Annotated in this window: 41 protein-coding genes and 4 tRNA genes (1 of these 45 cut by a window edge); 21 read left to right on the top strand and 24 right to left on the bottom strand. The window is 46.3% G+C overall.

Annotated elements, in window-relative coordinates:
• From acnD to HGO26_RS14365, 4 genes are all read right to left on the bottom strand, one after another.
• On the bottom strand, positions 1-2,146 hold the 5' portion of the coding sequence (gene acnD, locus HGO26_RS14380) for a Fe/S-dependent 2-methylisocitrate dehydratase AcnD (RefSeq protein WP_168825992.1). Its footprint begins 458 nt before the window's first position; only the first 2,146 of its 2,604 coding nucleotides appear in the window; the start codon lies at positions 2,144-2,146; its stop codon lies off the left edge, out of view.
• Between the two features lie 80 nt (positions 2,147-2,226).
• Positions 2,227-3,354 (bottom strand): bifunctional 2-methylcitrate synthase/citrate synthase, encoded by a 1,128-nt coding sequence (gene prpC / locus HGO26_RS14375; protein ID WP_168825990.1) that lies wholly within the window; start codon positions 3,352-3,354, stop codon positions 2,227-2,229.
• A 167-nt stretch (positions 3,355-3,521) separates the two neighbouring features.
• Positions 3,522-4,400 (bottom strand): methylisocitrate lyase, encoded by an 879-nt coding sequence (gene prpB, locus HGO26_RS14370; RefSeq protein WP_006084450.1) that lies wholly within the window; start codon positions 4,398-4,400, stop codon positions 3,522-3,524.
• A 52-nt stretch (positions 4,401-4,452) separates the two neighbouring features.
• A complete protein-coding gene (locus HGO26_RS14365; RefSeq protein ID WP_168825988.1) occupies positions 4,453-5,220 on the bottom strand; it encodes a GntR family transcriptional regulator in 768 nt (255 codons plus the stop codon).
• Positions 5,221-5,550: 330 nt separating this feature from the next.
• Between HGO26_RS14365 and HGO26_RS14360 the strand changes: the two genes are divergently transcribed.
• Positions 5,551-6,015, top strand: a complete 465-nt coding sequence (locus tag HGO26_RS14360; RefSeq protein ID WP_425596661.1) for a 2-thiouracil desulfurase family protein — start codon at positions 5,551-5,553, stop codon at positions 6,013-6,015.
• 17 nt (positions 6,016-6,032) lie between these two features.
• Here the strand turns inward: HGO26_RS14360 and HGO26_RS14355 are convergent, their stop codons facing one another.
• From HGO26_RS14355 to HGO26_RS14345, 3 genes are all read right to left on the bottom strand, one after another.
• Positions 6,033-6,977: a 1-acylglycerol-3-phosphate O-acyltransferase, YihG family gene (locus HGO26_RS14355; protein WP_168825984.1), complete on the bottom strand. Its 945-nt coding sequence runs from the start codon at positions 6,975-6,977 to the stop codon at positions 6,033-6,035.
• Positions 6,978-6,990: 13 nt separating this feature from the next.
• On the bottom strand, positions 6,991-7,887 hold the full coding sequence (locus HGO26_RS14350) for a 1-acylglycerol-3-phosphate O-acyltransferase, YihG family (RefSeq protein ID WP_105250476.1): 897 nt from the start codon (positions 7,885-7,887) through the stop codon (positions 6,991-6,993).
• A gap of 112 nt (positions 7,888-7,999) precedes the next feature.
• On the bottom strand, positions 8,000-9,526 hold the full coding sequence (locus HGO26_RS14345) for a YifB family Mg chelatase-like AAA ATPase (RefSeq protein WP_168825982.1): 1,527 nt from the start codon (positions 9,524-9,526) through the stop codon (positions 8,000-8,002).
• Positions 9,527-9,744: 218 nt separating this feature from the next.
• Here HGO26_RS14345 and HGO26_RS14340 point away from each other — a divergent pair, with 218 nt between their 5' ends.
• The 4 genes from HGO26_RS14340 (at position 9,745) to paeA (ending at position 16,513) form a co-directional block, all read left to right on the top strand.
• Positions 9,745-10,890 (top strand): DUF1963 domain-containing protein, encoded by a 1,146-nt coding sequence (locus tag HGO26_RS14340; RefSeq protein WP_168825980.1) that lies wholly within the window; start codon positions 9,745-9,747, stop codon positions 10,888-10,890.
• Positions 10,891-11,582: 692 nt separating this feature from the next.
• Positions 11,583-12,611, top strand: coding sequence for an ABC transporter substrate-binding protein (locus tag HGO26_RS14335; protein ID WP_168825978.1), 1,029 nt, complete (start codon positions 11,583-11,585; stop codon positions 12,609-12,611).
• 45 nt (positions 12,612-12,656) lie between these two features.
• Positions 12,657-14,441 carry a GGDEF domain-containing protein gene (locus tag HGO26_RS14330; RefSeq protein WP_105253010.1) on the top strand — a complete coding sequence of 595 codons (1,785 nt, stop codon included), beginning with the start codon at positions 12,657-12,659 and terminating at the stop codon, positions 14,439-14,441.
• A gap of 755 nt (positions 14,442-15,196) precedes the next feature.
• Positions 15,197-16,513: a polyamine export protein PaeA gene (gene paeA, locus HGO26_RS14325; protein WP_105250472.1), complete on the top strand. Its 1,317-nt coding sequence runs from the start codon at positions 15,197-15,199 to the stop codon at positions 16,511-16,513.
• A gap of 196 nt (positions 16,514-16,709) precedes the next feature.
• On the opposite strand, the gene ilvY is transcribed toward paeA, so the two are convergent.
• Entirely contained in the window at positions 16,710-17,582 is an 873-nt protein-coding gene (gene ilvY / locus HGO26_RS14320; protein WP_105250471.1) for an HTH-type transcriptional activator IlvY, read from the bottom strand.
• Between the two features lie 237 nt (positions 17,583-17,819).
• On the opposite strand from ilvY, the gene ilvC reads away from it, so the two are divergent.
• The 9 genes from ilvC to HGO26_RS14270 all read left to right on the top strand — a co-directional run bounded on the left by ilvC (position 17,820) and on the right by HGO26_RS14270 (position 29,215).
• Positions 17,820-19,298 carry a ketol-acid reductoisomerase gene (ilvC, locus tag HGO26_RS14315; RefSeq protein ID WP_105250470.1) on the top strand — a complete coding sequence of 493 codons (1,479 nt, stop codon included), beginning with the start codon at positions 17,820-17,822 and terminating at the stop codon, positions 19,296-19,298.
• Between the two features lie 674 nt (positions 19,299-19,972).
• Entirely contained in the window at positions 19,973-21,646 is a 1,674-nt protein-coding gene (gene ilvG, locus HGO26_RS14310) for an acetolactate synthase 2 catalytic subunit (RefSeq protein WP_168825976.1), read from the top strand.
• A complete protein-coding gene (ilvM, locus tag HGO26_RS14305) occupies positions 21,643-21,900 on the top strand; it encodes an acetolactate synthase 2 small subunit (RefSeq protein ID WP_006083459.1) in 258 nt (85 codons plus the stop codon). Before ilvG ends, ilvM begins: the two co-directional genes overlap by 4 nt.
• 57 nt (positions 21,901-21,957) lie before the next feature.
• Complete coding sequence (gene ilvD / locus HGO26_RS14300; protein ID WP_168825974.1) at positions 21,958-23,817, top strand: dihydroxy-acid dehydratase; 1,860 nt, start codon at positions 21,958-21,960, stop codon at positions 23,815-23,817.
• 17 nt (positions 23,818-23,834) lie between these two features.
• Positions 23,835-25,436 carry a threonine ammonia-lyase, biosynthetic gene (ilvA, locus tag HGO26_RS14295; protein ID WP_168826081.1) on the top strand — a complete coding sequence of 534 codons (1,602 nt, stop codon included), beginning with the start codon at positions 23,835-23,837 and terminating at the stop codon, positions 25,434-25,436.
• A gap of 207 nt (positions 25,437-25,643) precedes the next feature.
• On the top strand, positions 25,644-26,777 hold the full coding sequence (locus HGO26_RS14290; protein ID WP_168825972.1) for a pyridoxal-phosphate-dependent aminotransferase family protein: 1,134 nt from the start codon (positions 25,644-25,646) through the stop codon (positions 26,775-26,777).
• Between the two features lies 1 nt (position 26,778).
• Positions 26,779-27,039, top strand: coding sequence for a hypothetical protein (locus HGO26_RS14285; protein ID WP_168825969.1), 261 nt, complete (start codon positions 26,779-26,781; stop codon positions 27,037-27,039).
• Between the two features lie 372 nt (positions 27,040-27,411).
• Positions 27,412-28,053: a hypothetical protein gene (locus HGO26_RS14275; protein ID WP_168825967.1), complete on the top strand. Its 642-nt coding sequence runs from the start codon at positions 27,412-27,414 to the stop codon at positions 28,051-28,053.
• Positions 28,054-28,351: 298 nt separating this feature from the next.
• Entirely contained in the window at positions 28,352-29,215 is an 864-nt protein-coding gene (locus tag HGO26_RS14270; protein ID WP_168825965.1) for a Tim44 domain-containing protein, read from the top strand.
• A gap of 242 nt (positions 29,216-29,457) precedes the next feature.
• Here the strand turns inward: HGO26_RS14270 and HGO26_RS14265 are convergent, their stop codons facing one another.
• Entirely contained in the window at positions 29,458-30,822 is a 1,365-nt protein-coding gene (locus HGO26_RS14265) for a sodium-dependent transporter (protein ID WP_168825963.1), read from the bottom strand.
• 333 nt (positions 30,823-31,155) lie between these two features.
• Positions 31,156-31,656 carry an Lrp/AsnC family transcriptional regulator gene (locus tag HGO26_RS14260; RefSeq protein ID WP_105253008.1) on the bottom strand — a complete coding sequence of 167 codons (501 nt, stop codon included), beginning with the start codon at positions 31,654-31,656 and terminating at the stop codon, positions 31,156-31,158.
• 189 nt (positions 31,657-31,845) lie between these two features.
• Between HGO26_RS14260 and HGO26_RS14255 the strand changes: the two genes are divergently transcribed.
• Positions 31,846-32,571: a substrate-binding periplasmic protein gene (locus HGO26_RS14255; protein ID WP_168825960.1), complete on the top strand. Its 726-nt coding sequence runs from the start codon at positions 31,846-31,848 to the stop codon at positions 32,569-32,571.
• 83 nt (positions 32,572-32,654) lie between these two features.
• Here HGO26_RS14255 and HGO26_RS14250 read toward each other — a convergent pair whose 3' ends face one another.
• The 3 genes from HGO26_RS14250 to HGO26_RS14240 all read right to left on the bottom strand — a co-directional run bounded on the left by HGO26_RS14250 (position 32,655) and on the right by HGO26_RS14240 (position 35,743).
• The gene (locus tag HGO26_RS14250; RefSeq protein WP_168825958.1) at positions 32,655-33,464 is read right to left on the bottom strand and encodes a phosphatase PAP2 family protein; all 810 of its coding nucleotides are present in this window, start codon (positions 33,462-33,464) and stop codon (positions 32,655-32,657) included.
• A gap of 93 nt (positions 33,465-33,557) precedes the next feature.
• Positions 33,558-35,036, bottom strand: a complete 1,479-nt coding sequence (creD, locus tag HGO26_RS14245; protein WP_168825956.1) for a cell envelope integrity protein CreD — start codon at positions 35,034-35,036, stop codon at positions 33,558-33,560.
• Between the two features lie 176 nt (positions 35,037-35,212).
• Positions 35,213-35,743: a hypothetical protein gene (locus HGO26_RS14240; RefSeq protein WP_168825954.1), complete on the bottom strand. Its 531-nt coding sequence runs from the start codon at positions 35,741-35,743 to the stop codon at positions 35,213-35,215.
• A gap of 247 nt (positions 35,744-35,990) precedes the next feature.
• Here HGO26_RS14240 and HGO26_RS14235 point away from each other — a divergent pair, with 247 nt between their 5' ends.
• On the top strand, positions 35,991-37,163 hold the full coding sequence (locus HGO26_RS14235; protein WP_168825952.1) for a winged helix-turn-helix domain-containing protein: 1,173 nt from the start codon (positions 35,991-35,993) through the stop codon (positions 37,161-37,163).
• On the opposite strand, the gene HGO26_RS14230 is transcribed toward HGO26_RS14235, so the two are convergent.
• The 3 genes from HGO26_RS14230 to ubiK all read right to left on the bottom strand — a co-directional run bounded on the left by HGO26_RS14230 (position 37,160) and on the right by ubiK (position 38,258).
• Entirely contained in the window at positions 37,160-37,507 is a 348-nt protein-coding gene (locus tag HGO26_RS14230; protein WP_168825950.1) for a hypothetical protein, read from the bottom strand. The genes HGO26_RS14235 and HGO26_RS14230 overlap by 4 nt on opposite strands.
• Before the next feature lie 36 nt (positions 37,508-37,543).
• Complete coding sequence (locus HGO26_RS14225; RefSeq protein ID WP_168825948.1) at positions 37,544-37,909, bottom strand: hypothetical protein; 366 nt, start codon at positions 37,907-37,909, stop codon at positions 37,544-37,546.
• Positions 37,910-38,003: 94 nt separating this feature from the next.
• A complete protein-coding gene (gene ubiK / locus HGO26_RS14220; protein WP_168825945.1) occupies positions 38,004-38,258 on the bottom strand; it encodes a ubiquinone biosynthesis accessory factor UbiK in 255 nt (84 codons plus the stop codon).
• A gap of 234 nt (positions 38,259-38,492) precedes the next feature.
• Here ubiK and rep point away from each other — a divergent pair, with 234 nt between their 5' ends.
• Positions 38,493-40,505, top strand: coding sequence for a DNA helicase Rep (gene rep / locus HGO26_RS14215; protein ID WP_131523358.1), 2,013 nt, complete (start codon positions 38,493-38,495; stop codon positions 40,503-40,505).
• Between the two features lie 47 nt (positions 40,506-40,552).
• Here rep and HGO26_RS14210 read toward each other — a convergent pair whose 3' ends face one another.
• Positions 40,553-43,201 (bottom strand): sensor domain-containing phosphodiesterase, encoded by a 2,649-nt coding sequence (locus tag HGO26_RS14210; RefSeq protein WP_168825943.1) that lies wholly within the window; start codon positions 43,199-43,201, stop codon positions 40,553-40,555.
• Between the two features lie 206 nt (positions 43,202-43,407).
• On the opposite strand from HGO26_RS14210, the gene HGO26_RS14205 reads away from it, so the two are divergent.
• The 4 genes from HGO26_RS14205 (at position 43,408) to HGO26_RS14190 (ending at position 43,955) form a co-directional block, all read left to right on the top strand.
• Positions 43,408-43,484: transfer RNA gene (locus tag HGO26_RS14205), tRNA-Arg, on the top strand.
• Between the two features lie 53 nt (positions 43,485-43,537).
• Positions 43,538-43,613 (top strand) — tRNA-His (locus HGO26_RS14200).
• A gap of 32 nt (positions 43,614-43,645) precedes the next feature.
• Positions 43,646-43,722, top strand: a tRNA-Pro gene (locus HGO26_RS14195).
• Positions 43,723-43,878: 156 nt separating this feature from the next.
• Positions 43,879-43,955, top strand: a tRNA-Pro gene (locus HGO26_RS14190).
• A gap of 260 nt (positions 43,956-44,215) precedes the next feature.
• Here the strand turns inward: HGO26_RS14190 and HGO26_RS14185 are convergent.
• The 7 genes from HGO26_RS14185 to HGO26_RS14155 all read right to left on the bottom strand — a co-directional run.
• Positions 44,216-46,135: a bifunctional diguanylate cyclase/phosphodiesterase gene (locus HGO26_RS14185; RefSeq protein ID WP_105250451.1), complete on the bottom strand. Its 1,920-nt coding sequence runs from the start codon at positions 46,133-46,135 to the stop codon at positions 44,216-44,218.
• Positions 46,136-46,143: 8 nt separating this feature from the next.
• The gene (locus HGO26_RS14180; RefSeq protein ID WP_168825934.1) at positions 46,144-46,851 is read right to left on the bottom strand and encodes a transglutaminase-like cysteine peptidase; all 708 of its coding nucleotides are present in this window, start codon (positions 46,849-46,851) and stop codon (positions 46,144-46,146) included.
• Positions 46,852-46,870: 19 nt separating this feature from the next.
• Positions 46,871-47,479, bottom strand: coding sequence for an OmpA family protein (locus HGO26_RS14175; RefSeq protein ID WP_105250449.1), 609 nt, complete (start codon positions 47,477-47,479; stop codon positions 46,871-46,873).
• Positions 47,476-48,897 (bottom strand): TolC family outer membrane protein, encoded by a 1,422-nt coding sequence (locus HGO26_RS14170; protein WP_105250448.1) that lies wholly within the window; start codon positions 48,895-48,897, stop codon positions 47,476-47,478. Before HGO26_RS14170 ends, HGO26_RS14175 begins: the two co-directional genes overlap by 4 nt.
• A 29-nt stretch (positions 48,898-48,926) precedes the next feature.
• Positions 48,927-50,309, bottom strand: coding sequence for an HlyD family type I secretion periplasmic adaptor subunit (locus tag HGO26_RS14165; RefSeq protein ID WP_168825932.1), 1,383 nt, complete (start codon positions 50,307-50,309; stop codon positions 48,927-48,929).
• The gene (locus HGO26_RS14160; RefSeq protein ID WP_105250446.1) at positions 50,306-52,483 is read right to left on the bottom strand and encodes a type I secretion system permease/ATPase; all 2,178 of its coding nucleotides are present in this window, start codon (positions 52,481-52,483) and stop codon (positions 50,306-50,308) included. The genes HGO26_RS14165 and HGO26_RS14160 overlap by 4 nt, the downstream gene beginning before the upstream one ends.
• A 90-nt stretch (positions 52,484-52,573) precedes the next feature.
• The coding region (locus HGO26_RS14155; protein WP_168825929.1) for a VCBS domain-containing protein at positions 52,574-57,671 on the bottom strand (5,098 nt) is incomplete at its 5' end.

Genomic DNA, 57,671 nt, shown 5'->3' with positions numbered 1-57,671 from the left:
CGATACGCGTCAGTGAGCCTTGTTGTACTTTGCCATCAACCAGCACCATTTCGTTTTTAAGCTTGGGATTGGCAAAGGTGGCGCGCTGGGCGGTTAAGTGATCCCCCCTGTGGGTGGCGTAGGAGTTAAAGTCTTCCTCCGGCAAGCCCATCTTGTGCAGGTATTCGCCCGCGGCGCTGTCCATCATAATGGCGTTCGACGGCGATAAATGGTCGGTGGTGATGTTGTCACCCAGCACCGCCAGTGGTCGCATGCCTTTTAACGTGCGCTCTCCGGCCAATGCGCCTTCCCAGTAAGGAGGGCGACGAATATAAGTAGATTGCGGGCGCCAATCGTACAGCGGGCTGATTTGTTCGCCATAATCGACGGCTAAATCAAACATGGGTTCGTACACTTTACGGAACTGCTCAGGTTTAACACTTTTGGCAATCACGGCATCGATTTCTTCATCCGATGGCCAAATGTCGATAAGTTTGACTGGGTTGCCGTCTTTATCTAATCCCAACACATCTTTTTCGATATCGAAACGTATGGTGCCGGCAATTGCGTAGGCGACGACCAATGGCGGCGATGCTAAGAAAGCTTGTTTGGCATAGGGGTGAATACGGCCATCGAAGTTACGGTTACCCGATAACACAGCGGTGGCGTACAAGTCGCGGTCGATCACTTCTTTTTGAATCACAGGATCCAGCGCGCCGCTCATGCCGTTACACGTCGTGCAGGCAAATCCAACAATCCCAAAACCGAGTTGTTCAAGTTCAGGCAATAGCTTGGCTTCTTCCAAATACAACTGCACAGCTTTTGAGCCGGGGGCGAGTGAGGTTTTGACCCAAGGTTTGCGGCTTAAGCCTTTAGCGTTGGCGTTGCGGGCAATGAGACCTGCGGCAATCACGTTGCGTGGGTTACTAGTATTAGTACAGCTGGTAATCGCCGCGATAATCACAGCGCCATCGGGCATTAAGCCGGGCTCGTTTTCGACTACGCCGCTAATTCCGCGCTCAGCCAATTCTGATGTTGGCACCCGTGCATGTGGGTTTGATGGCCCTGCAATGGTGCGCACCACCGAAGATAAATCAAAATGCAGTACGCGTGGATAGTGCACTTCGGTCAAGCTGTCGGCCCACAAACCTGCGGTTTTGGCATAGGTTTCAACCAGTTTAACTTGCTCGGCTTCGCGGCCCGTTAAGGTCAAATAATCTAAGGTTTGCTGGTCGATGTAGAACATGGCCGCAGTGGCGCCAAATTCAGGTGTCATATTCGAAATCGTGGCGCGATCGCCTAATGTCAGCGCCGCTGCGCCTTCACCGAAGAACTCTAAGTAAGAAGAGACGACTTTTTGTGCGCGTAGAAACTCGGTCAAGGCTAATACGATATCGGTAGCCGTAATGCCAGGCTGCGGCCTGCCCGTGAGCTTCACACCGATAATGTCCGGTAGACGCATATAGGATGCGCGGCCCAGCATCACGCTTTCGGCTTCTAAGCCGCCGACACCTATGGCGATAACGCCGAGCGCATCAACGTGCGGCGTGTGGCTATCGGTGCCGACTAAGGTATCGGGGAAGGCCACGCCATTGCGTGAATGCACCACAGGCGACATACGTTCTAAGTTAATTTGGTGCATGATGCCGTTACCCTGAGGGATAACATCAATGTTTTTAAAGGCTTTTTGCGTCCAATCAATAAAGTGGAATCTGTCTTCGTTGCGTCTATCTTCGATGGCGCGGTTTTTGGCAAAGGCGTCTTTATCAAAACCACCAAATTCGACAGCGAGTGAGTGATCCACAATTAATTGTGTTGGTACAACAGGGTTCACTTTGGCGGGATCGCCACCCTTAGCGGCAATAGCGTCACGCAGACCTGCAAGGTCAACTAAAGCGGTTTGCCCCAAAATATCATGGCACACCACGCGGGCAGGAAACCAAGGGAAATCCAGTTCTTGCTTAGATTCGATAATCTGTTTTAGCGAGTCGGTCAAAACGGCCGGATCGCAGCGACGGACTAAGTTTTCAGCTAAAACGCGCGAGGTGTAAGGCAGCTTGGCATACGAGCCAGCTTGAATGGTTTCTACGGCTTCGCGGGTATCGAAGTAATCGAGTTGAGTGCCGGGTAAGGGCTTGCGATATTGGGTATTCATAGCAGTGCTCATAACATCATCCATTTCGGAAAATGAAGTTGGCGCGAGACTTACATTGAGTGAAATCTCACGCCAAGTGTGGTCAATTTTGCTTAACGGTTGGCAATCGGTACCACTTTGCGCGGTGCAACGCCCACATAATCGGCACTCGGGCGGATGATGCGGTTGTTAGAGCGTTGCTCCATCACGTGCGCCGCCCAGCCTGTGATGCGTGAACACACGAAGATTGGCGTAAACAACTTAGTCGGAATATCCATGTAGTGGTAAGCGCTGGCATGGAAGAAGTCAGCATTACAGAAGAGTTTTTTCTGTTCCCACATCAGGGCTTCGCAGGCAACTGATACGCGGTATAGGCGGTCGTCACCGTTGGCAGCCGCCAGTTTTTCTGACCATTCTTTGATGATGGCGTTACGTGGATCGCTGTCGCGGTAAATTGCGTGGCCGAAGCCCATGATCTTATCTTTACGCTCGAGTTTGCCCATTAAGATGTCGCGCGCATCGGCTTCATCTTTCATATCTTGAATGAGTTCCATCGCCGCTTCGTTCGCGCCGCCATGCAGCGGGCCGCGCAGTGAACCAATCGCCCCAGTGACGCATGAATGCATATCTGACAAGGTTGAAGCGCATACGCGGGCGGTAAAGGTTGATGCGTTAAATTCATGTTCTGCATAAAGAATTAACGATACGTCCATCACTTTAGCATGCAGTGCCGACGGCGCTTTGCCATGTAATAAGTGGAGGAAGTGTGCGCCAATTTGATCGTCATCGGTTTCAGTATCGATACGCACGCCATCGTGGCTAAAACGATACCAGTAACAGATGATCGATGGGAATGCGGCGAGTAAACGGTCGGTAATTTCACTCTGTTCGCTAAAGCTGTGCTCGGCTTCTAAGTTGCCTAGCATAGAGCAGCCAGTACGCATCACATCCATAGAATGAGTGTCGGCGGGAATGCGCTCCAATACTTCTTTTAATGCTTGCGGCAGACCGCGAAGGCCTTTGAGTTTGGTTTTGTAGGCATCAAGCTGGGCTTGAGTGGGCAGCTCGCCGTAAAGAATAAGGTAGGCGACTTCTTCGAAGGTGGCATTTTCACCGAGATCTTTCACATCATAACCGCGGTACGTTAGGCCCGAGCCTGACACGCCCACTGTGCTCAATGCGGTTTCGCCTGCGCTCTGGCCACGTAATCCTGCACCGCTTAGTTTTTTAGCTTCTGACATAATCCTTCCCTTCCGTTAACTCTGTTTGGTTATTGCTGGCGGATTTCAGTGCTCATTTCAGAGCACTTATTCGCCGGCATTTATTGGTTAAGGCTGCACTTTTTATTTAATTTGTTTAACGCTAAATCTGTTTTAACGCCAAACCCTGTAGGGTTGCAGCTTTTCGGTTATTTATCTTGGCTGAACAGTTGATCTAACTTGTCTTCAAAGGCGTGGTAGCCCAAGTATTTATACAAGTCTTTACGGGTCTGCATAGTGTCTAGCACGTTGCGTTGATGACCATCATTCATCAGCGCTTGCATGACGTTCAGTGCGGCTTGGTTGGCTGCACGGAAAGTACCGAGTGGATAAAGCACCATGTCGGCGCCCGCCTCGGCGAGTTCTTCTTTATTGAACAATTGGGTTTGACCAAATTCAGTCATGTTCGCCAAAATCGGTGCTTTTACCTGTGCTTTAAAATGGCGATATTGGTCTAGCTCAGTTAAGGCTTCGGCGAAGATCATGTCGGCGCCGGCGGCGATATACGCTTGAGCACGTTCAATACCCGCTTCTAAACCTTCCACGGCGACCGCATCGGTACGCGCCATGATCACAAAGTTAGGATCGGTACGGGCATCGACGGCCGCTTTAATGCGATCGACCATTTCTTCAATGCTCACGACTGCTTTGTTGGGTCTGTGACCGCAACGCTTTTGCGACACTTGGTCTTCCATGTGCACAGCAGCGACGCCGATTTTTTCGAATTCTTTGATGGTACGAGCAATGTTGAATGCGCCGCCCCAGCCAGTATCGATATCTACCAATAAAGGCACCTGCGTGGCGGAGGTGATGCGGCCGGCATCAATCAGCACGTCATTCATTGAGGTCATGCCCAAGTCAGGCAAACCGTAGGAAGCATTGGCAACGCCAGCGCCCGAAAGATACAAGGCTTGGAAGCCAGTTTGCTCTGCCATTAAGGCAAAATAGGCATTGGTGGTACCAACGATTTGTAACGGTTTGGCCTTAGCAAGAGCTTGGCGAAAACGTAATCCTGCGCTTTGAGTCATGGTTTTATCCTTTTCCATTTTATGGGAAGTGGGCATATTGAGCCGTAAGAACTTAGCTAATGTTGGCTAAGGTTTCTTTTGCGGCTGCATTGGCTTGCAATTCAATTAAGCGTAATTCGGTATTTTTACGCCCTTGTTCTATATGGCGGCGCATCAGCAAACTGGCCAACTCACCATCGCGCTGGGCAATGGCTTCGACTATGCGTCTGTGCTCGGCAATCGCTTTCACGGGACGATTTTTATTAGTGCACTGGTAGCGGTACATACGTAGCAAGTGATACAGACCACCGACTAAGGTTTCCTGCAGATGCTTGTTACCGCTGGCTTGAATAATTTGGTAGTGGAAATCGACATCGCCTTCCTCTTGGAAGTAAGTATCACCCTTGGCGAGCGCCGCTTCTTGCGTTGCGAGCAGATCTTCTAGTTTGGCTAATTGTTCTGGGGTAATACGGCTGGCGGCGAGTTCGCAGGCCATGCCTTCAAGTACGCTACGTAGTTGATATAAATCGTTAAGTTCACTCACTGTTAGCTGGGCGACGCGGGCACCAACATGGGGCGCACGCACCACTAAACGTTGTCTTTCTAAGGTTTGCAGTGCTTCGCGGGTCGGGCCGCGGCTGATGCCGTATTTTTCGGCCAGTGCTTGCTCGTTAATCTTGCTGCCCGCAGGCAGTTCGCCCTTGATGATGCTGGTTTGGATCTGCACCAAAATTTGATCGGCTAATGTGGTCGACGTTTTATCTGCCGAGGTCGATTTGACCTTATGCAGGTGGGAAACTTGAGTGTCATCAGAAACGAACGTCGTGTCTTGCTTCAACATAGAGCGCATCACTATTAATAGGATTGTCGACAATGGGTAAAAAATAGCCCTCCCTTGGTGGATTGTCAACAATGTGTTTACTTAGACGTAAGTCTATATTTCAATGACTTTCTGTTTTTGCCATTGATTTTTATCATTTTATTTTTATTATCTCGTTATTAATATTTTATGTTATGAATGTTTAAATATTAAATTGTCAACAATGGCATGGTTTTAACCTTCCAACCTCGTTGCGGATGTTGATGGTTTTGGGGGAAATCGTCCAAATGCATTTGGCATGTTTATCCTTCGCGTTATGCTATGGGCGGAATGAGACATTTGGGGATGACAGTGGAAAAAGTGTTAGTGAGCAGTTGTTTACTCGGACAAGCGGTGCGCTACGACGGTGGCCATAACTTGATGGAGAGCGAGCTGGTGCAAACGTGGCTCGAGCAAGGGCGGATTGTGGCGATTTGTCCCGAATGTGCAGGCGGTTTGCCAACACCTAGACCGCCAGCGGAGCGGGTTGGGCAGCGTATCTTAACCGCTCAGGGTGAGGATGTGACCCACGCTTTTAGTCTGGGAGCCGATCTCGCCCTTAAGCTGGCGCAGCAAGAAGGCATTAAAGTGGCGATCCTAAAAGCCCGCAGTCCATCCTGTGGTAATAAGCAGATTTACGATGGTCAATTTGCGAAGCAATTAATCGCGGGACAGGGATTAACGGCTGAAAAACTCAGCGCCGCAGGGATAACCGTATTCAATGAATTTGAGTTATCCGCTGCAGCGGCATTGGTTGCCGAACTAGAGCAAAGTTAGAAAAGAACTGAGCAGATCTAGCTCGCTTGAGTGTGATTGGGGCTGGTGGCCTTATTGTTCACACTTTGATGTGTTTGGAGTAAAGCATGAATTTGTTGATCTTTTTCCGCCCACACTTGGTTTAACCAGCGTTGGAATTCGACGCGGTACTCAGACTCAGAGAAATAACGTGCCGCATCGACCTGGGGCACGGGCAGGGCGTTAATTCGCACAATAATCTTACTGACCTTACCATTCATTACCCCAAACAGAATATCTTCAGGCGCATCTGGGTAGACGATTGTCATATCCAGCAGGTTAGTAAATTGTTCGCCCATGGCTGATAAGGTAAAGGCGATACCACCCGCTTTAGGACGTAACAAATGTTGATAAGGCGAGTTTTGGCGCTGATGTTTATCTTGGGTAAAACGGCTGCCTTCAACATAGTTAATGATTGAGGTGGGCATATTGCTAAACTTGGCACAGGCGCGGCGTGTGGTCGCTAAATCTTTGCCCTTAAGCTTTGGATTCTTTTTAAGTTTTGCTGGGCTGGTTCTATTCATAAATGGCATATCCAGCGCCCAACATCCTAGGCCCATGATGGGCACATAGGCGAGTTCTTTTTTGAGGAAGAACTTCAGCATAGGGATGTGGTTACGTAGCACGTAAGTTTGCGCGGCGATATCGAATCCACTGAGGTGGTTGCTGATCAGTAAATACCAGCTGTTTTTATCGAGTCCTTCGAGCCCTTTGACATCCCACTCAATTTTAGCAATCAAATACAAAATGCCACCGTTGCAGCAGGCCCAAGCCCACATAAAACGGTTCATGACCGTAGTCACCGCATTGCGCGCACCTTGTGCTGGCATCACAAGTTTCACTAATCCGCCAATGCTGATAAGCGAGCCCCAAACGGCGGTATTAATGATCAGCAAGCTTAAGCTCAGAATAAACAATACTGAACCAGGCAGGAAATTCAACATAGTGGCGTTACCTTTATTCTTTATTCGCTTGGCTAGCGAGTTGGCTTAACACTTGATCCTTAGTGAGCCAGAGTTGATTCAGTTGTTCTTGGAAGCCAATTTTAAAATCGCGGTCATTCATATAATCGCCGCGCATTGCAGGATCAATATCGGAGACCTTGATGTGTACTTTAACGCTTGGCAACTTACCTGTCAGGTAGTCCCAATAGCTCGGTACTGCGTCTGGGTAGTAAATGGAGACATCGACTAGCTTGTGGATCTGTTCACCCATGGCTGATAGCGCGAAGGCCATTCCGCCCGCTTTAGGTTTTAGCAAATGTTGGAACTGTGAGTTTTGTTTTTGATGCTTAGCCTTGCTGAAGCGCGTGCCTTCGACAAAGTTCATCACACTCACAGGCTTAGCCTTAAACTTAGCACAGGCTTTACGTGTAATTTCAATGTCTTTGCCCTTTAACTTAGGGTTCTTACGCAACTGTGCTGTGCTATAACGACGCATAAAAGGAAAATCGAGTGCCCACCAAGCTAGGCCTAATACGGGCACAAAAATCAGCTCTTGCTTGAGGAAAAACTTTAAGAAAGGGATTTTTCGGTTAAAAATCCGCTGCAGGATCAGGATATCGACCCAAGACTGGTGGTTGGCAATCACCATATACCACTCTTTAGTGGAAAAGTCGGTGTCACCACTCAGTTCTATTTTAACGGGATGCAAGCAACGCTCAATCACGCCATTGACGCTGATCCAAGCGCTGGCACAAAAGTCGAGCACATGACTAGTCGCAGTCCTTAATGGACTGATAGGTATCAGTTTTATAAAACTGATTAACACGATTGGGATAGTCCAAAAGACGGTATTTATAACGTAACCTAAAAATGCAATACAGCCTTTTATCTGTGAAAACAGCATTCCCATCCGAGCCCCCTGACAAAAATTGGAGGCCTATGTTACTCGGTGTAGGCGTTTGGCTCAATCTTAGGCACTGCTGGTCGGTGCATTTGTTCATCTTCACTGTAAAGCTGCTGACTCAATATTGCTGGGATAGTCGTGCTAGCAACCTATCCATAGCACGATAACCCAGTGCTTGGGCAAGATGACGGCGTTCGGTGTTAGGTGCTTGTTCAAGATCGGCGATAGTGCGGGCGACTCTTTGTATACGATGAAAACTGCGAACCGAAAGGCCAAGCTTCACCACGCTTTGCTCCAAAAATATTAAATCAGCATCACTGAGTCCGCTGAAGCGTTTCAATTGTTTCCCTGTAAGTTCGCTATTGAGCACACCAGCACGGGCGAGTTGTAGCTCACGTGCTAGCTTAACTCGTTTGGCTATATCTTGGCTGGTTTCTGTCTGCGGCGCGGCTTGAGTCAAGGTGCTCGCGGGAAGTTTGGGCACTTCTATGGTCAAGTCGAAACGATCGAGAAACGGACCTGAAAGCCGCGCAAGGTAACGTTGGATTTGTTCAGGGCTGGATCTATGATGGCTATCCAAGTCGCCACTAGGGCTAGGATTCATCGCTGCGATTAATTGGAATCGACTCAAAAATTTCAGTTTAGCGGCGGCGCGGGAAATCACCACTTCGCCGGTTTCCATCGGTTCGCGCAGGCAATCTAAGACTTTACGCGGAAATTCAGCCACTTCATCCAAGAATAATACACCGCGATGGGCGAGGGAGATCTCCCCAGGTTTTGGGATACTGCCACCGCCCACGAGGGAAATTGAAGAACTCGTGTGGTGCGGTGCCCTAAATGGTCGCTGTAAAAAATGCTGCGGTTTAATGTCGAGTCCTGCAACGGAATGAATTGCCGCCACTTCTAACGCTTCCTCATAATTGAGCGCGGGCAATAGCGCCATCATGCGGCTGGCAAGCATGGTCTTGCCAGTACCCGGCGGGCCTAGCATCAAGAGGTTGTGGTTACCCGCAGCGGCAATTTCGAGTGCTTGCTTGGCCTGATATTGGCCAATCACATCGCTCAGGCAAGTATGGGACTCGGGTGTCTCTTGGCTTACCCATTCTAACTGTGGCGCCAGTGTTGGTAGTTGGTTTTGCCCTTGTAAATACGCGGCTAGACTTTGCAGATGCGAGCCAAACAACACATTGGGATAGCCGACTAGCTCTGCATCATGGCGGTTATCTAGCGGTAAGACCAAGGTATGGTCTTGGCGCTTCGCAGCGATAATCGCGGGCAATAACCCTTGGCAGTAACGTATGTGCCCTGACAGTGCCAGCTCGCCGACAAACTCGATATTTTTTAAACTGTTAATGGGAATCTGTTCCGAAGCGGCCAATATGCCCACGGCGATGGGTAAGTCGTAGCGGCCACCTTGTTTAGGTAAATCAGCTGGCGCGAGATTGACTGTTATCCGCCGCATTGGAAACTCGAATCCCGCATTGATCAAGGCACTGCGTACTCGCTCACGGGCTTCTTTTACCGAAGCTTCGGGTAAGCCTACAAGATTAAATGCTGGTAAGCCGTTGCTGAGATGCACTTCAACTGTGACTTGAGGAGCTTCGACTCCACAACTGGCTCGGGTATTGACACAGGCTATCGCCATAAACAAATCCTTTTGTTAATTTTTTTGCGCTGAATTTGAGTGTAGCAGTAATTAATGGGAGGGGTTTCCTATCGCCTAGGTCGTTGCCCTTCTCATTAGCAAGCCGTTGACTCCGGCTTTGCTAATCGTGTGATAGGTTTAGCAATTTGCCTTATTTGAAGGTGGCAAATAGTTGATAGAAATGATAAAAAAACAAATATTGGAGTCGTGAGGTAAATATGGATATGTTGTTAGCAGAAAATTCCCCCATTCGTCAGCAGCTGCTAGAGCAAAAGTTGGCGCAGTTTAAAGACCCGCATCTTGCCCATACGCTTTCGGCATTTATTCGAAGTAGTGTCGATCTCTATCCCTGTGCAATCGAAGACTATGCCCAGTTAGGTAATAGCCGACTGGGTGGATTGCCGGATTTGCCTGTTGGCATGGATTATCCGGTGACGTTGGTCGGAAGGGAGGAGATGTTGGATGGCTATGTTGAGAGCTTTGGCCATACCCGCGAGTTTATTAATGAGCATTGGCGGGAGGACTGGCAGGACGATTGGGAGACTGATGAGGAGCATAATTGGGATTGGGACGAGGCGGCGCAAGCCTTCCGTGTGCCCATGCAATTTATCGCACAGCTCAACTGCAGCGACCTGAAGGCGTTTCAATCTTATTTGCCTCGAGAAGGGCGATTGTTGTTCTTTTTGGAGCGCTGGCGATTCTCGGAAATGCTTCGCGGCCATGTCTATTATGTCGCAGAGGATCAGCAACTGAACTCTGGAAAAGCGATTGCCGAACCTAAGTTCGACGATGCGGTATGTGCAAACTATGAGTATGAAGAGGCTTATCAACTTCAGGGAATTGCCAGCATTAAGATGATAGCCCCTGACATGATTAATAGTGACAACCCGCATTTAGTAAAGTTAGCCAAGGCACGTTTACAAGCGCTACCAGAACCGCAACAAGCTATGGTGCTGGAGGCCCTAGCGGTTGTGGATGATGAATTGGCACCAGAGTGGCAAGATCAGCTCAAGGGCTATGAGCTGATACAATTGAATGAGCAGGGGTTTATCCCTGGTCAGATTCTCACTCAATCGCAATGGGCTAATACCGACTGGCAGTCATCCAACTTGCAGGTATTGCTGGTCCCCGAGCAGCCGCTGCCCTATTACGATGGGATAGCCTGCATTAATGGCCATGGTGATAGCCGCTATAAAGCACCCGAACTCCGCGCCGCAGCTGAATTAGGCGGCAATGCCGAAGATTATCTAGTACTGTTCAAAGTCGTCTACAGTGAGCATTCTATGCAATTGAATTTTATTATTCACCGGGACGATTTAGCGTTAGGAGAATTCGATCGCATTTACTGCATATATGATTATTAGTTCATTGAAAGGTTGGCTACTGCCAACCTTTTTGTTTGGCGATGCGGGCTACACAGCAATTGGAGTACACCGAGACGATTGAAGGTGTATGTTGCGACGGATTAGAAGAAGAGTCGCAAGCACAATTTAGTGCCTTTGAATGAATATGAGTTATAAAGGATTGATTCTGGGAGAAATGATTACGACTGAATAGATTAAGTGATTGATAGTTATATTTAATTATTTAAATCAGTTAATAGAGTTTAGTCAACCTATGCGATTATATGAGGGCATCGATGAGCAGTCTCATTTGGTTTACCCTCCACTGAAAATCATGGTCCCCTCCCCACGACCTTGATTCAATTTGACCGCTAGGCTGCATTAACGTCTGAGTTCTAACTTGTATTCCTTTTAAGTCCCCGTCATTTTCTCCGTGGTTAGGTCGCAAGACTGACCATAAGGCCGCTACTTACATCCCCATAAACATTCTGCTACTGAGCCACTCGAACCCCATATACCGACAGGGTGTTGGAATAAATAGTCAGCATATAAAGTATACTTTGTATCATTTTGTGGTTTAATCGAAACATCTGCTGCCGATTTTAGCAACATTTTGGGCGGCGATGCGGTAACAAGGTTGTGAATCGATAATAATAAAGTGACCTCTTGTGAAGGATGACATTTGAGGGAACATGGTCGAGGAGAACTCGCCTATGCGTTCGTGGATGTTAGCGTGTGTGTTTATCTGTACTGCGGGTTTTGGTGGGGCAGCATGGGCAAAACTCGATGTGGTTTTTTTTAATCCTGGGGCTGTCGATGACAGTTTTTGGGGAGATGTCGACCAATTGATGTTGGCGGCATCGACGACACTCGATATTAAACTCGATATCATTCATTCCGATCGCAATCACTTCAAGATGATCACTCAACTCGATGAGTTGTTAGCTTCTGCAAAGGCGTTACCTAATTACGTTATTCTGGTTAATGAAAAACAATCCGCGATAAAAATGCTACAGGCGCTTTATCCTCACCCTGTCTATGTGCAATTGATTTTAAATGATATTTCCCCTGGCGAGCGTGATGCCTTGCTGCAAGATCCCCATTGGCAAGAATATCTGTTACCCGCCATTATTCCCGATAATTACGCTATTGGTTCGGCGACCGCTAAGGCCTTAATGGACGATTTAGAAGGAAAGGCGGCTAAAGTTCTGTTGATTTCGGGCGATAAATCGACGCCTGCTTCAGTGCTACGAACCCAAGGCGCCAGTGACTATTTCTTTATGCAGTCCAATGCCACTCTGACTCAAACGGTTTATGGCCAATGGAGTGAGGCTGTGGCTTATGGGCAAGCGTTAACCCTGCTGAATCGTTATCCTGATCTGAATGTGATTTGGACCGCCAGTGATCGTATGGCGATTGGGGTGCTTAAGGCATTGAAGGAAAAAGGTTTGGTGTCTGGTAAAGATGTATTTGTTGGTACGATCAATACTTCACCTGAGATTTTACAGCTTTGTCGCCAGCACTCTGTGAGTGTTATTGGTGGCGGGCATTTTTTGGTTGGCGCTTTAGGTTTGGTCGAATTGCAATATTATCAGCAGCATAAAAAATATCTCCCCTATGACAATGTTGCTTTGTTCGGTGTTTTGCAACCAGATTCGGCATTTTATCAAATGTTAGTTGCTCGAGATTGGCCACAGATTTTCCAGTCTCAGATTTTGAATAAGTTGCCCCTCAAGGTGTAATAACAGGTGTACATGAAGCATCATAATCATTCTATTAGCCACAAGATGACGCTGATTATTATTGGGGTGAGCTCGTTTTTTGCTGTGTTAACTATGCTGGTACAGTTGATTTGGAACTATCAGGATAGTATCGATAATGCGACTTCGGATATCCGCGAGTATTCAGAATCTATTTTGCCAAGCGTGGCGAAGTCACTGTGGGACGTCGACCGTAGCTTGTTATCGGATTTGCTCTCTGGACTGGGGATGATGCCATTAGTGTCGAGTGTACATTTAGACAGTATCGATGGCGTCACTATGCATCTGGGTAAACCTTTGTTAACCGATGACGAGTCGCAAACTCTATTTCACTATCCTGTGACCTATCAAGAGCAGTCGATAGCGACTTTGACCGTAGGGTTAGATACCAATCGGCTTTACTACGAGCTGTGGCGGCAGTTGATTTTTATCGTGCTCGGTAATGGGTTAAAGACCCTATTGATGATTTATTTGATTTTGACCTTAGTGCGACTCATGGTGACAGATAGATTGTCGGCACTGGAAGATTTCACTAATAAAATCAATCTTAACTCGTTAAAAAAGTTATCTGTGCCCGAGACTGTAACCGCAAGACCCGATGAAATAGCCCATGTGGCATTGTCACTTAAGGGTATGTATCAAAGGATACGTAATGATTTAGCCATCAATAAACGTCAGCAACGTGCACTGCAACAACAGCAGCATTTATTGTCTGACTTAGTCAAAGAACGAACTAAAGAATTAGATTGGCAGTCGCAGTCGAATCAATTGTTGGCTGAGATTTCGTTGCAATTTTTGAGCATAGATACCTGCAATGTGGATAAAACCTTAACTGAGGTATGCCACAAAATAGGTCAGTTATTTGATGTTGAAAGGGTGAGTCTTCTCGAATTCAATCAGCAGCATGCCTATTACCGCAGCTTTTGGACCAGTGACTTACACGCAAATAAGGTCCAAGTGATTTCGGTAGATAATATTGCTCAACTGGCTAAAAAATTCGAGACGGAATCGACCTTAGTGATTGAGGATCTTGAGGCGTTAAAGGCTTTTTCACCACAGGAATATGAGGTAATGAAATCCGTGGGGATATGTTCGATTGCCGCCTTTGCGATTAAAAATGCTGGGGAGTTATTGGGATTGCTCTCGCTGTCGACTGTGTCGCGGCCATTAAATTGGAACGCCCAGAAAAAGAATATGCTGACCCAATTCGCCTCCGCATTGAACGAGTTACTGCTACGCGAACAGAAAGAGCGTCAGATGATAGTGCTACAACAAGCGCTGGTTGCCGCGAATAGCCAATTAAAGGTGATGGCTGAAACCGATGAGTTAACTGGCTTAGCTAATAGACGACCCTTTACCGAAAGATTAGCTACTGTGCTACAAGCTAACACTCCAGCGGGATTGTTAATGTTAGATATCGATTATTTCAAATCCTACAACGACACTTATGGTCATCTTGAAGGCGATACTGTGCTTAAACGGGTGGCTGATGCCTTAGCACAGTGCGATATCCTGCCGCACAATGCTCTATTGGCTCGCATTGGTGGTGAAGAGTTTGCTTTGGTCGTCGAGCAGGTCACGCCAGCACAGTTAACGGCTATTGCTACGCAACTGTGTTATCTCGTTGAGCAACTCAATATTCCCCATCAAGTATCTCCCTTGGCTGTGGTGACGATCAGTATTGGCAGCGTGTTTTTGCCATTAGATAAGATCTCTGGGTTTAAGATGGCCGACGTATTACGCCGCGCCGATGTTTGCCTCTATCGCGCTAAGGATAAAGGTCGCAATAGAGTCGAGGTTGAAGTGATTTAATGGGAGCCGGTTGAAGGTGATGTTACTCTTTCGCCAAGATATCCCAACACGTTGCTGGATTGGCTACTGAGCTTCAAGAGTCTAGGCGCTATGCTGCAAAATTGGAGACATATTCGGTTAGCATCACCACGCCACAGACGTCCTCAATCATGCTAACTAATTGATAACATTTATGTGAAACACAGCTGTAGATAAGTCGCTAAGATAAAAATTACTCAAGGTGAGGTAATATTAGGCGGCAGATGAGATATAATCTGTCGCCTATTGTCGATTTAGCGATGCACTCTGAGTGACATCCATGCTGCCATTCTGGACGTATTTTACGTAACGCAACTAAGCAAAGCCACGACTGCATAGTCAATTCTATTGGTTTAAATGTACGTTCTAGCAGCTCAATATCAAAGCCACCGCGCTCGGATGTCTAATGCCATCGAGTCGAGCAAAATAATTAAATGCTGTATATTCAGTCGCTTCGACATAAAACATTACTTAAATGATGCAAGTGCATTAGCGCTATGCGTGGGCTGCGAGAGCGGAGTCACGCATAACTCGTGAATTTGCAGATATACTGAGTGCACCCTAAGGATTGTCATCTAAGCGCTCATTCATCTTTGGGGTGAAAGTGGTCAATACAATCTTGTTGTGCAGCGACCAGACAAAGCAAACTTTGCTCAAATACAATGAATTCAACTGACTCGCGAGCAATAAAGCGCGAGTTGGTCCTAGTTAGTCCAGTGTTAAATGAAAGGTGTTACATGAGTCTCTTTGATAACGTGATGATTATATTGTGTCTAATCGGCGCGAGTTGTTTTTTCTCTATGTCAGAAATTGCACTTGCCGCTTCACGTAAAATTCGTTTACGTCAGTTAGCCGATGAGGGCGATGCACGAGCAGAAAAAGTGCTGCAGTTACAAGCTGTTCCCGGTAGCTTTTTTACGGTAGTACAAATTGGTCTTAATGCCGTTGCCATCATGGGCGGTATTGTGGGTGAGTCGGCATTTCGGCCTTACTTCTATCAGTTGCTTTCCCCTTTAGTTGCCGAGCCTTGGCTGAGCCAATTGAGCTTTGTTTTATCCTTCATAACGGTAACCAGCGCCTTTATTTTAGTCGCCGATTTAATGCCAAAACGCATTGCCATGGCGATGCCTGAGCCTGTCGCTTTAGCTGTTGTCGGGCCTATGTCTTTCTGTATTGTACTATTACGCCCATTAGTATGGTTTTTCAATGGCATGGCGAGTGGTATCTTTAAACTGCTGCAGATCCCAACTGTGCGTAACGATGCTATCACCTCCGACGACATTTATGCCGTCATGAATGCCGGTGCCGAAGCTGGGGTGCTAGATCGCGGTGAGCAACAGATGATGGAAAATGTGTTTGAAATGCAAACCGTTTCTGTGACTTCGGCCATGACGGCCCGTGAAAGCTTAGTGTACTTTTTACTGCAAGACAGTGAAGAAGATATCAAGCGTAAAATTTCTGAAGATCCCCATACTAAGTTCCTCGTCTGCGATGGTCAGTTGGATATGATCAAAGGCTTCGTGGATGCGAAAGAATTGCTGATCCGTGTGATCAACGGTGAGAATATCATCTTAAAAGGCAGTAACTTAATCCATACTTCGCTGATCATTCCCGATACGCTGAGCCTGTCAGAAGCGATGGAATACTTTAAAAATAGTCGCGCCGATTTTGCCGTGGTAATGAACGAATACGCCTTAGTGGTGGGGATTGTGACAACTAACGATCTACAGCGCGCCGTAATGGGGGCTTGGTCATTGCACGAGAGCGAAGAGCAGATCATCGCCCGTGATAGCAACTCTTGGTTAGTCGACGGTGTGACGCCTATTACCGACGTAATGCGCGCCTTTGGTATTGAGGAGTTTCCGCATAATCAGAACTACGAAACCATTGCTGGTTTTATGATGTATATGCTGCGTAAAATCCCTAAGCGTACGGATTTCGTGAACTATGCGGGCTATAAATTTGAGGTGGTCGATATCGATTCGTACAAGGTCGATCAGCTATTGGTGACCCGTATCGATCCTATTGATAAGCTCAACTCGCCGGATGTGTAATCCTGTCATCTTGTGTTGATTGCCTTGCGATAGAAATCTTGTGGCAATAGTTCGTTAGCACCAATTTGATAACAACTGTTCGATAGTGAAGCGGTTCTCTTTCAGCTAAGTTTTTAGCTTTTTGAGAGCCGTTTCGGTTTTCTATCTCGTTGAAACTATTCACTCGCACTTTTATTTTTTGTATTACTTTCCCCGTTTAAATCACATCCAAAAACGCATTAACGATGGGATCATCAAGCCGTTTCACTTTGCAGCAGCAACCTAACTCGAACGGTGGAATCGCCACCGGCGACGAGAGCAGCTGAATACGGTCCCGCACAGGGCTGTTATTGATCACCACTTCGGGGCTCATGCTCACGCCACAACCTAACGCTACCATAGAGGCGATCGCTTCCTGTCCCGAGACTTGGGCGTAAATATTAGGGCTGATGCCCATTTGTTTGAACCAGTTATCGGCGCGGCGCCGTCCTGGGCCGTGATCTGGGATGATAAAGGGTACGCTCGACCAATCGATGGGCGTTTGACTCACTTGTTGCTGTACTGCACAGCGGATCGTCGGTGCGATAATCGACAGTGGCACATCGTCGATTTTGGCAAAATGTAAGCTGCTGGGGAAAGGATCGGGCAGGGCGGCGATGGCGATATCGGCGCGATTCTGCTGCACTTCTGCTAGCGCGTTGGCTGCATCTCCCGTGGTTAAGGCGATTTCGACGAAGGGATGCTCTTGGCGGAATAGATCCAATAAACCCGGTAAATGACTGTAGGCAGCAGTGACCGAGCAATATAGATTTAACCGACCGCGCAGTACGTCCTGCTTGAGATCGATACTGTGCTTGAGTGTGCTCCAATGGTTCAAGGTCTGCTCGGCGAATCGCTTAAACTCGTGTCCCGCGTGGGTTAAGGTCACGCTGCGATTATCCCGCTCTAACAACTTAGCGTTTACTTCCTCTTCTAATCTTTGCAGGGCTCGGCTTAAGGTTGATGGGCTCACATGCATCTGCTCCGCCGTCTTGGCGAAGTGCAAACTGTCACATAAGTGCAGGTACAATTTGAGGGTACGAATATCCATAACTTATCCTGTTTAGCCTGAGCCTGAGCCTGAGTGCTGCATATTGCCGCCGATGTTGCTGCCAGTGTTACTGAGCGTTATTGCGGCTGACGTTGCGCATAATGCAATATGAAGTTCCGAATATATCATTTTAAGCAATGATAAGCATGGGTTATAGTGATTTCAATCACAACCAAGTCGTAACATTATGTTAGTTTGGTTGCGTCCAAAATTTCTGACTTATAGGTGGTATATCAGATGGCTAACTATTTTAACTCTCTGAATTTACGTCAACAATTAGCACAGCTTGGCCAATGTCGTTTCATGGATCGTTCTGAGTTTAGCGACGGCTGTAACTACATCAAAGATTGGAATATTGTTATTTTAGGTTGTGGTGCTCAAGGTCTTAACCAAGGCTTGAACATGCGTGACTCGGGTCTGAATATCTCTTTTGCCCTGCGTCCTGAAGCGATTGAACAGAAACGTGCCTCATGGCAAAAAGCAACCGATAACGGTTTCCGTGTCGGTACCTTTGAAGAATTAATCCCTGCGGCGGATCTGGTGCTTAACCTGACGCCGGACAAACAGCATTCAAACGTGGTTAACGCGGTTATGCCACTGATGAAGCAAGGCTCTACCTTGTCTTACTCGCACGGCTTCAACATCGTTGAAGAGGGTATGCAAGTTCGTTCTGATATCACTGTGGTGATGGTTGCGCCTAAGTGCCCAGGTACTGAAGTGCGTGAAGAATACAAACGTGGTTTTGGTGTGCCTACCCTTATCGCGGTTCACCCAGAAAACGATCCAAACGGTGATGGCTTAGAGATTGCTAAAGCCTACGCTAGCGCAACGGGTGGAGACAGAGCCGGTGTTTTACTGTCGTCTTTCATTGCAGAAGTGAAATCGGATCTGATGGGCGAACAGACCATTCTGTGCGGTATGTTGCAGACGGGGGCCATCTTAGGTTACGAGAAAATGATCGCCGATGGCGTTGAGCCAGGCTATGCGGCCAAGCTTATCCAGCAAGGTTGGGAAACGGTCACTGAAGCGCTGAAACACGGCGGCATCACTAACATGATGGACCGTTTGTCTAATCCAGCCAAGATTAAAGCATTTGAAATTGCAGAAGATTTAAAAGAAATTCTGCAACCATTATTTGAAAAGCACATGGATGACATCATCAGCGGCGAATTCTCACGCACTATGATGGAAGACTGGGCAAACGATGATGCGAACTTACTGCGTTGGAGAGCCGAAACTGGCGAAACAGGTTTCGAAAATGCGCCCGTATCGAGCGAGCATATCGACGAACAAACCTATTTCGACAAAGGTATTTTCCTTGTCGCTATGATCAAAGCGGGTGTGGAACTGGCGTTCGACACTATGGTATCTGCAGGTATTGTGGAAGAGTCGGCTTATTACGAGTCACTGCACGAAACCCCACTTATCGCTAACACGATTGCTCGTAAGCGTTTGTACGAAATGAACGTAGTGATTTCAGACACAGCCGAATACGGTTGCTACCTGTTCAATCACGCCGCCGTACCTATGCTGCGCGACTACGTTAATGCCATGTCATCTGAGTATTTAGGTGCTGGCCTGAAAGACTGCGCAACCGGTGTCGACAACCTAACGCTCATCGCTGTTAACGAAGCGATTCGTGAAACGGCAGTGGAATATGTTGGCGCTGAGCTTCGCGGTTACATGACAGATATGAAGAGCATTGTTGAGGCTTAAGTGATAGTTAGTTAAGCCTAGCATTGGGGGAGAGGGTTGAGACTCAAAGGACTTGGGTCTCAGCTCAGTTCCCAAGCAAGCTCAAGATAGTGAAACGCGCATCTTGAGCTTGCTTAGTGATAAATCAGTTAGTGAGAAACAAATTTTTTCCTGTTCAGTGGGTTGTCGAGCGGGCAAAAACGACACAGTTAGTGAGTCTATCGTTCAGTAGGTGAATCGCGCCGACTGAGGCTCAACAGTTAACGTTTTACTTTGTTGTTTTGCATTGTCTCGGCAGGGAAGCTGAATTTTTTTGACAAAAGATATTTTTTATTGTGTTTGGCCGTTGCTTTATGGTAAAGCTAATAGCTCGCGCTAGGGCAAAGCCCAAAGCGATACTAACTTTCATGCAATATCCCAATTTTAGAAACACCGATTAGGAATCCATATTGATGTTTAACCAAGCTGCCAAGCTCATTCTCGTGATTATTACCGTCGTGATTATTAAATCACAGCGGGGGCGGCGCATGGCGAACTGATATACCTAAAAGGTTAAAAGTTTCGAAAGAACCCCCCGCTCCGAAAGGACCGGGGGGTTCTTCGTTTCAGGGCCTAGAGTAAGGTTCTAAGCTTCGAAAGAGTAAAAAATTAGCGTCGATTTTCGGCAATTCAGGACTAACGTAGCGAGAGAGAATATGGAACCAGGGCAGATGATCAGAGGTGCAGACGCGGTAATCAAAGTGTTAGCAGCACATGGAGTCACCACAGTGTTTGGTTACCCAGGTGGTGCCATTATGCCAATATACGATGCCCTCTATGGAAGCCCTGTTGAACATCTCTTAAGCCGTCACGAACAAGGCGCCGCCTTTGCCGCCGTAGGATACGCAAGAGCCAGCGGTAAAACCGGCGTGTGCTTCGCGACCTCAGGCCCAGGCGCGACTAACCTGATCACTTCCTTAGCCGACGCGCTGTTAGATTCAGTGCCTATCGTGGCCATCACAGGCCAAGTCTCCACCGCCGTTATCGGCACCGACGCCTTTCAAGAAATCGACGTGCTGGGCATGTCACTGAGCTGCACTAAGCACAGTTTTATGGTGACAAACATCAACGATCTTATCCCAACCTTGTATCAAGCTTTTGAGATCGCCGCATCCGGCCGCCCTGGTCCTGTGTTGGTCGATATCCCGAAGGATATCCAACTCGCTCACCTCGAATACCGTACACCTTTGCTGGCCGTCATGAACGAACCCCAAGCCGAGATGAGTGATATCGAGGCTGCCCGTGCGCTGTTGGCAGAAGCGAAACAACCTATGTTGTATGTCGGTGGCGGTGTGGGCATGGCGGGCGCGGTCGATCAACTGCGTGAGTTTATCAAAGTAACGGGTATACCTTCGGTCGCGACCTTGAAAGGGCTTGGCAGTATCGCCCACGGCACGCCAGGTTACTTAGGCATGTTAGGCATGCATGGTGGCAAAGCGGCTAACTTAGCGGTACAGGATTGTGATTTGCTGATCGTGGTTGGCGCCCGTTTCGACGACAGAGTCACCGGCCGTTTAGCGAGCTTTGCCGACAAGGCCAAAGTGATCCATTTAGACATAGACGCCGCTGAGCTGGGCAAGTTACGTATGCCAGAGGTGGCAATCGCCGGTGACTTACGCCAAATCCTCCCCGCCTTAGCCATGTCGATGAACATTACGCCTTGGCAGGCTGAGGTGGAGCATTTATCCCGTAAGCATCAATGGGATTATCAACACCCCGGCAGTTTGATCTATGCGCCTGCGCTGCTGCGCCGTTTAGCCAATAAATTACCCGAAGACAATGTTGTTTGTTGCGATGTGGGCCAGCACCAAATGTGGGTGGCCCAGCATATGTGGTTCCGCCGTCCAGAAGATCACCTGTCCAGCGCTGGCTTAGGCACTATGGGCTTTGGCTTACCCGCCGCCATTGGTGCGCAAGTGGCGCGTCCCGATGCGACTGTGGTGACTGTCTCTGGTGATGGTTCTTTTATGATGAATGTGCAGGAGCTGACCACCATCAAACGCCGTAAGTTGCCGGTGAAGATAGTGCTGATCGACAATCAAAAACTCGGCATGGTGAAGCAGTGGCAACAGCTATTCTTTGAAGAGCGTTACAGCGAAACGGATTTATCTGATAACCCAGATTTTGTGTTATTGGCCTCCGCCTTTGATATCCCCGGCCGGACGATTTTTTCTTCCGACGAAGTGGAAGAAGCCTTAACCGAAATGTTAGCGGCTAAGGGCCCGTATTTGTTACACGTTGCAATCGACGATGCTTTTAACGTTTGGCCACTGGTGCCCCCCGGCGCATCAAACAGCGATATGATGGACGAAATGGAGAAACAAACATGATCCACTCTCTGGAATTAACGGTTCAACAACGCCCCGAAGTGCTTGAGCGTGTTTTGCGCGTGACTCGCCATCGAGGCTTTACGATTACCCAAATGCAGATGCGTATGAATGACGATGCGAGCCTGTCGCTGGATATGGAGGTCGATAGCGAACGTGCCATCGAACTGTTAAGTAATCAGTTGAATAAACTGATTGATGTGACCCAGTGTAAGGTATTGTTACCGCTGAGCTTGCAACAAACGGCGAATGCTTAAGCATTCGCCATGTGAATTAAGAATACGATTTTCGATTTGAGATAAAGGATACAGTCAATGCCAAAGTTACGATCAGCTACCAGTACCGAAGGCCGCAATATGGCGGGTGCCCGTGCGCTATGGCGCGCCACAGGGGTGAAAGACAATGATTTTGGTAAGCCAATTATCGCCATTGCTAACTCCTTTACTCAGTTTGTACCGGGTCATGTGCACTTAAAAGACATGGGGTCACTGGTGGCGAGCGCCATCGAAGAAGCGGGCGGTATCGCCAAAGAATTCAATACGATCGCCGTCGATGACGGTATCGCCATGGGCCACGGCGGTATGCTCTATAGTCTGCCATCACGTGAGCTTATCGCCGACAGTGTGGAATACATGGTTAACGCCCACTGCGCCGATGCTTTAGTCTGTATCTCCAACTGCGACAAGATCACCCCCGGCATGTTGATGGCGGCGCTGCGCCTCAATATTCCTGTGGTATTCGTGTCTGGCGGACCGATGGAAGCAGGCAAGACTAAGTTGTCGGATAAACTCATCAAGCTCGACTTAGTCGATGCCATGATAGCCGGCGCCGATTCGAACGTGAGCGATGAAGACAGTGCCAAAATTGAGCGTAGCGCGTGCCCAACCTGCGGCTCTTGCTCTGGCATGTTTACCGCTAACTCAATGAACTGTTTAACCGAAGCCCTAGGGTTATCGCTGCCGGGTAACGGTTCTATGCTGGCAACCCACGCCGATCGTCGCGAGCTGTTTTTGGAAGCGGGTCGCCGGGTGATGGCGCTGGCAAAACGTTATTATCATCAAGATGATGAATCGGCATTGCCACGCAATATCGCCAACTTTAAAGCCTTCGAAAATGCCATGACCTTAGATATCGCCATGGGCGGTTCATCTAACACTGTATTGCATTTATTGGCCGCCGCGCAGGAAGCTGATGTTGATTTTACCATGGCGGATATCGACCGCATGTCGCGCTTGGTGCCGCACCTTTGTAAGGTTGCGCCATCGACGCCTAAATATCATATGGAAGACGTGCACCGTGCGGGCGGCGTGATGGGGATTTTAGGTGAGCTAGACAGAGCCGGATTACTGCATACCGATGTGTTCCATGTGGCGGCCGATGAAGGTGGCAATTTGAAGTCTGTATTGGCGAAATACGATGTGATGCAGACGCAAGATGAAAAAGTAAAACATTTCTTTATGGCGGGACCTGCGGGCATTCCGACCACTAAAGCCTTTAGCCAAGATTGTCGCTGGCCGTCACTGGATAACGACAGGCAAGAAGGTTGTATCCGTAGCCGTGAATTTGCCTTCAGCCAAGAAGGTGGCCTTGCCGTATTGTCGGGTAATGTGGCCGAGAACGGCTGTATCGTTAAAACGGCGGGCGTGGATGAATCTAATCTGACCTTCATCGGCTCTGCTCGCGTCTATGAAAGCCAAGATGATGCCGTGGCGGGCATTTTAGGCGGCGAAGTGGTGGCGGGTGACGTGGTGGTTATCCGTTACGAAGGCCCTAAAGGTGGCCCAGGTATGCAAGAAATGTTGTACCCAACCAGTTACTTAAAATCACGCGGGCTAGGTAAGGTCTGTGCGCTGATCACCGACGGTCGTTTCTCCGGTGGCACTTCAGGTTTATCGATTGGCCACGTCTCACCCGAAGCGGCAGCTGGCGGCACTATCGCCTTGATTGAAAATGGCGATCGCATCGAAATTGATATACCCAAGCGCAGCATCAAGCTGGCAGTAAGCGATGTTGAACTCAATGCTCGCCGCGAAAAAATGCACAGTCTTGGCCCAATGGCGTGGAAACCTATTGGTCGCCAGCGTTATGTGTCACTCGCACTTAAGGCCTACGCCATGCTCGCCACCAGTGCCGACAAGGGCGCGGTGCGCGATCGCAGTAAACTGGAGGACTAATTATGTTTACTGCATCTATGTTGCCACTCTCATCGCAAACTCAGGCGGATTTAGCCCATTTTCAGTTGGCACAAAGCTATCTGCAAAAAATCCTGTTGTCATCCGTGTATGACATAGCGAAAGTGACGCCGCTTTCCAGCATGAACAAGTTATCGGCGCGTTTAGGTTGTCAGGTATTTTTGAAGCGCGAAGATATGCAGCCAGTGCATTCCTTCAAGTTACGCGGTGCCTATAACCGTATCGCCCAGCTGACGAAAGAAGAATGTCAGCGCGGTGTGGTGTGTGCTTCGGCAGGCAATCATGCTCAGGGTGTGGCTATGTCGGCGGCGAGTCGCGGTGTGGATGCTGTGATTGTGATGCCTGAGACGACGCCCGATATTAAAGTCGATGCGGTGCGCCGTTTAGGTGGCAACGTGGTATTGCACGGCCAAGCCTTCGATCAAGCCAATGGCTTTGCGATGGCGATGGCTAAAGAAGAGGGCCGAGTCTATATCGCGCCCTTCGATGATGAAGCTGTGATCGCAGGCCAAGGCACTATCGCCCAAGAGATGTTGCAGCAGCAGCGTGATCTCGAAGTGGTATTTGTACCCGTGGGCGGCGGCGGTTTAATAGCGGGTATCGCAGCCTATTACAAGGCGGTAATGCCGCAGGTGAAAATTGTCGGCGTCGAGCCAGAAGACGCCGCCTGTTTAAAGGCAGCGATGGAAGCGGGCGAACCTGTGACACTGGCGCAAGTCGGTTTATTTGCCGACGGCGTGGCGGTTAAACGTATCGGCACTGAGCCGTTTCGAGTCGCGAAACTTTATGTCGATGAAGTAGTGACTGTCACTTCGGATGAAATCTGCGCTGCGGTGAAAGATATCTTCGAGGACACCCGTGCGATCGCCGAACCCGCAGGAGCTTTGTCCTTGGCTGGGCTTAAAAAATATGTCAGCACCAATGCCAGTGGTGATTGCGGCAATGGTGAAAAGGTCGCGGCGATTTTAAGTGGTGCCAATGTGAATTTCCACAGTCTGCGTTATGTGTCGGAACGCTGTGAGCTTGGTGAGCAAAAAGAAGCGGTACTGGCGGTGAAAGTCCCTGAACGTCCGGGAAGTTTCTTAACATTCTGTGAGTTACTCGATAAGCGGGTGATGACAGAGTTTAACTATCGTTTCAGCAGTCGTGATCTTGCCGTCGTGTTTGCCGGCATTCGCTTAAGCCGAGGCCAAGGTGAGCTAGAACAAATCATCGCCACCTTAGAGGCTAATGGCTTCGAAGTGCAGGATTTATCCGGGGATGAAACCGCGAAATTGCATGTGCGTTATATGGTCGGTGGTCATCCACCTGAGCCTTTAGAGGAGCGTTTATTTAGCTTTGAGTTCCCCGAGCATCCCGGTGCGCTGCTGAAGTTTTTAACTACCTTGCAGAGTAAATGGAACATCAGTCTGTTCCATTATCGTAACCACGGCGCGGCCTTTGGCCGAGTGCTGGCGGGATTTGAAGTGCCCGCGAGTGATGCCTTGCCGTTCCAACAGTTTTTAACTGAGTTGGGTTTTGTCTATCAAGAGGAAACCCAAAGCCCTGCCTATCAGCTGTTTTTAAATGCGGGTAACGGCAACAAGGCGTTACAACCTTAGCGCACCATGCGCGTGATAGTTATGTTAGTCATAACTAAGGCTAAAGGAGGAGCGCACAGGCGCTCCTTTTTGTGGTAGTTTTGTAGACTTAATACTCTAGCCGCCGATTAGCGCGCCACAGTTAAGTCGCTGACTTAATCCGCTGACGATTGGCTAACGAATAATAACTAGACTTCGACCTACACCTACACGCATTAAGGAGACATGATGTTACCAGCACCGCGTTTTACCGCTTTTAATCCTCCTCGCCGTATTTTAATGGGCCCAGGCCCATCGGATGTTTATCCCGAAGTGCTTGCGGCGCAGTCCAGACCAACGGTCGGTCATTTAGATCCGCTGTTTGTGGGCATGATGGATGAGCTTAAGAGCCTGATCCAATACGCCTTCCAAACTAAAAACGAAATGACCATGGCGGTATCAGCGCCGGGCAGTGCGGGCATGGAAACCTGTTTCGTGAATTTAGTCGAGCCGGGTGAGAAGGTGATTGTCTGTCGTAACGGGGTGTTTGGTGAGCGTATGCGCCAAAACGTCGAGCGTATGGGCGCGATTGCCGTGCTGGTGGACAATGAGTGGGGCACACCTGTTGACCCTGCTGCGGTTGAAGCGGCACTGAAAGCCAATCCAGATGCCAAATTTTTAGCCTTTGTGCACGCCGAAACCTCAACTGGCGCCTTGTCCGATGCCAAAACCCTGTGTGCATTAGCCAAAACCTATGGTTGCTTGAGCATAGTTGATGCGGTGACTTCCCTTGGCGGTGTCGAGTTAAGGGTCGATGAATGGGGCATAGATGCTATTTATTCCGGCAGTCAAAAGTGCCTTTCCTGTGTACCGGGTTTATCACCTGTGTCTTTCTCACCTGCTGCCGTCGAAAAACTCAAGAATCGCAAGACCCCAGTGCAAAGTTGGTTCCTCGATCAAAGCTTAGTGATGGCCTATTGGACCAGCGCGGGTGGCAAACGTAGTTACCATCACACTGCGCCAGTGAATGCGCTTTATGCACTGCATGAATCCCTGCGTATTTTAGCGGCCGAAGGCTTAGAGAATGCATGGCAACGCCACCACGAAATGCATTTAGTGCTGCGTGCTGGGCTTGAAAAGTTAGGGCTTAACTTTGTGGTGGACGAAGATTCGCGCTTGCCACAACTTAACGCAGTTTACATCCCCGCTGGTGTCGATGATGCTGCGGTGCGGACTCGTTTGCTGAAGGATTACAACCTCGAAATCGGCGCCGGCCTTGGCGCCCTTGCGGGCAAAGCATGGCGCATCGGCCTTATGGGCTTCGGTGCCCGCCGCGAGAATGTCGCCTTATGCCTCAAGGCATTAGAAGAGGTGTTGAACTAATATGCCAAGATTACGTCTTGCACTTTGCGGGCTAATGATCGCTTTGCTCAGTGCCTGCTCGGTGAATAATACGAGCAATGTCTCCTGCGATTTTGTGCGCGGAACCAACAATAATCAAAGCATGCGCGACGCGAGCGGCCACGATACGGGCAGCGCCGATGAGAGGCAAAAAGATGTCGGTATCGGCTTCTTGAATGTCATCTTCGGCGGCATCAGCCGAGCACTTTCTTCCGATGATTCATCGGATGGAAAGTGCGTGTAATAATTGAGTTTTAATGTTGGCTGTCTATATGTTTGCGGCCTTACGGCCGAGGTGAATCAAGGTCGTGGGGCTTCACCCCACACCCGACCAAGGAGGACTGCTCGTCCTATCCTCCTTGGATTCTCCAAGACGCCCCCAACGGAGTTGAAAGCCCCTTGGGCATTAAGCGTTCTTATGCTATCGCGTCAGACGCTCGTCCTTGATTCGACTGACGCTATCTCGGCATCCATGCCTCGCTCACGCAACGAACGCAAATGCCCTGCGGCAACTCCGAGGGGATGGTGAACTCCTGTAATTTCAATTACTAAAACGCCATATTTACAAATTAAATTTAAATTTTTTACAACTGTAATTCAAAAGGAATCATCATAGATGAAAAATTCTATTCTGCTCATCATTGTAGGGAGTATGTCCTCATCATTTTCTTGGGCAGAAGCCTATGAGGACCACTCGAACCCAAATTTGCAACTTTGTAAAGACTTTAAGGCTTATCTCGAGCGTAATGTAGATAAGCCATTGCAATGTGGCCTTGTAGCAGATGAGCAATTTAAAGACTTTCGCACGCCGAATTTACAGCCTGCACCAGAGGGGCTAGGTTTGCGTATTAATGTGCAAGCAAGAATGGTCATGAGTGATAGTTATCAAAAGCATTTAGATGAAGCAATTAGGCTAGATAAAGGAAAGCGCTACCGAATAACTCGTTTAGATTTTAATAATGATGGTAATACAGAATCTGTGTTAGTTGAAGATTATCCGGATGAATGCTTACAAGCTCCACGTTACTACGCAGCTTATTCTTCATATGTTTATGATGAAAAGCATTTAAATATTGATTCTAGCTTTATTTCAACTCACAATTCCTATGCTAACCAATCTGGTGAGCCGTTTTTTTATGATGGTAGAGTCTATGGCGCAGTGATCAGTAAATCTCTTGTAGAAATTTACGAGCCAACAGGTTTTCGCGAGAATAAATTAATTAGTACAGACCCAATCTGCTCTTACAGGAAAAAGTGAATTAATGAGCCATCCATTGTTAAATTTACAGAGTGTATATTTATAAGAGGGGGCAGATTATCGTAGGGAATGACAGTGCTTAATCATTTCTCACATTACATAGTCAGAACTGACGTGTCTTTTGTCGCATTCTTAGTCGAGTCATGTTGAACAATTAGGGATGAAGCCCCACGACTTTGATTTCGATATAGAAGAACAAACGAAGTTTGTAAGCCTAGGCCCCTCTTTTGCTAATTGACATATAATGTCATCCCGCTATTATGGCTGCACCTCAGATTACACGAACAAGATCCTATAAATGAAAAAGTTATTTATTATGCTGGCGATGATTTTTGCGGTTAGCTTAGTTACTAGCCCAGTCGTTGAAGCGAAAAAATTTGGCGGTAGTAAATCTATCGGCAAAAGCCATCAAACGGCTCCGGCTCAACCAGCGGCGACTAACACACCGACTACGGCGCCAGCGGGAGCGCCGGGCAAAAAAGGTATGATGGGCGGCATGTTAGGCGGTTTATTAGCAGGTGGCTTATTGGCTGCGCTGTTTATGGGCGGTGGTTTTGAAAATATTCAAATCATGGATATTTTGATTATCGGTTTGCTGGCATTCGTGCTATTCAAAATCGTCCGTACTGTGATGGCCTCAAAAGCGGGTGCGCAGCCAAGACCAGCCTATGCGGGTGCTGGCCAACCCAATCCGAATATGCAGCGTCAACAGACTGAACAAACAGGTTTTGCCACCAATGCAAACAGCGGCAGCAATGGTTTTGGCCAATCGACAAGTGATGTGCCCTTTAATTTACCCGCGGGTTTTGATTTACCAAGCTTTTTGGAAGGCGCTCGTAGTCACTACAAAACCCTGCAATTGGCGTGGAATGAAAATGATCTAAGCAAAATCCAAGAGTATGTTTCTATTGATCTTTACAATGAACTCAGCAACCAACGTCGCGAGTTAGTTGGCGATCAGCACACAGAAGTGATGTTTTTGGATGCAGAACTTGTCCGCGCCACGCACAATGCCAATCTTGCGGAAGTGAGTGTTAAATTTAGCGGGCGCTACCGCGATACCGTTGAAGGCGTAGAAGAGGACATTAAGGAAATCTGGCATTTAGAGCGTAACGTAACACAAGCCAATTCACCTTGGTTAATTGTGGGTATCGAACAGTAATCAGCTCAGTGTTTAAAGCAGCCTTAATCTCTTAAGGCTGCTGTTTACATCCCCTTTCGTTTCAATCCAGCCTTCCCTAACAGTTCAACGTCATCGATAGATTGAAAAAATCCGGCTGTCATCGCATTCACTATTGGCGGCAGCAAGACTTTGCTGATTATTTTAAAGTAGTTAATTAGTGCATCAATTGCTAAATAAAAAATCCCCGCACTTAGCGGGGATTTTGTTATTCGCTCAAAGGGTTACACAAATTGTCTGATGGCTATGGCGATAATCAGCACTGGGCAAACATACTTTACATATCTTGGCCAAATGCGCCAGAAAAGCCCTGTGCTATCGACACCTTCTTGCCCACGAATTGCCTTGAGCAGTTGGGTTTGGCGCCAAATCCAACCTAAGTAAACCGCAATACCGAGGGCGACCAGCGGCTGGGCGATTTGGGTGGTCAGCATTATAGTGAAACTAAATAGCGTCTCAAAAAATACCGCCAGCAATAGGGATAATGAGGTCAACAATAGGCCGATGATCAAGGTGGCGCGTTGACGGCTGAGTCCGAACTTTTGTATCACATAACTCGTCGGCACTTCGGCGATAGAAATGGCCGAGGTTAAACCCGCGATGATCAGCAGAACAAAGAAAATCACGCTGATGATAAGGTTAGCCGTATCGCCTAAGGTGGAAAATAACGCGGGTAAGACAGTAAACACCAATGCATCCGAATCGAGTAATTTGCCCTCAGCGTTAAAAATCTGCACGCCATTGTGCTGGGCGACATACATGGCTGGGATGATTAAAAAGGCGGCGAGAAAGGCTATGCCGCTGTCGGTAAAGGCAACCCAGACGGTCAGTTTGGCGATATTCTCTTTTTGGCTCAGATAACTGCCGTACACCATCATGGCACCTGTGCCTATGGTGAGGGAGAAGAAGGTTTGTCCGAGCGCGCTGATCAAGGTATCTGGCGCCAGCGCCTTGGTAAAGTTAGGCGTTAGTAGCGCGCTTATCCCTTCGCTCGCACCATTTAGGGTGAAGATATACGCCACGCCCGCGATCAGCATGATCAGTAATAACGGCATTAAGCGTTTCGACCATTTTTCTATGCCTTCTTGCACGCCTTGCAGTAATACCAGAAACACCAGCGTGCTGAAGACCAGTGTAAACACCAGATTACGTGACAGCGAAAAATCCACTAGCCAAGCGGCGGTATCATTCGAGCCAAAGGCAGTGGCGATAGGCGCGATGGCAAAGCTGACAAACCAGCCGGAGAGAATGCTGTAGAAGGTATAAATCAATCCCGCTGTCACTATGGAAAGCAAACCTATGCTCTTGCCTAAACCGCGGGTGAGTGAGTTGAAGCCGAGTTTACCCATGGCATCGGCGGGGTTGGTTTGTCCGTGGCGACCTATCATAAGCTCGGCCATCAGCATGGGAATGCCTAGGATGAAAATCAGCACTAGGTACACAAGTAGAAAGGCGCCGCCACCATGGGTGGCCGCTTGGGTGGGGAATCCCCAAATATTGCCGACGCCAACGGCGCTACCAGCGGCCGCCATGATAAAACCTAAGCGTGAGCTGAAGTGGTTAGTTGAACTTGTATTGGCCGATTGCATTGTGCCTCCCGTAAAAAGAAGGCGTATCTTAGGCGGATAAATTAGGATTTCAACGCAATTTTAGTGCGTTAATTTGGTGTTAACCGGCAATAATTTATCGATTTTTGGCTATAAGTTAATGTTGTGTGCCGCCTATCTGTTTTTTGCGAGATTTTATTGCTATCAGGTGCGACTGATGGTTGAGATTTGGCGAATCATTGCGATGATAAAAATTCATTGAATTGTGATCTTATGGTCAAAAAATACCGTATGGCAGATGTCTAACCGCTATTTTGTGCTATGACTGTTACTTGTGCATCTGTCTTGCTTGCGGTGTTTGCTGTGACTGTTGGCTTATGCTTGAATGTTGACGTGCCCTAAGGGAATGGCCGTGTGGTCCTTAACCTTTTTGAGGACAAAGCTGGAATGCACCCCTGCGATATGCACGTTGGTCGTGAGTTTATCTAACAGGAAAGTGCGAAAGTGCGCCATATCTTGTACTAGCACTTTAAGTTGATAGTCGGCCTCTGAGCCTGTGATCAGCGCGCATTCTTGGACTTCTTCGTAGGCGAGTGCATTGGTTTCAAATTGATTGAGAATCGCCGGTGTATGTTTCTCCATTCGAACATGGATATACGCGGTCAAATGCAGGTTGAACTTATCCGCCGACAGACGCGTTGCATAATCGGCAATATAACCCGCTTCTTCTAAGGCTTTAACACGGCGCGAGCAAGGAGATGGCGATAGTCCGACTTTATTGGCCAGTTCGAGATTCGATAATCTGCCGTGGGTTTGCAGTAAGCGCAGAATCGTTAAATCGAGTTGATCGAGTTTGTAGGGGTGAGTGTCTGTCATCGAAAGCTTAGGGTTAACTGAGTCAGCCTCTAGTTTGCCAGTCTTAGCGGACTTTGCCAAAAATCTTGATCAAATGAGACATTTTAAGGTTGTGACAGTGATAACGGATAGAGATTTTGGGAGTCGCGCTGTTTGGAACTCCCGTTATTTACCGCTATTGTTATGATACTAATAAGAGTGAGACACTGTATGCGCTTGAGTTTGTTGCTAATCTGCTTATTCATATTACCGACTTATGTATTTTCTGCATCGTTAACCATTGGTAGTGCTCTAAATCGACCGCCTTATATTATCGAAGATGCTGAATCAGGGCTTGAGATCGATATTATTAAGGCCGCGTTTAAGGAAATGGGGCAGCCAGTCAACTTCAAATTCTACTCTCGTAAACGCCAAGTTTTATATTTCAATAAAGATCGATTGGATGCTGTAATGACGATGAACCCTGCGAATGGCGTTGATGGTTATTGGTCTAATGATTATGTTGAATATACCAATGTGGCGATCAGTTTGTCCGAACAACGCCTTGAAATAACACGTATTGCGGATCTTAAAAAGTACAGTGTTGCCGCTTTTGAAAATGCTCGCTTCTTACTTGGCCCTGAGTTTAATGCCGTAGCGCAACAGACTATTTATCGCGAAGTCGATAGCCAATTAAGCCAGAACCGTATGTTGTACTTAGGTCGCATTAATACTGTGATTGCGGATCGTTATATATTCGCTCAACTGAATAAGTTTGTTGAGGATGATGTTGATACCCAGCAAGCATTAAGCTACCACTTTATTTTTCCCCCAACATCCTATCGAATGGTGTTCCACAACTCAGTGGCGCGGGATACTTTCAATCAAGGGCTCGCTAGAATTAAGGCCAATGGGATTTATCAGGCCCTAGTGGCAAAATACTTAGGCAGTGCTTAGCAATGCCTAAGTATTTAACTTCATAGTGTTTGAAGCTGTCGTATTTGAGTCGACAGCCAAATCGAGACGCTGAATTAACAGCGTTAGTGCTCAGATCCTTTAGCAAACGCATGGGAGAGTGGACGTAACTTACTGACAAAAAACACGCTACATCCGCTGATGATGGCGGCTAAAAAGGTTGAAAACAGCACATCCTGCGGCCAATGCATGCCAAGCAGCATACGGCTTAATCCCATCAAAAATCCCCAGCTCCATAACGCCATGACTAAGCTAGGTAATCCAGCGAGTAGCAAATAGTAGCTGGCGGTAAGCACTAGCGTCACTGCAAAAATGGTATGTCCCGAAGGAAAAGAATAGCCGATTTCATCTTCCCAATGCTGATGGATCCGTGAGTCGAGTTTCAAGGCGGGTTCTGCAGCGATCAAACCATCGAGTGCATTGGCAATTGTCTTTGAACGTGACTGTTTATCCAATTGATAAAAGGCATCGAGTGAAAGCGGTTCATGCTTAGGCAGTGCTTGTTCTGCTAGAAAAACGAGATTAGGTCTGGGTTCTTTAAAATAGGATTTGAGGGTGTGGCTTAAGCCTAAACTGATAACTTGGCTGAGGCTGATGGCAAAAAATAAACTTATAAAGAGTGGTTTAGGCATATGACGATAGGCGATCGCCAATACAAACAAGACTGTTGCGACGCCATAGGGCGCAGTGCCAGTCATGGTAATCCAATATAAGGTTTTGGCTAAGGTAGAGTGCAGATCGATCAGTGGAAACAGCTGATTCTGTGTCAGTAATAGTAAGCCCGGAATGGTTGCCAACAGTATCCAAGCTAAACCTAAACGGCGTAAAAGATAGACGCTATGGGTCAAAATATAAGCCTCTTCATAAAACGCCATAGGCTACAACGCGGCAATGGTTTTGCCAATAAAAAAATCCCGACAGCAAAAGATGGCGCTGTCGGGGGTCTTCAAGGGTGGATCGGTAGGGCGCTATTGCGCCGTGTTCTTAGGGTGATGCCTAGTCACGAACATCAAAATCAACAGTACGACTAACAGTAAACCTGAACCCATCAATAGGGCGTAATCTTCCAGTTGCAGTATCGAGTACAGCACTGCATATAAACTCACCAGCATAATGCCCACTAATGCACCGCGCTTAATACTTGCTGTGGCACTCCCTACGTAAGCCGATACCGACAGCACGGGAATACAGGCGGCAATTAAATAGGCATGCAAGAAGGCTAGATGCTCAGATAGCGAGAGTAGTAGCAAATAGAACAAGGCCATGGCGCTGCCGACTAACACATATTGAATCGTGCTTAGGCTGGTTTTTTGTCCGATTTCGAAGATAAACAACATGATAAAAGTCAGCACGATAAACAGTAGGCCGTATTTTACCGAGCGATCAATCTTGCCGTAGTGAGTCACTGGTTCGAATAAAATCGCATTGGCCGACACTTCAGTGAGAGTCGATTGATTACTCTTAATAAACTCTTGTGGATAGTTACGGGTTAAGTGGCTGATATTCCAACTTGCAGTAAAGCCTTGCGCGTTGATGTCCCGTTCTGCGGGTAATAATCCCTTAAAGCTTGGATGCGGCCAGTCGGCGCGAATATTGATTAGCGTTTGCTCGCCTAGTGGCAATGCGCTGATAGACTGAGAGCCGCGTAGTGTCATGGCAAAATCCACACTAAAATCACTCGCTTCGCTGACTTGGATCTTTTGATTAAAGCCTTTTTCTAAACCGCCAGTGGTTAACCCCGTGCCCGACATCAGTGATCCAGAGAGTAAGGTCGATTCACCGGTGATTTCAATTTTTTCTACTTTATCAATTGCTTGATTCGATGACACCCCAAAGACTAACCGGGCATTTTTGTTATCGAAGGCGATAAGGTTAGGAATATCATAACGGTTAAGGCTGAAGTCGGCCTGACCTTGTAGAGCTGCGTTATACACCAGCGATTGATAAATGCCACGGGTGCGAAAATCATGTTTTAGGTCTAAGTCGAGGGTGAGCTTTTTCGGTAGGATCACTAGCTCATCTTGATAGGTACGCTTCACTTCATGGCGAGTTTTACCGTCGTTACTGACTTCTTCTTGCAACACAAAATAGCTGTAAGGGATCACCAGCGCAGGACCTGAGAGGGTTTGCTGCTCACCCCATGAACGGCCGATTTCATCGACAACGCTGTGGTAAAGGGTTTGGCGATCAGAAGTCATATCCATAATGATCCCCAGCGGGATCAACGCGAGGATTGAGAGTATGCCAATGGTTAAGGCTTTTAATAAGGTGGTGTTTTTTAATGCCGTTCCCTTTGCGGTGGCTGCTGCCCACGGTTCTTGTGCTGACATATCGATTCCTTGACTTCGATTAAATTTTTTGAGGAGTGCTCGCACCACTAAATAGGCTGCGCTACCAAATAAGGCCAAACTAAGTAGGGTGAGTACCCAGAAAATAATGCTGAACATTGAATTTCATTCCCTATGAAATACGACCGAGACTTATCCGCTAAGATTGTGCAGAGTTAACTCGGTATCACGGCGGGTATTAAAACAGATTTTCTTACAAAAGTTGCGGGCAAGTTGCTGATCAATAGTGGCAAAATTATGGCGATTGCCGCTAAACCCATACTCATTATTCAAGTTTATGAATCTGATAGTGGAATGTCTTTGCCAAATTTTGGGTGTTTTTTCTCGTAGTCATTTTCTTTTTTAATATGCTTGAGCAGTGCTTCGAAGCTTTGCTTAAAGACGTCAAGTTCTGCGGAATAGACTACGGCATGGTGGGAAAACCAGTGGTGTTTTTCTCGATCACGATTACTGTAATCGGGCCAAATACGCAGCTCATATTCATCACCCATGACGACAATGACATAGGCAATGGCGCCATTGCTAAAGATGATACATTGGGGCAGGTACACCAGCTCTTCGCCTTTAAATAACTCATACTCTATCGCTTCGGTGCGCCAACTCACTATCGGTAGCGGCGCCTCGATAGAGCAACCAATCGACTGATGCTGATTAAACAGTACGGCGTTAATGTCATCCATTGAAAAGGGCTGGTGATCGCCATTTTTAGCAGCAAGTGAATACAAGATATTCATCAAAAATGGCAGCTTAGTGCCATTACCCGTTTTGCGGCCGCAGAGTTGTGCTTGGCGATAGTAGATATTCATCATCAATCCTTAATGAAGAGCCTATGCCAGATAGGCTCTATTTCGAGTCGTGAAACTAACGGGCAGGTAAACCGATAGCCGTTAAGGTATAAATGGCTTATGTTATCCGAAGATACTGCCTAGTGAGTAGACTTGTGCGTACATTTCACAAACCTACTCGTTGAATAGTGTGCTAAATACTTTTATTTTCAGTTTGTTATATTTTTCTCTGGTCTGGTATTGGCTGGTCGTTGAATTTGGAGAATCGATGTCTAATCCCTTTTCACCCCGCGAGTGGCTGCAATTAAATATGCAGCAGCAAGGATTATTGCAACCATATACCTCAGTCGCCGAGGCAATTTCACGTCTCAGTTATGTACAAATTGACTCTATCAACGTGGTTGAGCGAGCGCATCATCATGTGCTGCATAGTCGTATGCCAGAATATCAGCCAAAGATGCTCGATATGGCTTTAGCCAAAGGAGAGATCTTCGAATATTGGTCCCATGCGGCAGCTTATTTACCGATTGCCGATTACCGTTTTAGTTTGCAGCGTAAACAACAGCTGCAAAATGGCGGTAAGCATTGGTTTGAGCCCGACGATAAAATAATGCAGGAAGTGCGGGCGCGAATCCTTGCAGAAGGGCCACTCAAGGCCAGTGATTTTGAACACAGTGAAGCTAAAAACGGTACCTGGTGGGATTGGAAGCCCGCGAAAAAAGCCCTAGAGCAGCTGTTTATGCGTGGTGAGTTGATGGTGGTGCGGCGGGAAAAATTCCAGAAGGTTTACGATCTCACTGCGCGTGTGTTGCCACAAGATATAAATGCCAAAGCACCGACAGATAGTGAGTTTACGCGCTATTTGATTGATCGTTATCTTGATGCCCACGCCTTCGGTACTGCGGCGCAAATGGCTTATTTACGCAAAGGTATGAAATCAGCAGTAGCCCAAGAATTGGCAGAGTTGTTAGCTCACGGGTTATTAGCGTGTTTTAAGGCTGCGGGCCAAAGCTACTTTTATCGCCCTTCATTACAGCTAAATGCACTATTACCTAATAAAGTGTGGCTGCTTAATCCCTTCGATAATTTATTGATCCAACGGCAAAGATTAAAGCAATGGTTTGATTTTGATTATCAAATTGAAGTCTATGTCCCAGCCGAAAAGCGTCAGTATGGTTATTATTCTTTAGCAATTCTGTGGCGCGACACTTTTGTTGGCCGCGTGGATGTGAAAGCCGATCGCCAAGCTAGCCTATTGCTATTACAGCAATTGATTTTAGAAGAGGGTGTGATGGTGAATGGCTTAGATGAGGATTTCTGTGCGGCCTTTGATATCGCAGTCAGTGAATATGCTCGTTTCAATGGTTGTGACCGCTGGAAGTTAGTTAAGGCTAACCATAAAGGCCTTAAGCAAAAGTATGCTCGCCAACAAAAGCTTTAATTATTTGTCTCTTTAGTTGGAGCATCCATAAAGCGAAAGCAGCCATACAGTAAGATTAGATACAGCAGTGGCAACGCAGCAATGACTAAAGATGAAGAAGTCGCAGTGCTATCGCTCGTAATGCGATAACAGGGGATATACACGGCGGGATAAATTAGGCTTCCCCATAGAAAACACTGATTCATCAATCGATAGATAAAAGCGGGTTTAATGCTTGATTGACTGGCCAGTCCCATCAAACTGGCGAGAAGCACACCAGGATAAGTGAGTAGCGGCAGGCCACCAAGCAACAATAATCCCCAAAGAAGATAGTCCTGATAGTGTGTGCTGATTGTGACATCCATTGTAGCTTCATTCCTTGATTGTTCGACGCTAAAGCATTAAGTCTGTTTATGCTCTGGTTGCAGCGGTGGCTTTACTGCCAGCCCTTGCTGCATCTTAAGCCAAAAGCTTTGCTGACATAGATTGCTAAAGGATTTTTGCTGCGGCGAAATCGCAATATGAGCTGTTACAACCCGATAGCTGAGCCAATAATCTTCACAAACCATGTCTGACTCATAAGCTTGTTTATCTTGCTCGCTTAGCTTGCTAATCACAACCCCGTTATCGAAGTGATAAAGCGTTATTGACTCACAAATCTCCACATTATCATCGTGATAGGTTTGTTGCTTGTTTGATTGGCTTACCACATAGACAGGGCTTGGATAGCCTTCAATAGCAAGGATATAGCTGGCGAGTTGTTGCATTATTTCCCCAAGTGACTCAATGCTTGAAGTGTTAAAAACAAAAAAGCACAGCTGCGCTATCGCTAACTGTGCTCTTTCAAACATGCATGATAAGTTAGCCCGCCGCGTTGAGCTTTTTTTCTAACTCATTGACTTGAGCTTGTAGGGCTTCTAATTTTTCGCGGGTTTTCAGTAGTACATGTTGCTGCACATCAAATTCTTCACGGGAAACCATATCCAACTTGAGCAATTGATTTTGCAGTACTTGCTTACTGCGCTCTTCAAATTCACCGGTAAATTGCTTTAGACCGCTGGGCAAACTTTCGCTCAATTGCTTCGCCATTTCTTCGATTTTCTTTGGATTGATCATAATCTTGTCCGCCTCTTTACTGAATAGCTCGATTGTAACTCAGTACGTTAGCTTTCAAAAGTAAAGCAGACGCGTGAACACTTTAGTTGGCTGTTGTTGGGGTTTATATCACGGAGAAGCTTATCTACAGAGTTGAGTTCAGCTCAACCTAAGCGGGGATTTGTTAGCCTTAAAACTGTCGATTCTGCTATGATCCCATCCCTTTCTGTCGACTTGTTTGGATATTGCGCAAAGATGAAACTCAATCCCGCCCAAAACGATGCTGTTCATTATGTTTCAGGCCCTTGCCTAGTCTTGGCGGGTGCGGGTAGTGGTAAAACGCGCGTAATTATCAATAAAATCGCTTACTTGGTCGAAAAGTGTGGCTATAAGGCGCGCAATATCGCGGCGGTGACCTTTACCAATAAGGCTGCCCGCGAGATGAAAGAGCGGGTCGCTCAGTCGATGGGCCGCAAGGAAGCCAGAGGTCTGTGGATTTCAACCTTCCACACTTTAGGGCTTGAGATCATTAAACGTGAGCATAAGGTCTTAGGCTTAAAGCCAGGCTTTTCGCTGTTTGATGATCAAGATACCTTGGCACTGCTCAAAGAGTTAACCCAAGACGAGTTGGATGAAGATAAAGATTTACTCAAAGCGCTCGCCAGTACGATTTCAAACTGGAAGGGTGGCTTAGTTATTCCCGAGCATGCACGCAAAATCGCTAAAGATGAGCAACAGCACTTATTTGCTATGTTGTATCAGCGTTATGCTCAACATATGAAAGCCTATAACGCTTTAGATTTTGACGATTTGATTCTGATGCCAACCTTATTGTTACGCCACCATGAAGAAGTGCGTACGCGCTGGCAAACCAAGATCCAATATTTGCTGGTGGACGAATATCAAGATACCAATACCAGCCAATATGAAATGGTAAAGCTGTTAGTGGGTGAGCGGGCGCGCTTTACTGTGGTGGGGGACGACGATCAGTCTATCTATTCATGGCGCGGTGCTAAGCCACAAAACCTCGTGTTATTGGGTAAAGATTTTCCGCAGCTTAAGCTGATTAAACTGGAGCAGAACTACCGTTCTAGCCAGCGGATCCTACGGGCTGCGAACATTCTTATCGCGAATAATCCCCATGTTTATGATAAAGCCCTGTTTAGCGAGCTTGCCTATGGTGAGCCGTTGCGGGTGCTGTTTGCCGCCAATGAGGAGCAAGAGGCTGAACGTGTTGTTGCCGAAATTGTGCGTCACAAGTTTGTCGGCCGTACTCAGTTTGGCGATTATGCGATTTTGTATCGGGGCAATCATCAATCACGGTTGCTCGAACGCGCACTGATGACGAACCGTATTCCTTATAAATTGAGTGGTGGTACGTCATTTTTTGCTCGTGCTGAAATTAAAGACATCATGGGCTATCTAAAGCTCGTGGTGAATCCCGATGACGATAATGCTTTCCTGCGCATCGTTAATTTGCCTAAACGTGGCATAGGTCCATCAACCTTAGAGCGTTTAGGTAATTTTGCCAACGAGAAGCATATTTCTATGTTTGCGGCGATTTTTGAGCCTGAACTGAATCATCATTTACCGCCTGCGGCTATGTCATCTTTGTATCAGTTTGGTCGTTTTATCGTGGAGACTGGGGATCATGCTGAACGTGGTGAACCCGTCGAGGCGGTGAAGCATTTGATCCGTAAGATCAATTATGAAGATTACTTATACGAAACCAGCACCAGTGCCAAGGCCGCTGAAATGCGGATGAAAAATATCTCAGAGCTTTACCGTTGGGTGACTGAGATGCTCGCGGGTGATGAGTTAGATGAGCCTATGACCTTGCCAGAGGTGGTGACTCGATTGACGCTCAGGGACATGATGGAGCGCAATAGTGAGGATGAAGGCGGCGATCAGGTGCAGTTGATGACCTTGCATGCTTCTAAGGGCTTAGAGTTTCCCTTCGTGTTTATGGTTGGAGTAGAAGAGCGTATTTTGCCCCATCAAACCAGCATAGACGAAGATAACGTCGATGAGGAGCGTCGGTTGGCGTATGTGGGTATTACTCGAGCTCAACGAGAGCTTTGGTTCACCCTCTGCCGCGAAAGGCGCCAATTTGGTGAAACCATGCGTTGTGAACCAAGCCGTTTCTTACTTGAGTTACCTCAAGATGATGTGGTGTGGGAAAATCGTAAGCCACAACAAACGGAACAGGAGCGGATGCAAACGGGGCGAGCAAATATTTCTAGCTTAAGAGATATGTTTAAAAAATAGCGAGCGGTTTCGCTTACTATTCTTTTAAATCAGCTACTTATTTTTTACTAGGCATATTCGAGCTGAGCACATATCTGTGGTTGGGTTTCACATAAGGTAAAAGTGTCGGCTAAAGAAGCCCCCTGGCCCAGCTGATAACCCAGTTCACTGAAGATACGTTTTTGTTCAGGGTTATCAATGCCATCGACAAAGGTTTGAAGCTCTAAGGTTGATGCCGTTTTTTGATAGGCTGACATTAACTTAAGCTGTTGCTTGCCTTGTATTTGTTTGGTGAGGTTGGCATCGAGTTTTAAGCCTTTTATCGGCAGAAACAATAAGCTATTTAATGCACTATAGCCGCTACCGTACTGGCTGATACCGAGTTTTACCCCGAGCTTCTGCAACAATTCAAAGCCATTGATATGATTTTCAGTTTCCTGCACTAGGGCTTTTTCATTGAAGAATAACCACAAATGGCTCAGGTTTAACTGGGTTTGCTTGAGAGTGTTTTTCAAACTGCGCAGTACATGCTTATGCTTGAGATGTTGGCTCGAAAGCATGACATGTAATTCAACAGATTCATCATATTGCTTGAGGAGTTGGGGATAGCTGCTATCTATGATGCTGATCGTATATTTATCGAGCTCAACGGTAAGGTGTGACTGTTCAGCAAGCGTGCTAAGTTGTTCCTGCTGTAAGAGTCCACGCTGCGGATGTTGCCAGAACAGGCGGCTTTCTAATGCATGCACTTGACCTGTTTTAAAATTGACTACTGGTAAGTAACTAAGCTGGATTTCAGCATGGTGTAATGCATGTCTAAATTCAGTTTCTAACTCGACATCCTGCATGGCCTGATGTTGGGCGTTATCATCAAAAATAACATAGCAGCCTTTACCATTGGCTTTCGCCTGATACATGGCAGTATCTGCATTACGTAACATAGATTCACTGGTATCGATTCTGTGTTTGCCACTGATGGTGATACCGATGCTGGCTCCAGAACTAAATTCCATTGTGCCAAGTCGATAGGGCTGGGATATTTTTTGGATCACTCTTTCTGATATATCTTTCGCGTCGTTGATGTTGTTAATGCTATCGAGCAGTATCACAAACTCATCGCCACCGAGTCGCGCTAAGGTGTCGTTATCACGTATGCAGGACTTGAGGCGGCTTGCCGTCTCAATTAAGAATTTATCACCCTCTAGGTGTCCCATAGTGTCGTTAATCTGTTTGAAGCGGTCGAGGTCGATAAACAGCAGGGCAAACTGTTCTAAGCTATGGCGACGAACATGCTTGATCGCTTGAGATAAACGCTCCATAAACATAGCACGATTAGGCAGGCCTGTAAGTGCATCATGTTTGGCATCGTGAACTAGCTTGGCTTCCATACTACGGCGTTGTTGAATTTCTTTCTCAAGACTTTTATTCAGTTCGGCTAACGCTTTGGTACGATCAATAACCTTTTCTTCTAGCTCTTCATAACTGCGTTGTAAGGACTCAGCGGACAGCTTTTTCTCGATAGCCGAGCCTATATGCTGTGATACAAATGTCAGTAATTCTAAGTCTTTAACTTGGTAATTCTGTGTCATGCTAAAACTGTAAATCGTTAACGCACCACGAACTTGATCATGGATAAAAAGCGGGATTCCGATCCACTGATGCATGGTTTGAGTATGATTTAACGCTGGCGCTTGGGAATACAGCTCACCAGAGGCAATTAATGCATTGATACTGCTTTGATCTAGCAGCAGTGGGCGCTTATGTTTGAGCACATATTCGGTTAAGCCGTCTTGTAGCGGCCGAGTGCCAGGGTGCTTATTGGCTAATTGCGATACATAAAAAGGAAACGTGAGGTGGGTTTCTGTGTCATCCAAAAGCGCGATATAGCAATTGTTGGCGGGAATGAGGTGTCGAATAACATTATGCAATTGGGCATAAAAGTCTGGGTTGTCTGCACTGGAACTTGCTAGCTCGGCGATTTCGAACAGTGATTTTTGTAAGCGTTCAGCTCTACGCCGTTCATAGACTTCTAGTTTTAACTTATCGTAGGCTTGGCTGAGTTCTTTTGTCCTTTGCTGGATAGCTTGTTCTAATTGTTCTTGATGTTTTAGTCGTTCCATGACCCCAGCAATATGGTGACAAATGAACGTCATTAACTCGAGTTCGATTTCACCATAACTGATGTTTGTGTCATAGGTTTGCACCACTAACACACCCGTTACTATGTCATCTTGTTTGATGGGCACGCCCAGCCACAGATGACAGGGAGAACCTAAATTAACAATTTCTCCAGCGGCAATCAGTTCATTGACTGTGTCATTGTTACACAACAACGCTTTCCCAGTTCTGAGTACGTAGCCTGTTAATCCTTGCTGTAATAATGTAGATAGTGATTGTTCAGGATAAAGCTCCGCTGGATGGGCATCTTTCTCATCAGCGAAAAAGGGGATGGCGAGTTCACCTGTGTGAGTATCCAGGGTTGAAATAAAAAAATTATCAGCGGGAATCAGCTGTTTTAGATGGCTATGTACGCCGACATAGAATTCTTCGAGTGAAGAAGCATGGGTCGCAATATTGGATATTTCGAGTAATGCGTTTTGAATGATCTCAGCATGCTTATATTTATGCGCTAATTGTTTTAAGCGAATAATTTTTTTGCGTAAGCGTTCAGTTTCACTCACACGCGGCTGGCCAGTTTCATCTTCATCCTTAAACATGATACTCACTAGTTAAATATATGTTTGCTTTTACCAAAGTCTATAATTAGCATGAAATACTGTAACATCCAAGTCATATTTTGGCTGCATTCCGCTTTAAAAGTCAGCTAATGTGATAAAACTTGAGCAGTCAGTAAAAAAAGTGCAAAACAGCTATAGACTCAAAGGGGATTTGACCCTAGTATATGCGGCGCTAACCAAGGCGAGCGCCCATAGCTCAGCTGGATAGAGCGCACCCCTCCGGAGGGTGAGGCCGAAGGTTCGAATCCTTTTGGGCGCACCACTTCCGAATAGAGTTGTGAGCTTTAAGGTTAGTAAAGTAAGTGAAAATCAGTGGTGATTGTAGCTCAGTTGGTAGAGTCCCGGATTGTGATTCCGGTTGTCGTGGGTTCGAGCCCCATCAGTCACCCCATTCATTTACTTTGATATAAAGATTTTCATTCTCGGTGATTAGCGCAGTCCGGTAGCGCATCTGGTTTGGGACCAGAGGGTCAGAGGTTCGAATCCTCTATCACCGACCAAATTCTTCGCGTGACTAGCGAGCTTAATGTAAGTTAAGTAAATAGTTAATGTTTTACGGTGATAAGCGCAGTCCGATAACGCATCCAGATGTTTTGGATGAAAGTGGACGAGAGGGTGAACCGTCTAAGCGTATGTAAATAATAGTGCAAAATTTACGGTGATTAGCGCAGTCCGGTAGCGCATCTGGTTTGGGACCAGAGGGTCAGAGGTTCGAATCCTCTATCACCGACCAAATAAGTAGAAAAGCCTCAGCATTCATTAATGAATACACTGAGGCTTTTTTGCATTGGCGAAATGGAACTTACTCACTGACATTATCATGTTTGTTGTCGCTTGATAGCGCATCCTCAATGAGTATAGAAGTTGGCTACAGTTCTTAATTACACCTGGCAGACTTGCAGAACTGTATTGGCATAGTCACTCAACCGTAGAAAAACAAAAAGCTCCTTACGAAGCTTTTTTGTTTGCAAAATGACTTCTTAAGAATACGGCTTAATCAAGATTCACTGGCGGGGCGATAAAGCCTTGATAGGCATCTGTTCTAAGCTCGTTAAAACGTTCTAGCTGAGCCTTTTCTTGAATACCCGTCACTATGACTTGAATGTCCAATCCTTTTGCTACGTTGATTAGGGCGCGGCACAATTCGCTATTGTGGTGTGTCTCATCATAGTAGGCGAAGGATTGATCCAGCTTCACATAGCTAGGTCTTAATTCCTGTAGATAAGACATAGAGCCAAACTGACGACCAAAGTGGTCAATACCAAACTTAGCACCGTTATCGCGAATGATGTTACATAAGTGCTGGCATGACTTAAGATCACTATAAACACCAGCCTCAGGGATTTCGAAGCAGATGCGCTCAATAAATGTGGCATTTCGCAAAAATTGATTTAGCCACTCATGGAACTGAGGATCGTTAATACTTTGGTGGGTTAAGTTAATTGCGAGCGGTTCATAGCTCCGCTCGAGCAGTTTTTGCTCGTAGACAGTTTCAATTAAGCATTTATCGAGTAAGGCACCAAGTGATAATAACTCGATATACGGCATAAATTGCCCTGCATGGGCGAGTTGATCACCAAGCTCTAATTGGCAATACAATTCCCGTTGCGCTATGCCATCACCATCGCAAAATTGGATGGGTTGCCATCTAAACTTAAACTTCTTATTGCTGATAGCATGGCTGAGGTTATCGCGCCATTGCTCGCGGGTGAATAATTGCTGCTCTGTGGTTTCAAACCAGTGGAAGGTTTTATTTTCTTGTAACGCTTTTTGAAGGGCATTGTCGGCTTGGGCCAAAATATCCGACACATTCATTTGCCCAATACGTTCCGCAATACCGATAGCAAAGTCTTCGTTGGGCTTACAGCCTGCTTTTGACATTTCTTGATTGATGGTACGGATAAGTGTTTGTAAATATTTGCTGATCTGATCGTGTTCAACATCGGTCACTAAAAATGCAAATTCATAGGCTGCAATACGCCCTATGACCGAAGGCGTTATTTCGTTTAATTGTTGTTGAAACTTTTCTGCGAGGATCCGTATGGTTTCATCTCGAACTTGATAGCCATATTTACTGTGCACTTCTTCGAGCCAGTCGAGCTTGGCGAGGAATAAAGCGCCGCTGCTAGGTTCACTTAACCAACCATTTAAACGGCTTACTACATATTGGCGGTTAGGCAGGCCTGACGCCGGATCGACAAGATTCTTCTTACGTAACGCGCCAACCTCTTCGTCAAGAGAATGGAACACTTGTTTCAATTGAGCTGACATGCTGTTAAATGCAGTCACTAAGTCTTTTAATTCGGTTGTTTTGGGTAGTGCCATGTCTGGACCAAATTGGCGTGCTGCGATACTTTTCGCGTGTTCAGACAGGGTGTGGAGAGGTTTCAATATCCATGTTAAGCCTACTCTTGCTGTAAAAATAGCAACGAGAAAAAGTAGTGAAAAGGCGATGATGGTATTGGACATGATTCGCCATAGTTCATGATAACCAAAACCAGGATGAGCAGTGATTTCAAGCTGTGCTAGCTGCAGCCAACCTGAGGTGATAGTGCTTTGTTTTTTGATGGTTTTAAACAGATCTAGATTTATAAACCATTGAGGGACATCTTCAATTTTTAAAGGATTATTCCACTCTTGTTGCTTACCATCGACCATCCAAGTCAATTTTACATTTTGATAGTAACCACCTTCAAAAATAACATTCACTAAGGTTTCTGCCGCTGCGGTATCGCCAGCTTCGAGTGCTGGGGTAAGCATTAGACCGAGTGAAGTGCTGGCATTGTTTAGATCGGACTCCATTTGCTTTGTTAAAAAGCTTTGAGTCTCAGTGAATTGCACATAGCCAAGGCTTGCAACTACAAGCAAGAACAGGCTAAAAAGCAGCGAATAAATCTGTCTAAACAGTGTCATTTTTGGTGCTACTCCAGTTTTAATTTTGGTTGCCTAAGACGGTCAACACCTAATCTATGGTTAAGATCGTTCCATTTTTCTAATCGTTTTGAGGACCCTGCCAGTACGCCTCGACCTTGCTCTTTATTGAGCCATAACTGTTTACCGTTAAAGCTATAAACAGGCAGTAGATCTTTTCTTTTTGTGGCGGGTTTTATTTCATGGTCAAGATTATCGAGCACTAAAGGAATTGATGATGGTGTTTCATAGTAAGCCAATACCATATGGTATTGATTAACCGTAGTGGCTTTAACCATAGTGATCCGCATCTTGTCCTCTTGAACACCAAGTTGGAGTAGGGTGAAGTATTTTGCGATCGAAAAGTCTTCGCAATCACCGCCATTCACACCAATAAACTCCATCGGCGTTGCCCAATAATTCGAGTCTCCCCATAATTTACTGTCATCCACAAAACGGAATAAATTAAAAAAGTTATTCACCTTCAATAACTTTTCTTTTTCATCTAGCGTACTCGTTTCCGATAACACTTTGAACCAAGCCCTTGCTCGCATTCCAGCACGTTCGCCGTAATGTTTTTCTAGGGTTGAAGTTATCTTCACTTCATCAAGGTTTTGTGTGGGGGCCGCATATAGGCAACATATGCCTAAGGCTGACGCTATTAGGCTAAAGCGGCAGACTCGCAATAATGAATCTTTATAATCAAGTCTGCCGTTCATAACCTAATGTGTTAGTCCTTTATTTTGAGTTGTCATCGACCGAGTAAATTGTCCATTTCATGTCTGCTGCCGTATCATCACCAGTGACTTCTGCAACAACACGACGGTTACGAATTTCTGCTTCCGGCGTCTGTTCTAAAACAATTGGGCGGCTAGAACCATATCCAATAGCAGTTAATCGACTTCTATCAATACTAAAGCGTTCAGCCAGTACTGCGGTGACAGCATTTGCACGTTCTTGAGATAATACTGTATTTCGTTCATCGGTTCCTGTGCGACTCGTGTGACCTTCGATAGTCACTTTGGTCGTTGGATACTGACGTAGAAAAATAGCCACCTCTTCAATTTGAGGATAGTACTCAGGCGCAATATAAGCAGAGTCATTCGGGAATAAAATATTTATTTCCTTTCGCTCGTTAATCGCTTTTATTTTGCCACAGCCATAGTTATCAATACCTGCCCCTTGGGCGGTGTCGTTGCAGCGTTCACGGGCTTCAATGACACCATCGCTATCTTTATCAGATAGATCATAGGTTTGAGTTGTGACCATTTCGTCAATATTAACCGTATCGCGCATCGAACAACCAGCTAAAAGAGTGACACTTAGAAAAAATGTGAGAGTTTTCATTTGTTAGCTCCTCCTTCATAATTGCGCTCACCGCGCCACGCATCAGGTCTAGTCACTTTAAGTGAGTCTAATAATCGCCCTGTAGAATTGAGCACGCGATACTTAGCAATAACTTCATCATATTCAGCTTGTAAGTAGTCTTTACGCGCCTCGAAGAGTTCATTTTCGGTATCTAATAAGTCGAGTAAACTGCGTTGGCCTAAGTTAAACTGTTGTGCATAGGCTGTTTGAGTATCCTTTGCGGCCACGACATGATCGCGAATATATTGTTTTTGCGGCGCTAGCATTTCAAATGCGTTCCAAGCTAGGTTTACCCCTTCAACAACTTCACGTTGGGCACGTTGGCGGATTTCTTTCGCTTCACCTAACTTGTAAGCAGTTTCTTTTTCACGGGCAAGATCTTTACCACCCGCAAATAAGTTGTATCTCACCCTCACCATGGCGACGAGATCGTTACTATGGCCACCCACATCACTGCGGAAAGCACCAGCACCTGATATTCCATCTTCGCCGCTAATATCGTTATTCCAGTTACCATTCAGTTCTAAAGAAACCTGAGGATAGTAATTGGATTGTACTGAAGAGCGTTCATTTTCAGCGGCACTAATATCGTTTGCTGCAGATTTGAGTATGGGGTGATTCTCTTGCGCAACAATAATGCCAGAGCTAAGATCCTTTGGCAGCATGTCTGCATCTGGCACTGGTAATATTAAGTCTGCCGGTGCCGCCGCTACAATTTTGACGTACTGTGCTTTTGCATCAAGTAAATTGTTGCGAGCAGAAATAACGTTAGCATTAGCACGCGCCAAACGTCCCGAGATTTGGGATAGATCTGCGATTGAGCCTAAACCTGAGTCAGTACGTTGTTTAATCTGGTCATAAATTTCTTTATGGCTGTTAAGGTTTTTCTCGGCTAATTTTAACACTTCATCGGTGCGTAAATAGTTGAGATAGACTTTACTGACATCGAGTGCCATATCTTCAGCTGCAGCAAGCAGTGCCCATTGGTCTGCGCTAGCTTCAAAGCTATAACGATCAACTTCACTGCTGGTGTAGAAACCATCGAAAAGCATTTGTTTTATGCTAACACCAAACTCTCCGGGATTTAATTCAGCCACCCCTTTGCTATCGACTTCGCCGATATTGGGTCGTCTACGTGTCGATACGCTGTCGGTTTGTTCGTAACCGTAGCCACCATTGACATCAATAGTTGGCATATAGCCTGCTATCGCTTGATTAACTTGTTCTTCTCGCGCTTTAAAGCGGTTGAATGCCACTCGTAAATCTGGGTTTGTATCTAGCGTATGTGCAACGGCTTGTTCTAACGTCTGACTTTGAGCCGATAAAGGTAACAGGATTAATGACAGCACTATGGCTATCTTTGAACATTGAAATTGTCGTATTGCTGAAGTCTTCATGACCAACCTCCCGGTTTATAAAAAAAGGCTTAGTGCTCTCTGAGCGCTGTGTCCTTAGCCCTTAAAATTGGATTTAAAATGTACTCAAGTATGGATCTTTGCCCCGTGATAACGTCAACTGAAGTTAACATTCCCGGAATAATTGGCATCTGTGTGCCATCGTTTTTGGTTAAACTAGATTCTGCAGTCCTAACTCTGATGAGATAGTAGCTATTGCCTTCTTCATCTTGAGAAGTGTCGGCACTAATATGTTCGACAGTTCCTTTAAGGCCGCCATAGCGGGTAAAATCATAGGCGGTAATTTTTACTACGGCGGGTAATCCTGGATGTAAGAAAGCGATATCTTTAGGCAAGATTTTAGTTTCTATCAGCAGTTGATCTTCCGACGGAACTATCTCGATAATATCGATCCCAGGTTGCACTACACCACCCAGTGTATTGATATGTGTGGTTTTAATGGTGCCATTAACAGGGGAGGTGATAATCGCCTTACTGACTTTATCCTGCGCGCCAACTTGTGCTTCATTCATGCGAGAGAGGCGGGTTTGAGTTTCATTGAGCTGCGCGCGCAGCTCTGCAGCGTAAACAAATACGGCTTCACGGCGTTTTAAGATAGCCTCATCTAATGCCGCTTTTACTTTAGGGCGGAGTAAACGCATTGAATTCAATTCACCTTGCAAGTCGTTTACCGTGCGTTCGAGTTTGAGTAACTCAACTTCAGGAACAATACCTTTTTTGGCTAAAGGTCGAGTGAGTTCAAGCTCGCGGGATATTAGCTGCATGCTCGTCGTTAATGTCGTTGTTTTAGAGGCGAGATCATCAATTTCTTGCTGTCTTTGTTGAATTTGACGTACGAGGATCTCAAGTTGGTTACTTAAGTTATCTAAGCGTCCGTTGTATTCCTCTTGTTGTCTTTTCACTAAGGCGGGTTCCGCAGCAATGATAGCCTCAGGGAATATCAATGCTTCTTTAGTGATTAGCACTTGTTCACGCCAATCAGAGGTCATGTCTGATATTAGAATGCTGTCGAGTTCGGCGCGCATGCGGATAGCATTGGTTTTTAAGCCATAAACCTCTTGCTCTTGTTGAGCAAAGTCGGAGCGAAAGCGGGTATCATCAATACGCACTAAAGGCTGCCCTTTTGTGACTATCTCACCTTCTTGAACGTAGAGTTCTTGCATTATGCCGCCATCTAGACTTTGGATCACTTGAACTTGTGATGAAGGAATCACTTTTCCCGTTCCAGTAGTAACCTTATCTAATTGAGCAAACCCCGCCCACAGTAAAAAACACACTACCATAGCAGCAAGTGCCCATATGATTAATCTGTGTCCGCTGGGAGCGTCTGTCATCATGGCGCCATAGACATCATCAACCATGTCTAAGTCGTTTGTTGTTAAATGTTTACTCATCTTTTAGCCTCTCCGTTCACTAGGCCAAAATTGAGTTTTTCTAGCACTTCTGCTTTAGGTCCATCGGCAACCACATGGCCGCGTTCAAGTACAATAATGCGGTCGACGAGTTGCAATAAATGCATCTTGTGGGTAATAAGAATTAACGTTCTATCTTTGCTGACATTTTGCATTGAACGAATAAATTGTTGTTCAGCGCGAGCATCTAAACTCGCCGTAGGCTCATCCATCAGTAACACTGGGGGATCATTCAGTGTGGCGCGAGCAAGAGCGACAGTTTGTCTTTGTCCGCGGCTGAGTGACATGCCGCCTTCGCCGACCTGTTGGTCTAGGCCTTCTGCTTCTAGGTTGGTGAATTGACTCACACCAGAAAGCTGTACCGCGCGGATGAGTTGATGTTCAGTGACTTGACGTGTACCAAATAAAATATTGTCGCGAATAGAACCATGGAATAGGGTGACATCTTGGGGTAGGTAGCCAAAATTACGACGTAAATCACTCGGATGAATCTGTGCTGAGTCTAAACCGTCGTAGCGCAAGCTTCCTGCCGTGGGTTGAAATAGCCCGACCAGTAGCTTAGCTAGCGTACTTTTACCTGAACCATTTCGACCGATAATGGCAATGCGTTCGCCAGGATTAATCGTCAGAGACATCGGATGCAACACAGGCTTTTCAGAACCTGGATAACTAAAACCAACATGATCAGCATTGATCTTGCCTATGAGTCTTTGTTTGCTAACTAAATGTCCTTTATTTTCAAACTCATCTTCTTGAGTCATGATTTCATTCAGTTGGCGTAGTGCACTGGCTGTGTGGTTTGCTCTCGTCATCAGGCCTGCAAGTTGTGCCATAGGTGAAATGGCACGGCTCGATAGCATGACCGCAGCAATAATTCCGCCCATAGATATTGCATTATCAGCCACACGATAAACGCCCAAAATCACCACGCAGACAACGGTAAATTGCACCGTAAAGTTCGCTACGTTCGATACAGAGTTGGAGAGCTTTTTGGACCTTAATTGCCAGTTTGCACTGTGGCCTATCATCTGTTGCCAGCTTTTTTGCACAATTCCTTCAGCACCATTAGCTTTAATTGACTCTAGCGCTGATAAGCTCTCAATTAAATGCCCATGTTTTAAGCTTGAAAATTTATTGCCTTCTTCGATTGCCGCTTTGAGTTTAGGTTGAATATAAAGCGTGAAGCCAATAATGATGATGCCACCAATGACTGGAACTATAGCGAGATCACCAGCGACAATAAAAATAATAATTAAGAAAAATATCGCGAAGGGGAGATCGACTAAAGTAGTGATCGTTGCCGAAGTTAAAATTTCACGAATGTTATCGAATTCACCTAACTGTTTCGCCATGCCGCCGATACTAGGAGAACGTTTTTCTAGGGGAATACCTATCGCTTTAGCAAAAAGTCGCGAAGACACAATAATATCTACTTTTTTTCCTGCAACATCGATGAGGTAACTTCTAAGTTGCCGCATGATAAGATCGAACATATAAGCAATCGCCGCACCAATCGCTAAAACCCAAAGGGATTCAAAAGCGAGGTTTGGGACGACTTTGTCATACACATTCATAATAAATAACGGTGAAACTAAGGCGAATAAATTCACCAATACAGAAGCGATTAATGCATCACGATAAATGGGTGCTGAATCTTTGAGGGTTTGGACTAACCAGTGGGTTTTATTATCGTGTAGATAAACATCGAAGCCCATGTCACCACGGTATTCTTGTTTGACTAAGAATAAATATCCCACATATAAGGCTTCGAGCGACTCAATTGTCAGTGTTTCTTCACCGCCCGTCTCGGGTAATTGAATAATTGCTTTATCTGATGCAACATCAAGTTCTCGCAATATACAGGCTTTTTTGTCTTTTAATAATAAAATACAGGGGAGCAATATAGGTGATACTTCGTTTAAGCCTTTTCGAGATAGCTTAGCCGCTAGACCCGCTCTTGAAGCCGCTTGAGGCAATAAGTCGGGTGATAACACGGTACCTGACAAGGGTAAACCTGCCGCAAGCGAATCGCTCGAGCACGGATTGCCAAAATGCTCAGTGAGTAACACTAAACAATCCAGCAAAGGATCCACTAACACTCTTTGTGAGGCTGAAATGGTCCATTGATCAATTTTTTCAGAAGCTGCAGCAGACACCTAATTACTTATCCTTTGGATTTTTATATGGTTATGGCAAGTATCGGTCATGATGGCCTATATTTCTATAGGCCATCCAAACGATTTTGTCTAAGGGATATTATGCTGCTCATTGCTATTCAATGGTGCAAGACCTGAACTTGGTTCTGGTGTGACTGGCTGAGTATCAACAATTAACGGACCGCTGCCATTAGTACCTAGTAGGCCATTAATAATGCCAGTCTCTGTTGTAGTGTTATATGCACTATACAAATCAACACCGTCAAGAACGATATGCTGCTCAAACACACCGTCTTTATTGCCATCGATATCAATCACAGTTGAACCACTAACTAAGCTAAAGTTTAAATAACTGTGTAGTGTGTTGTTACTTTCACCTTGGAGTAAATCGCTTAAATCCAATTTATCTTCATGGATATTAAAGTCAGTGATATGGTCTGTTCCCGTTTCTGCATAGCGCCAGACGAAGGTATCAGCACCGCTATCGCCTGTGAGTTTATCGTTACCTAGACCACCGATTATTGTATCGTTACCAGCACCACCAAATATAAGATCATTACCATTACCGCCGTAAAGCTGATCATTCCCACCTTGCCCATAAAGTATGTCATTACCTTGTCCGCCGATAAGAACATCAGCCTTATCGCTGGCACCAGATTGGTCAAAATCAGATGCATGCTCAGTAATATATCTATGTACTTGGGCATCGGTAACTGCAGTGACCCCTAGCTGATCAGCAACATAATCTTTGATGGCAACATAACCTTGGCCACTAATACCGTTAAAGTTGATGGCATCACCAAAGAGTATATCGTCGCCGTTACCACCGTTGATGGTATCAGATCCTGGCAGTTGGGTAATTGGAGTACCAATGATCGCATCAGCTAAATCCCCAGCGTTGATGTTAGTCAGAACATTACCGTCAGAGTCAAATGGCTTAAGATCTTCACTATCCAGTGATGGGCCTATCCCAATGGCCTGAACAATCACTCCCAGCGTTGATAGGAAAGCAAATCCTTGCTGGGAATTCGCATTCGTTCCGGTGCCGTTTGTACCCAAATTGGCAAATTGGAAACCTCCATTACCATCCGGGCGCATAAAGCCAACTGAACTTGAGCTCCAACTATTATTGTTATTTTGGGTCCATTTTAATACTTCACCGTCCTGGTTGATGATCGTACGTCCATTCTGGCTATATGTATTGCCAAATACATAACCGTTTTGGATGATACTGGATAGGTAAATACTGTTGTTTGCTCCGCTAGGGTTATAAACCTCAGGGTTTTGGCCCTCATTGTAGTTGTACTCATTAGCTTGGCCATCGGTAATAAAGTAAGCCAGATTTGTGGCACTGTTACCGCTGATGCCAGAGAACCAGTTGGCGGTCGTTTTAAATACATCTTCGTAGTTGGTGTTTCCACCTGAACGCATGTCGTCCAATGCATCTTCCAGTATCGACAGGGCATTGGGGTCTTTCATATCGACAGAAACCCAACCTTTAGAAATGCCATCAAAGTCAACTAAGAACACATTTACAGTGCCGCTGCCTTCAGCGGTAGCGCTGTTTTTCAGTGTCGTAAACACCAGTTCAAGTTGCGCTTTCATACTATTGAGCGCCGTGCTTCCAATGCTGCCAGAACTATCAACCATAAAGGCGATATTGTAGTTTTGACCTGGCAAAATAACGCTACCGTCTAAATCGCCGACCACAATGTTGTGCTCATTACCAAAGTTAAGATTTTGATCGCCAGGCTCTCCTTCATGACCACTGAAGTAGCTAAGAATGACGCTATCTGCATCTGTTGCAGTATTGGTCAGGTCTGTACCTGACTCTCTTGATACTGCTTCGACAACGAGGTTGACTTGACCTGCATATTCACCAGGAACCCTTAATGTTAATCCTGTTAGATTGACATCTAAGGATGCACTGTTCCATACGTTGCCATGATTTAGAAGAATATTACCGTCTGCATCTGCAGTCCCCATCAATGTACCGTTACTGCTGTAGAGTAAGGTGCCTTCGGGTAAACCACTGAGCTGAATGCTATCGATGCTTTCGCTACCGTCTCGATCCGCAAGTGACACATTAATTTCGATTGGATAGTCTACCGCTGTAGGCTGTTCTAATGTGAGTTCACCTGTGATTTGATTGATCGCGTATATGCCATCCTTGAATTGCACATACTCAATATCATGCAGGGCCTTAGTAACACCGATGCCATTTTCAGTTACAAAGAAGTTGAACCAACGATCATTGCTAGAGTAGCCTGTGCCTTTCTCTATTATGTAGTCTGCTCGGTTGCCAAGAAGTACGGCGATATCTGTTCCTGCACCACCGTAGAGCCCGTCATTACCTAGACCAGCAACAAGAACATCATTTCCTGTTCCGCCATAGAGAGAGTCACCTTGAACGACATCACTGCCGACGAGTATGTCATCACCATCCATACCGTAGAGTAGATCACCGCCGCCATTTGCGCTGACAAGATGATCGTTCCCCCCAGTACCGAGCAACTGATCTTGTCCGGAAGTATTATCAATAGTACGCGTACCAGTATTAAATGGTGCGGTAGTAAAATCGCCCGTACGGAATTGTTCGGTAGTGATACCTGAAGTCTTAAAGTTACTGTATAGCGGTATGCCATTATCAGTCAGAATAACGTTAACTACAGGCTTATCTGCTATAGGTAAGACAGTGATATCAAGTGCTGCTGTGGAACCAGTATTTGTTGTGTAGGTGACACTTGGCATTTCGCCTGCCCAGTTATCATTTGGGATAAACTGGAATTCACCATTAGCTTGTATTAATAAGCTACCCACGGCCAAGGTAATGGTTTGCCCAGCGTTAAAACTGGTTTGCATACCGTTATACATGACTCTGAAGCTAGTGATGCTCAGATTGCCGAGTTGATCATTGGTAAGAATATTACCCGTTACCTGCTGATCTTCGTTGACGGTATAACGATCGTCAGTCGCATCAATAACGGTAGCATTATCTGTGCCTTCAGCTGATTCATTATTAGCACTATCAATTTGAGTAGCGGTGACTGAGATTGCCTGACCAGCAGTCGGAGTAGGCTCTGTCCAAGTAATAACACCATTTGTATAGGTGTAACCTGTTGCTAGAGCACCATTACTAAATTTCAGTACGCCATTGTCAAGAATGAGGTCTACTGTACTATTATTACCTGCATTATCGATTTCTAGATGTACACTGCCGCCAGTATTAAAGTCACTCGCATTAATTTTGACCTGTATTTGAACGCCATTATTACCTATCTCTGTACTCGTCAAATACGCGTCATCATTTACATCATCGATGATGCGTACTTCAGGTGCCGAAGGTGGCGTTGTATCAACATAAACTTGTGGAATAACAGAGAAAGTACCATCTGTATGATCGCCATCTCCATCAGTGGCTCTTACTTTGAAATCAATATCACCATCGCTAGGTTGTAACATCTCTTGATATTGATGGAAGTCCCATTGACCTGTACCTGGGGTAAACTCAAGTTTGAATACCAAGTGACCAGCTGCATCAACCCCAATTAGTGTATTTGCCGTTTGGGTTATAGTGATTGCACTGCCTGCTGCCGTGAACAAATTGGTTTCATCACTACCTTGTAAGGTGAGCGAACCTTTACCATCTGCACCCCATTCTGGGGTTACTGTTCCTGATGCAAAGGCGATTGCCGGTGGTGTTGCAGTGCCTAAAAACTCAATAGCGGTAACAGTGAAGTCACTATTATCACCGCTACTTGGACCTTTGCCATTATCAAGGGCTTTGATGACCATTTTGTCAAAGCCACCTTGTAAGGCTTGGAAGTTGGCCGCATAGTTGCCACTGCTGGCATCTGAACTAAATGTTTGAGTTGCGATAAGTTGGCCATCTCGCCAAAACTCGACGACACCGACTTCTAGTTCGCCGCCAAACATATGGGAAAACTGGATATTCACGCCGTAGGCAACAGTACCTGGATCGAGAGTAATGATGATTTCTTCAGATGCAGAACTTCCATCTGCAAATTTACGGAAATCGACTTCGTTCGCGAGATTATGATAAGGAGCATCAACACTACTAACACCTATTCCACTACCACTACCAAAGATTGCGGCATCAATTAAACTTGAGTTAGTTGATGAAGTAAATCCTTTGGCTGTGATCGTAAAACCATCAAAATCAAGAAGATTGTTGTTGCCACTATAGCCAGTTAGAGAGAATAGACCGACTAAAGTATCAGGAATATCTATATTCGTTACTTCGACAGGGCTAATAGATGCGATTTCAGGTGCGTCATCTTCAACCGTAACACTAAAGCTACCTGTAGAGGTGCCACCATGATTATCATTAACAGTAATACCTATATCGAATGTAATAGTATCTTCAGATGTAGTGTCTGGATGATCCAGTGGTGCCTTTAAAGTCACATCATAGGTCCAATTGGAATCACCAGAAGTTGGAGCGGTTAGAACTACAGCCATAACTTCAACATAGGAAGAGCCGCCAATAACACCTGTGTAGCCTATTAGTGTTTGTGTATTCGCATCCCAGAGCCAATTTACAGCTTGTCCGCCTGACATTAATTCTGTTGGGCCAGAAAGTGAAACGCTTAAAGAGTCACCATCAACATCATTAATATTTATTGTGCCGCTAGCAGAAACATCATCTGTAGTATCAGAATTACCAATAACATCAATTATACCGTTAAGTAGCCCCTCTTCAGATACCGTAGCATTTGATACGGAATTTATTACTGGATAGTCGTTCGCGCCGACAATGGTGATGGTCACGGTGTGGCTGGCGGTGCCATCGGCACTGGTGACCGTGATGTCACGGGTCAGGGTTTCACCCGCCTTGAGTGACTGCACGTCGCTGTGGCTGTTGTTTAAGGTGTAGGTCCAGTTACCGTCGGCATCAATGCTGAAGAAACCGTAGTTGCCATCGGCGACATTGGTTTGCACTTGGAAGACCGCTTCGCCGTTGTCGACGTCGGTGACGGTTAAGGTGCCGGCCACCGTTTGTACTGTGCCTGGCAGGGTGTCGGAATCGCCGTCTTCGGTGACGGTGCCAGCATCGCTGTCGCCGTTACCGACCGTGATGTCAGCGGGATCGTTCGCGCCGACAATGGTGATGGTCACGGTGTGGCTGGCGGTGCCATCGGCACTGGTGACCGTGATGTCACGGGTC

Origin of the sequence: Shewanella oncorhynchi (assembly GCF_012584455.1) — a bacterium.
Lineage (GTDB): Bacteria > Pseudomonadota > Gammaproteobacteria > Enterobacterales > Shewanellaceae > Shewanella > Shewanella oncorhynchi.
The sequence above is the reverse complement of the archived record's forward strand: the minus strand, read 5'-3'. Positions and strand labels throughout refer to the sequence as shown.

What these genes read in the sequence shown, in the direction of transcription:
- rep (WP_131523358.1), top strand. Translation starts at nt 38,493, where the DNA reads ATGAAACTCAATCCCGCCCAAAACGATGCTGTTCATTATGTTTCAGGC.
- HGO26_RS14285 (WP_168825969.1), top strand. Translation starts at nt 26,779, where the DNA reads ATGCCAAGATTACGTCTTGCACTTTGCGGGCTAATGATCGCTTTGCTC.
- HGO26_RS14350 (WP_105250476.1), bottom strand. Translation starts at nt 7,887, where the DNA reads ATGGGAATGCTGTTTTCACAGATAAAAGGCTGTATTGCATTTTTAGGT.
- HGO26_RS14330 (WP_105253010.1), top strand. Translation starts at nt 12,657, where the DNA reads ATGACGCTGATTATTATTGGGGTGAGCTCGTTTTTTGCTGTGTTAACT.
- HGO26_RS14275 (WP_168825967.1), top strand. Translation starts at nt 27,412, where the DNA reads ATGAAAAATTCTATTCTGCTCATCATTGTAGGGAGTATGTCCTCATCA.
- ilvD (WP_168825974.1), top strand. Translation starts at nt 21,958, where the DNA reads ATGCCAAAGTTACGATCAGCTACCAGTACCGAAGGCCGCAATATGGCG.
- ilvM (WP_006083459.1), top strand. Translation starts at nt 21,643, where the DNA reads ATGATCCACTCTCTGGAATTAACGGTTCAACAACGCCCCGAAGTGCTT.
- ilvY (WP_105250471.1), bottom strand. Translation starts at nt 17,582, where the DNA reads ATGGATATTCGTACCCTCAAATTGTACCTGCACTTATGTGACAGTTTG.
- creD (WP_168825956.1), bottom strand. Translation starts at nt 35,036, where the DNA reads ATGTTCAGCATTATTTTCTGGGTACTCACCCTACTTAGTTTGGCCTTA.
- HGO26_RS14225 (WP_168825948.1), bottom strand. Translation starts at nt 37,909, where the DNA reads ATGCAACAACTCGCCAGCTATATCCTTGCTATTGAAGGCTATCCAAGC.
- prpC (WP_168825990.1), bottom strand. Translation starts at nt 3,354, where the DNA reads ATGTCAGAAGCTAAAAAACTAAGCGGTGCAGGATTACGTGGCCAGAGC.
- HGO26_RS14340 (WP_168825980.1), top strand. Translation starts at nt 9,745, where the DNA reads ATGGATATGTTGTTAGCAGAAAATTCCCCCATTCGTCAGCAGCTGCTA.
- ilvC (WP_105250470.1), top strand. Translation starts at nt 17,820, where the DNA reads ATGGCTAACTATTTTAACTCTCTGAATTTACGTCAACAATTAGCACAG.
- HGO26_RS14175 (WP_105250449.1), bottom strand. Translation starts at nt 47,479, where the DNA reads ATGAAAACTCTCACATTTTTTCTAAGTGTCACTCTTTTAGCTGGTTGT.
- HGO26_RS14345 (WP_168825982.1), bottom strand. Translation starts at nt 9,526, where the DNA reads ATGGCGATAGCCTGTGTCAATACCCGAGCCAGTTGTGGAGTCGAAGCT.
- HGO26_RS14185 (WP_105250451.1), bottom strand. Translation starts at nt 46,135, where the DNA reads ATGACACTGTTTAGACAGATTTATTCGCTGCTTTTTAGCCTGTTCTTG.
- HGO26_RS14365 (WP_168825988.1), bottom strand. Translation starts at nt 5,220, where the DNA reads ATGTTGAAGCAAGACACGACGTTCGTTTCTGATGACACTCAAGTTTCC.
- HGO26_RS14230 (WP_168825950.1), bottom strand. Translation starts at nt 37,507, where the DNA reads ATGGATGTCACAATCAGCACACACTATCAGGACTATCTTCTTTGGGGA.
- ubiK (WP_168825945.1), bottom strand. Translation starts at nt 38,258, where the DNA reads ATGATCAATCCAAAGAAAATCGAAGAAATGGCGAAGCAATTGAGCGAA.
- HGO26_RS14355 (WP_168825984.1), bottom strand. Translation starts at nt 6,977, where the DNA reads ATGTTGAATTTCCTGCCTGGTTCAGTATTGTTTATTCTGAGCTTAAGC.
- HGO26_RS14165 (WP_168825932.1), bottom strand. Translation starts at nt 50,309, where the DNA reads ATGAGTAAACATTTAACAACAAACGACTTAGACATGGTTGATGATGTC.
- HGO26_RS14180 (WP_168825934.1), bottom strand. Translation starts at nt 46,851, where the DNA reads ATGAACGGCAGACTTGATTATAAAGATTCATTATTGCGAGTCTGCCGC.
- HGO26_RS14210 (WP_168825943.1), bottom strand. Translation starts at nt 43,201, where the DNA reads ATGTTTAAGGATGAAGATGAAACTGGCCAGCCGCGTGTGAGTGAAACT.
- HGO26_RS14335 (WP_168825978.1), top strand. Translation starts at nt 11,583, where the DNA reads ATGCGTTCGTGGATGTTAGCGTGTGTGTTTATCTGTACTGCGGGTTTT.
- ilvG (WP_168825976.1), top strand. Translation starts at nt 19,973, where the DNA reads ATGGAACCAGGGCAGATGATCAGAGGTGCAGACGCGGTAATCAAAGTG.
- prpB (WP_006084450.1), bottom strand. Translation starts at nt 4,400, where the DNA reads ATGACTCAAAGCGCAGGATTACGTTTTCGCCAAGCTCTTGCTAAGGCC.
- HGO26_RS14290 (WP_168825972.1), top strand. Translation starts at nt 25,644, where the DNA reads ATGTTACCAGCACCGCGTTTTACCGCTTTTAATCCTCCTCGCCGTATT.
- HGO26_RS14240 (WP_168825954.1), bottom strand. Translation starts at nt 35,743, where the DNA reads ATGAATATCTACTATCGCCAAGCACAACTCTGCGGCCGCAAAACGGGT.
- HGO26_RS14260 (WP_105253008.1), bottom strand. Translation starts at nt 31,656, where the DNA reads ATGACAGACACTCACCCCTACAAACTCGATCAACTCGATTTAACGATT.
- HGO26_RS14255 (WP_168825960.1), top strand. Translation starts at nt 31,846, where the DNA reads ATGCGCTTGAGTTTGTTGCTAATCTGCTTATTCATATTACCGACTTAT.
- HGO26_RS14235 (WP_168825952.1), top strand. Translation starts at nt 35,991, where the DNA reads ATGTCTAATCCCTTTTCACCCCGCGAGTGGCTGCAATTAAATATGCAG.
- paeA (WP_105250472.1), top strand. Translation starts at nt 15,197, where the DNA reads ATGAGTCTCTTTGATAACGTGATGATTATATTGTGTCTAATCGGCGCG.
- HGO26_RS14270 (WP_168825965.1), top strand. Translation starts at nt 28,352, where the DNA reads ATGAAAAAGTTATTTATTATGCTGGCGATGATTTTTGCGGTTAGCTTA.
- HGO26_RS14250 (WP_168825958.1), bottom strand. Translation starts at nt 33,464, where the DNA reads ATGGCGTTTTATGAAGAGGCTTATATTTTGACCCATAGCGTCTATCTT.
- HGO26_RS14170 (WP_105250448.1), bottom strand. Translation starts at nt 48,897, where the DNA reads ATGAAGACTTCAGCAATACGACAATTTCAATGTTCAAAGATAGCCATA.
- HGO26_RS14265 (WP_168825963.1), bottom strand. Translation starts at nt 30,822, where the DNA reads ATGCAATCGGCCAATACAAGTTCAACTAACCACTTCAGCTCACGCTTA.
- ilvA (WP_168826081.1), top strand. Translation starts at nt 23,835, where the DNA reads ATGTTGCCACTCTCATCGCAAACTCAGGCGGATTTAGCCCATTTTCAG.